We start from the raw sequence: 56447 nt of genomic DNA on the forward strand, positions 1-56447 counted from the left end.
CCCCAGTTCACTGGCGGTACGCGACTTGTTGCCGCCATGACGCTCGAGCGCCCGGGCCAGGCAGCTCGCCTCCAGGCGCTCGACCCGCTCGCGCAGGGTGCCGGCGTCCTCGTCGTCCTCGACCGGATCGGCTGCCGTATTCGCTTTCGGCGGCTCAGGCAGGTCCTGGCGCCGCTCGGCTGGCGCCTGACGCCATTCATCGGTTCGCAGGTGCGGCGCCAGCAGTTCGACGCCAAGCTTCTCGCCGGTCGCCAGCATCACCATGCGGGTGATCTGGTTTTCCAGCTCGCGCACATTGCCAGGCCAGGTGTAGGCGCACAGACACGCCATCGCCTCCTCGGTGAAGCCGCCGACCCGGACCCCATGGCGGGAAGCGATCCGCGCCAGCAGGACTTCGGCCAGGGCCGCGATATCACAGGCGCGCTCGCGCAGCGGCGGCAGCTCCACCGGGGCCACCGTCAGGCGATGGTAGAGGTCCTCCCGGAAGCGCCCCGCCGCCACCTCGGCCATCAGATCCCGGTTGGTCGCGGCGATGACCCGAACATCCAGCTGACGCACCTCGTTGGAACCCACCGGGCGCACCTCACCCTCCTGCAGAAAACGCAACAGGCGCAACTGAAAGGCGCTGGAGGTGTCACCGATCTCGTCCAGCAGCAGGGTGCCCTCATGGGCCCGCTCCAGCAGTCCGACGCGGCTTGAACTCGCTCCGGTGAAGGCCCCCTTGCAGTGGCCGAACAGCTCGCTCTCCAGCAGTTCATCGGTCACCGCGCCGCAGTCCAGGGCGTAGAAAGGCATCTCCGAGCGCAGGCTGCTGGCGTGGATCGCCCGGGCCATCAACTCCTTGCCGGTGCCGCTCTCTCCTGTCACCAGGACCGGCACGTCGAACCCGGCGATGCGCGCCGCCATGTCGCACAGCGGCTCCAGCGGTGACCCCGGCGCCCGGATGATCGTCTCGAAGCCCCCCGCCTCGCGCATCCGCCGGCGGTGGGCCGCCAGCCGCGCCTGAACGGTCGGCTGGTACAGGGCACGCTCCGCGCGCAGCCGCCGACACTCCCGCTCGAGCTGATACTGACGCAGGGCGACGTCGATGGTTCGCGCCACCACCTCGACCGGACTGCGGCGACAAAGCAGGTGAAACGCCTCGGGCCAGTCACCGACCGAGGTGGGCCCATGATCGGCGATCACCAGACACTGCACCTCGGGCCAGCGATGGGCCAGTTCCCTGGCCCAGCCACCGTCAGGGGACAGTCCCGCACCCCTGGCGGCGTCGCCCTCATGTGCAAGCTCGACAATCACCAGCCCGACCCACTCGGACACCAGCAGCGCCCGAGCCTCTTCCCAGTGCGTCGCCCTCAGGCACTCCAGGCGCCCTTGCGTGACGTCCTCAAGCGAGCCGATTCGCTCGCTGGCGGCACCGACCACCAGCACACTGGGCAGCGACTCGGCGGCTACACCCCGTCCATCGAACAGCGGACCCTCGACCAAGGTGGACATGGCGACCCCTAGCGCTGCTCGAGCATGGCAAGGTGCTGGCGCGCCCGGCTCAAGGCACGCTGCCTGAGCGCCTCACGGCGTGCGTCGATCCAGTCGAGCCAGGCGTCCATGCCTTCACCGCTGGTGGCCGACAGCCGCAGGATCTCCAGTTCGGGATTGATCCGACGGGCGTAGGCTTCGCAGGCGTCCATGTCGAAGTCGACATGGGGTGCCAGATCGACCTTGCTCAGCAGCATCAGTGAGGCGGCGGCGAACATGTGTGGATACTTGAGCGGCTTGTCCTCGCCTTCGGTCACCGACAGGATCACCACCTTGGCGTCCTCGCCCAGATCGAAGCCCGCCGGACACACCAGGTTGCCCACATTCTCGATAAACAACAGGCCAAGCCCGGGCGGACTTACCTGGGGCAGCGCCCGTTCGACCATGGAGGCGTCGAGATGGCAGCCCTTGCCGGTATTGACCTGCAGCGCCGGCACCCCGGTCTCGCGAATGCGCCGGGCGTCATTGGCGGTCTGCTGGTCGCCCTCGATCACCGCCACCCCCTCGGCGCCGAGCCGACGGATGGTGTCCACCAGCAGCGTGGTCTTGCCGGAACCCGGGCTCGACACCAGATTCAGCGCCAGCACACCGTCGGCCTCGAGGCGCTGACGATTGCCCTCGGCGATGGCGTCGTTGCGCGCCAGGATGTTGGTCTCGATCTCCACCAGACGGCGCTGCGACATTCCCGCCACCTCAACGCCGGCGGGTCCTGCGCCACAGTCCAGATGCGGCGAGGCATCCGGCTCGGCAGCGCCAGGGTGGTCCCCGTGGTCATGGGAATGAACATGGCCGTGCACATGCTCATGAGAGTGGGCGTGGGCGTGGGCGTGGGCGTGGTCGTGCTCGTGCTCGTGCTCGTGCTCGTGGGAATGAGGATGAGCATGGGAGTGAGTGTGGGGGTGGGCATGGGAATGAGCACGAGCATGCTCGTGGGGATGAGCATGCTCGTGCTCGTGATGATGGGCGTGACTCTGGTCACCGCTTTCGGCGCATCCGCAGACGGTACACATCAGACAACCTCCAGTTCCTTGACGCGAAGTTCCTCTCCGCCGGTCACGTGCAGACGGGCGCTGGAACACAGGGGGCAATCGTCGCCACGCTGGGCAATATCCACCGTACGATTGCAACCGAAACACCAGGCCGTGGCCGGTATGTTGACGATATCCAGCGTCGCCCCTTCGGCGACGGAGCCACGGGTGGACAGATCGAAACCGAACGCCAGGGCCTCGGGCTCGACGCAGGACAAGGCCCCGATCTCGAGACACACCCGGGTCACCTTCTCGAACGCCTGGACGCTGGCCTGCTCCTCGATCAGTTCGACGATGCTCTGACACAGGCTCAATTCGTGCATGATGACCTCCCCTTGGGCGGGCCTGCCTCCCGGCATGGCGCCTGCGAAGGCGCCTAGCACAGCGCTTCACTCGACTCCTGCCACACCACCGGCAGACAGGGATCGGCACAGCTCAGCGCCATCGCCACCCGCTGCCGGGCCCGGTTGTCGCCATCACTTAGGCCCTCACTGTGACCACAGCACTCGCCCTGACCGTGGGCGGATTCCAGCAAGCGGGAAAGGAAGCCCTGTTGCCGCTCGCCATCGGGGCCGACAGCACCGTCGAGCATGGCGTCGGTCGGGGTGATGATGTGGTAGTCGACGACCCGGTCGTCCCGGCACGCCACCCGATGCACCAGGCGTCCCCGGGCGGCCTCGGCCCAGCCACTACCATCGGCGGCACGCCCACAGCGTGGCTTGCCGGCATCGCTGCTATCCCCAGCAGTGCAGTTGCCAGCGTCGGCGCGCAGCGCAACTATCAACTGCGCCACCTCCACCACCCGCGCCAGCATCCGCGCATACAGACTCCAACCGTCCCGCGCGATAACGCCGCCTAGCGACGCATGACCGGCCACGCGACCCATGAAGGTAGGATCGTCCGCCACGGCGATTCGCCCGAACTCCCGCGGCCAGTCGGCGACCTGTCGCAGCACCTCGGCGGGCCGACTCGGCGCTCGCTCAAGCCACGCCTCGATATCCTCCAGTGCGCGCTCGGCCGGCCCGGCGAACACCCGCGCTTCCAGCACATTCAGACTGGACAGCGAAAGCCCCGCCAGCCCCTTCAGGGAGTCGGCGTCCATCGCCATGCCCAGCACCCCCGGCCAGTCCCGCAGCATGACCAGGCCATGCTCGCGCAGGGTCTCGAGCTGGATATGGCGGTGGCAGTCAGGGGCAAGCGGCAGGTCCATGGCCTTGGCTGCCGCGGCGCTCTGGGCGGCGGCGCACAGGTTGTAGAGACACCCCACCATGGTCATCGCCTCGTGACGATTTCGATCGATCAGCCACTGGGTCGGCATCCGTCCTCGCTGACTCACGCGAAACCCCGGCTCGCCCTCAGGGCTGTGGCCGTGGCCGTGGCTGATGATCAGCGTCGGCATCATGACGACTCGTCCTCGTCCCCTGACGCGGAATCCAAGGGCGCTGCACTGCTGGGGGAGGCTTTGGTGCCGGCAGTGGTGCTCGACGTGCGCCCTGTCAGGAAGTCTCGCCGAGACTCGAGCCCGGGTGCCGGGGGAGACCACTGGCTTACGGCGGCTTCGCCATCGCTGCCTAGGGGTTCGGGGTCGACCGAGGGCGCCGCAGTGCTTTCAGCCACAGCGTCAGCGTCAGCATCTGCCCCGGCGATACCCTCCTCCCCGGCCACGCTCAGCGCGGCGATATCGGCGTGGCGATCCGTCTCGGCGCGGTGGGCCGGATCGAACAGCGCCTCCATGGCGGCGCGCGCCACCTCGGCGGCGTAGGCCTGGCTTGCAAACTCGCTCATGTCGGAAAACAGCGAACAGGCCAGGAAGGCCCCCACCGGCACCCGGGTATTGAAGATGAATTCGTAGTCGCCGGAGGCAAAGGAGTAGACCCGCTTGTCACCGGGACGCAGGCGCTGGGCGTCGTCATCGGGACCAGGGATCACCACCAGATTCATCAGCCAGGGCGCGACCAGGATGCCCAGCAGCCCGCCCTCCCAGGGGATAAACCCCACCGCCTCGACGTGCAGCGACAGATTGTTGAAGGGGGAATCCTTCATGCCGGTGGTCTGGATCTCGCGAAAGGTCTCGACCAGTCGCTTGACGGCGCCCGTATCGGCCGTCGCAGCTCCGGCGGGTGTGGCGAGTGCAGCGGGCGCGGCGGCCGCCCCCCCGACGCCCTGCCGACCATCCAGAACCATAAACTGGTTGCGCTCACCGTCGCACTGGGGGCAGCGCCAGTCCTGGGGCAGCGCCGAGAACGGCGTCCCCGGCTCGACCTGACGGACGGCGTCACCGACGGCCGGGTCATAGCAGTACCAGCAGATCTTGCACTCGAGCCGGGCATCGTCGTCCAGACGCGCCAGGTCTCCGAGAAACGAACCTTCGAATCGTGCCGTCACGCCATCGCCTCCACTACCTGCTTGAGTCGAATCACCGAATCGGCGATGTCTTCGGCCGCCGCGCAGGCCACCTCGGGCACATCGGAGACTTCGATGACGTCCAGAATCAGCGAGTCCTGGGAATTGAAGTAGCGCACCCGCCAGACGTGATCGAGGGCGGTGCTGTCGATACGACAATTGCCGTAGCCCCGCGACAGGATGGTGACCTCGCCCCGACCCAGCGCCTCGTCCAGATAGGCCAGATCCTCCGGGGTATGGGGCAACAGCGACAGGTTGATGGCATAAGGCTCGCCACCCGGAACACGCTCCTCGCAGCGCTCGATCAGCTCCGAGACGATAAAGGGTCCGTTGACCACACCCTGGCCGGCCTCCGGCGGGCAGAAGATACGCTGCTGGCGGCATTGTCCCACCGCCAGGGGCACCACGCCGATCTCGATATGTTCCCGCACACTGCCCGAGGCGTGATCCACATCACGGGACGTCACCCGCCACAGACCGGCGAAGACCGACTCCTGAATCTCGACGGCGCCAGCACCGGTACCAGTGCCACCCACCTTGATCGCGACCTCACCCTCGCCGAGCGCATCGGCCAGCGCCTTGCGATTCTCGGCATCTAGCGACGGCAGCTCGACCATCAGGTTGCCGCCCTCCGGCGTCCACTGGGCGGCCCTGTCGGCCAGAGCGCTGAGGGCATCCAGCGCCGGCCGGATGCGCTCGGGGTCCTCCACCTCGGGAAAGCTCGGCTGAAAGGTGCTCATTCCCGATGGCATCGGCAGGTAATCGAGCACGGCCTCCTCGGGCTGGCTACCAGGCCCGATACCCGGCGATGACGGCATGAATCCCTGGGTCATGTTCGAACACTCCCGTCGCGAGCGATGATATTGGCGCTGGCAGACGTCCCTTGCAGAATGGCGTGGATCTCGCCCAGGTAGTCGTCCCAGTCGCGCACCTTCGAGATCACACCGGCCATCCGCCCGTCCTGGAAAAACAACAGTGAAGGCACCGGCCACACCTGAAAGCGTTCGCGGGTGGCGTCTTCTTCCGCGCGATCCACCACCGCGGACTTGAAGCGCCCCGGGAAGGCCTTGACCAGCTCCGGCAGAATGGCGGCCACATCGTTGGTCTCGAGGTTGGTGGCCGGATCGCCACTGAGAAACAGCACCCGGGCGCCTGGCCCCGTCACGAAGGCTGCCAGTTCCTCCCCGGCGAGGCAGGGATAGTCCAGTTCATTGATCAGCCGGTGCAATGGCCCCGTCATTGGCGTGACTCCCTTGTCGCTCACTTGTCGCTCACTCGCTTGTGTTGTCGATCATCCGCTTGCGTTGTCACCCGTGGCGTACTCACCCGGTGGAGGCACCCGCCTTGCGCGCCGCCTCCAGATGCGGCGGCAGGCGGGGTTCGCCCTGCTCCAGGTCTGCAAACAGTCCCGTCTCGACCGTCCCTCCCTCGGCCGCCATGGCCATGGCCCTTAACGCATCGCTGATGCGCAGCGCCTCATCGGCCTCCAGCACCCGGCGCGCCGCTCCCAGAAATACCAGCAGCCAATCGCCGGGGCTCACCGCCTCGACCAGGGAAATATCGACCTCTTGTCGATCCTCTGCCCCGTCGCTGACACAGATGGCGAGCGTCCCGCTGGCCTCAAGCACCCGCATGGGAATGCCAATGCACATATCGCGGCTACTCCTTTACAGGGCTTTCGGTAACACCATCCCGCTCGCTTCCCGCCTCGCGAGACGGGTCGCCGTACGCACCGCCTGGATGGCCAAGGTCCCTCGCCAGAAAGCGCGGATCACCCACACGGCAGGCATCACGTGGTGAAGGACGCAGATTTTCGTAGTGGTGAAGGGCGAGCGCCGAAGGCGCCAGTTCGGCGATGGGGGCCTGGTGATCGGGCCCGTGTTGAGAGCTGTGTCCGGGCCCGTGTTGAGAGCCGTGTCCGGGGCTTTGTTGAGAGCCGTGTTCGGGGCTCTGTTGGGAGCCGTGTCCGGGGCGGTGTTGAGAGCGAAGCTCAGGCCTTGCGCCCCAGGACGCCAGCTCATCGACCACCAGGCGGATCACCTCGTCGATTCGCGCGGCGATCTCCGGTCGCAGCGAGCCGCCATAATCGTCCAGCACCGAGGGCTGAACACCGACCAGCATCACCTTCTGTGGCTGCCAGCCGAGCAGCTGCGCCGCCGCCAGCACCTCCTGAAAGCCGGTCTGGTGCAGCGACATCTTCTTGGCGCCCATGAAGCTCGGCACCGCGTCATCGCGCACCACGTGCACACTGCCCGGGGCCAGGCCGTAGTCGATGGCATCGATGACCAGCAGGCACTCGCAGGACTGCACGTAGGGCAGCAGGTAGAGTCCCTGGGTGCCGCCGTCCATCACGGTCACCGCCTCGGCAAACGTATAGCGCTGGTGAAGCGCCTCCACCGCGCGGACCCCGAAGCCCTCGTCGGCCCACAGCACATTGCCGATACCAAGCACCAGAATCGATGGCGTCGCCTCGTGATCATCCGTCTTCATGCCGGCTCCTTCGCTGCGCCGAATATCTGCCTGCGCTACTTTAGTTGGCTTTATCCTGCGTCTCGTTCTTCGTTCTTTCCTTGTTCTTTCTTCGCCTCTTTCAGCGGCTCGCTGTTCGTCTTATTCCTGGATCCATTCGCCATAAAAACATCAAGATGCAGCATGAAAGCCAAAGGCCAGCCACGAAGCGCCTTGTTCAACAACAAACAAGACACCGAAAAACAAGACGCTGAAAAACAGGCCGCCAAAAAAACTGTCGAAAACGCTTCCACCTTCGCCACCCATGGCATATGCGAAAGCGATTTTTCACACTACAGCAGCTACTTACATGCACATACCCACGTTGACCTGAAGAAAATCTCGACCATTTCCGCAGAATAACGCCGCCACCTTTCAATAAAAAACATGCCCATCGTTTCGGCACAGCCACATGGCAGATACCCCTACAAAAGTCCAATATCTTCGGATTAAAAGAGAATTTTTCTCATAAAGCACCGGGAATTAACATTTCACAAAATGACTCGTGATTACCTGATTAATACTCGACCACGCCACCGCTCCCACCGGCCTATGCACGCGCTTCGCCACTCTCCCTGAACCCAAACAAAAAGCGCCGGAGACCTCACCCGATATTCTCGGTGGAGCCTCCGGCGCCAACGGTCAGCGCTTACGCCCTTCAACGGCAGGGCTAACGATCAACTGCGAGCAACAGCGAGCAATGACAAGTCACGGCGAGCAACGACAACTCACTACAAGGGGTCGTCGTCCTTGAAGGTGCGCTCCCCTGAGATCATGGTCGAGACGATGCTCTGGCGGGACATGATGTCCTCGCGTATCGCCACGTACACATGGATGATGATGAAGGTGATCATCACCCACATGCCGAGACGATGCAGGGTGTGCACGTCCAGGCTCTGGCCCACCAGCGGGATGACCCAGCCGAACAGCGTGTCCTGCCAACTGCCGCGCAGGGCGCCTTCTGCGTAGAGCGCCATTCCAGTCACGATCATGAACAGGGTGCCGAGGGTGATGAAAATGAACATCGCCAACTGTGCCAGCGGGTTGTGGCCCACGTACTTGCGCGGGCGCTTCTCCAGAAACAGATACCAGCGAAGCTCGAACCACACCTCATGCCACCAGTCACGACGGTGCAACGGCAAGCGAAACAACTGCTTTGCGTGGTGATTGCCGACCAGCGACCAGTAGAACCGAAACAGAAAACCGATCGCCAGGATGTAGCCCGCGGTGAAGTGGGCAAAGCGGATATAGCCCATCACGAAGTGATCACTGGCCTCACCTGACACCGTCGGCAGCGGCTTGCCGATAAAGTAGCCTGTGACGATCAGCACCAGGATGGCCGCCGCGTTGGTCCAGTGCCACAGCCGCAGCGGCGCCTCATAGACGTAGACCGAGGTCTGCTTGACCGAGGAAGGCAGCACCCGCTCCTCCCCGGGGCCAAGCTTGCCAGCCTGAGGGTCCTCCGGGCTGGCCGTTGCAGCAGGTGACGCTTTCGAGTCATGGGACATGGGACACCCTCCCCCGGCTATCTGACGGTGACGCGAGACAGCTCTTCACCGTCTTCGCTCATCACGTGGGTGGAACAGGCCAGGCACGGATCGAAGGAGTGCAGCGTGCGCAAGATCTCCACCGGCTCGTCCGGCCGCTCCATGGGCGTATTCAGCAGTGACGCCTCGAAGGCGCCGATGTTGCCCTCCGGATCCCGCGGGCTGCCGTTCCAGGTGGTCGGCACGATGCACTGGTAGTTCTCGATCTTGCCATCCTTGATGCGGATCCAGTGGCCGTTCATGCCCCGGGGAGCGGCGACCATGCCGACACCGCGTGCCTCCTGGGGCCAGGACGCCGGGTCCCACTTCTCGATATTGGCGGTGGCCAGGTCGCCGGCGCGGATGTTGGCGATCAGCTCATGCCAGTCATCGAGCATCATGGACGCGCAGTAGTGGGCTTCCAGGGCGCGGGCCAAGGTACGGCCGATGGTGGTCGGCAGCGCCTGCTTCGGTGTCAGGCGGGTGCCGGCGAGCTGATTGAGGGCGGCCAGCGACGAGTCCACCTGGTCGATCACGAAGTCATTGCCCTGGGCGTAGTTGAGGATGTAGCGCGACAGCGGCCCCACCTCCATGGCGTGGCCACGCCAGCGTGGCGACTTGATCCAGGAGTACTTGGCGGCCTCGTCGATCTCCTCGATCCGGGTGCGGGTGCCGACGGTGCCCTCGCCCAGTTCGTAGTGGTGCTCGGTCTCGCCGTCCCAGGGGTGCAGGCCACGGGACTCGTCGGCGTAGCGGTACCAGGAGTGGGCCACAAACTCCTGGATCTGCTCGGGGTCGGTGGGGTCCACCTCGTGGATCTCGTTCCAGTTGCCGCCGAGGATGGCGCCGCCCTTGAGCTGGTCGGTGGACTTGTCGTAGTTGACCTTGGAGTAGTCGCCGTAGTCCATCACGTTGGTGGCGGACAGGCCCCCGCCGTACAACCAGCCCTTGTAGAAGCTCGCAATGGCGATGACGTCGGGGATGTAGACGTTCCTGGAGAAGGCGAAGGCTTCCTCCATGCGCGCGCGCACGAAGTTGAGCCGCTCCATGTTGAGTGGCGCCCCGGCCGCCAGATCGCCGTCGATATTGATGGCACAGGGCACCCCGCCGACCATGTAGTTGGGGTGGGGGTTCTTGCCGCCGAACACGGTATGGACCTTGACGATCTCCTTCTGCAGGTCCAGCGCCTCGAGATAGTGAGCGGTCGCCATCAGGTCTGCCTCCGGCGAGAGCCGATAGGCGGGATTGTCCCAGTAGCCGTTCTTGAAAAGCCCGAGCTGCCCAGACTCGATAAAGGTCTTCAGGCGATTCTGGACGTCGCGAAAATAGCCCGGCGACGACAGCGGATGGTTGGGGCCGGTCAACTGCTGCAGTTGCGAGGTCGCCCGCGGGTCGGCCCTCAGCGCATTGACCGGGTTGACCCAGTCCAGCGCGTGCAGGTGGTAGAAGTGCACCACGTGGTCATGCCACTGCAGCACCTTGGCCATCATCTCGCGGATCAGGTGGGCGTTGCGCGGGATGCGGATGTCGAGAGCGTCCTCCACCGCGCGCACCGACGCCAGCGCATGACAGCCGGTGCAGACGCCGCAGATGCGCTCGACAAAGGCCCAGGCGTCGCGCGGGTCACGGCCCTTGAGGATGACCTCGAGCCCGCGCCACATGGTGCCGGTGGACACCGCGTTGCGGATGATGTTGTTGTCATCCACGTTGACCTCGCAGCGCATATGGCCCTCTATGCGGGTCACCGGGTCGACGACGATACGCCGTCCGCTTCTGTCCAGGTTGAACCCGTTAGGGGTGTTGATCTGGGTCATCAGGCTTGCTCCCTGTTGGCTGACGACTGGCGCTTGACCTGCGCCCGTTTCAAGGCGCTGACGGCGGCGTGGACCGCCACCGCACCGCCCACCCCGGTGGCCATAACGCCGCCGATCTGGTCAGCGTTGGCCTCGATGCCGAACTGGTGCACGTCCTGCAGCCGGGCGTACCAGGACCCCTTGTCCCAGAAGCCGTCTTCGGAGCAGCCGATACAGCCGTGGCCGGCCTGGATCGGGAAGCTCACGCCCTCGTTCCAGCGGATGGTCGAACAGGCGTTGTAGGTGGTCGGGCCCTTGCAGCCCACCTTGTACAGGCAGTAGCCGCGACGGGCGCCCTCGTCATCGAAGGACTCGACGAACTGGCCGGCGTCGAAGTGCGGCCGGCGGTAGCACTTGTCGTGGATGCGCTGTGAATAGAACATCTTGGGCCGACCGGTGCGGTCGAGCTCCGGCAGCCGGTCGAAGGTCAGCATGTAGGTGATGACCCCGGTCATGACCTCGGCGATCGGCGGGCAGCCCGGCACCTTGATGATCGGCTTGTCGGTGATGACCTTGTGCACCGGAGTCGCCCGGGTGGGGTTGGGGCGCGCCGCCTGGACACAGCCGTGGCTGGCACACGAGCCCCAGGAGATCACTGCCTTGGCGTGCTCTGCGGTCTCGCGCAGCTGGTCGACGAAGGGCCGCCCACCGACGATGCAGAACATGCCGTCCTCATTGAGCGGCGGGTTGCCCTCCACCGCCAGGATGTAGTTGCCCTTGTAGCGCTCGATGGTGTCGGCCAGGGCGGCCTCGGCCTGATGCCCCGCCGCCGCCATCAGGGTGTCGTCGTAGTCCAGCGAGATCATCGACAGCACCACGTCCTTGACCAGCGGATGGGCCGAGCGGATGAACGACTCCGAGCAGCAGGTGCACTCGAGCCCGTGCACCCAGATCACCGGCGTGCGCGGCTTGGTCTCCATGGCGTGGGCGATCTTGGCGGTGTAGGCAGGCCCGAGCCCCAGCGCCGCCGCCGTCAGTGAACAGAACTTCAGAAATGAGCGACGCGTGACCCCCTGTCGCCGCATCACGTCGTAGAAGGTTTCGATGGGCTCCATCGGCAACGACTCCCCTGTCGTGGTCCTGGATCTCGCCACCGGCGTGATCCCCTGATCTGGAGGCGGCCTGCCCTCGTTACAGCCAAGGCCAGAAGCCGACACGAGGCCTGCACGAAAAGCCATCCAGATCGCCTGTTGTTGTTTCCCTAAACTACAGAGCAAGGCCCGTGCCAGATTGCGGGGAGTACGTCTTTTCAAACACTTGGCGCACTTGATGACCACATGGCGGTAGCGCCCTTTCCAGCGGCCTCCGTCACGCCAGCACAGAACTCGCGCTACACGGCACACAGGTGGTAGCCGGCTTTCCAGCGCGCTGCGCTGACGCCGCCCTGGCCGCCCCGGGCCACTATCAGAGCCGTCATCGGGGCCATCACCAAGGCCGGCATCGGGGCCATCACCGTAGCCCAAGTGCTTGACAACAAGCCGGCAATCCGTACAATATGGCGCCATCCAAAGGCTACGTAGCTCAGTTGGTTAGAGCACATCACTCATAATGATGGGGTCCCCTGTTCGAGTCAGGGCGTAGCCACCAGATACCGAAAGGCCCGTCGATCATCGATCGACGGGCCTTTTCGTTGTGCCTTCCAATGCAACGGTTCAACACCGACGCAGAAAAAACAAAGCGCCTGGCGGTTGCCCGCCAGGCGCTCTGTTATCGTCGTTTCAGCCTTTCAGCAAGCGTGCTGCGAGCGCTGTACCTACACCAGTTCGGCGCTGTTGAAGAAGGCCGTCAGTGCGCGGGTCAGGTGTTCCACATCCTGGCTGCCGGCGGTCTCGCGGATAGAGTGCATCGCCCACTGGGGCACCCCCACGTCCAGCGTCGGCACACCAAGCTCCGTTGCGGTGATGGGGCCGATGGTGCTGCCGCAGCCCATGTCCGCCCGGGTAATAAAGGTCTGCACCGGCACCTCTACCTTCTCGCACAGATCACGGAACATCGCCGCCGTGGCGCTGTTGGTGGCGTAGCGCTGGTTGGCGTTGGTCTTGATCACCGGGCCCGCGTTGAGGCTCGGGCCGTGCTGGGCGTCGTGCTTGTCCTTGTAGTTCGGGTGCAGCGCGTGGGCGTTGTCGCAGGAGATCATCCGCGAGGACTGGATCAGGCGGATATAGCCTTCCTCGGTGCCCTCGCCGACCAGGCCATTCACCCGCTTGAGCACGTCGGCGAGGAACGGACCCTGGGCGCCACAGGCGCTGGCGCTACCCACCTCTTCGTGGTCATTGGCGACCAGCACCATGCCCTGTTCGCCGTCGGCGTCGAGCATCGCTTCCAGGCCAATAAAGCAGGACAAAAGGTTGTCCAGGCGGGCGCTGGCGATCAATTCCTTGCCCACGCCCACCAGCGACGGCGGCTGCAGATCATAGAAGCCCAGCTCGAAGTCCAGCACCTTTACCCCGGTCAGGCCGTGCTCCTGCTCCAGCCTGGCCAGCAGCAGGCGATCGAGGTCGTCGTCCTTGCCCCCCTGCAGCACCACCGGCGCCATCTGGGTCTGAGCATTCATCGCCTTGCCGTCGTTGGCTTCGCGATCCAGGTGGATGGCAAGGCTCGGGATAATGGCGATGGCCTCGGCGACGTTGAGCAGCACGCCCTCGACCCGCCCATCGGCGTGACGGACATGCAGACGCCCGGCCAGGCCCAGGTCCCGGTCGAACCAGGGCGCGAGCAGTGCCCCGCCGTAGACCTGCACGCCAAGCTGCAGCCAGCCCGCAGACGTCTGGCCGGCGTGGGTCTTCAGCCTGAGATTGGGGCTGTCGGTATGGGCGCCGACCATGCGCAGACTGGTGACCGGCTGGCCCTTCGGCAGGTTGACGGCGATAATCGAAGAATCGTTGCGGGTCACGTAGAAGCGGTCACCGGGAACCAAATCCCAGCTATCGGTCTCCAACAGGCGACGGTAGCCGGCGTCCTCGAGCCGCTGAGCCATGTTCGCGGTGGCGTGCCAAGGGCTGGGGGAACGGTGAAGAAACTCAAGCAGCCGACTGAGCCTTTTGGCGCATCCGGCATCATCCTTTGGCAAGCACTCCTGTGACATGGGCGTCCTCTGTTGCATGATAGTGTGGTTCAAGGATTGACCCTAAATGTCGCACAACGGCAAGGGTCAAGGATTGACATCAAGCTGCTACAATGCGAATCCGGTCCAAGGGACCCGCCGACCGAGTCGGTGTCAGACCGACGAGTGTACACGAATCCTGGAGTGCTTCATTGATGAGCCTGATTGAGTCTGCGGGTCGCGCCCTGGCGCTGTCCCTGCTGATCGCGGCCCCTACGGCGCTGGCTACTCCCACGCCCGGCGACGACCAGCGTCAGGCGGCCATGGAGGTGGCCGAATCACTACGCTACGGCCACTACGCGGACGTGAGGCTGGACGACCAATGGTCCAACCGCGCCTTCCAGCGTTATCTGGACGTGCTGGACGGCCAGCGTGCCTACTTCGTGCAGGATGACGTGGATGAGTTCGCTGATCTGCGTACCGGCATGGACGAGGCAATGCTCGAAGGCTCCCTGGAGCGGGCCTACGACCTCTACGAGCGCTACCACGATCGTGCCGAGGCGCGTCTTGAGTGGATGCTCGACGAGATCGACCACCTCGACATGAGCTTCAACGGCGAAGGCCGCCTCGAACTCGACCGCGAGGATGCCGCCTGGGCCGCCTCCCAGGCGAGCCTCGACGACTTGTGGCGCAAGCGCCTGGCCAACGCCGCCCTGACGCTGTCGATCAGCGGCCAGGAAGACGACGAGGTCATCGACACCCTGCGCGAGCGCTACGAGACCCAGAAGCATCGCCTCGAGCAGACCAACGCCGAGGACGTGTTCGGGCTGATCATGGCCGCCGCCACCGGCACCGTGGACCCCCACACCGAATACCTGTCGCCGCGCCAGGGTGAGTCCTTCGACATCCAGATGCGCCTCTCGCTCGAAGGCATCGGCGCCCTGCTCCAGGCCGACGGCGAGTACGTCAAGGTCGCGAGCCTGGTGCCCGGTGGTCCGGCCGAGAAGGACGGCGCGCTCAAGCCCGCCGACCGCATCATCGGCGTCGGCCAGGAAGGCGAAGACATCGTCAACGTGGTCGGCATGCGCCTGGACGACGTGGTCGAGCTGATTCGTGGGCCCAAGGGCTCCGAGGTACGCCTCGAGGTGGTGCCCGGTGAAGCCGTGGACATGACCCGCTCCACCGTGGTCGACATTACCCGTGACACCGTCAAGCTCGAGGATCAGGCGGCCAGCAGCGAGGTCATCGAGATCCAGCGCGAAGACGGCGTGCACAAGGTCGGCGTGATCGAGGTGCCCGCCTTCTATGTCGACTTCGACGCCTGGCAGGCCGGCGAGGAAAACTACCGCTCCACCACCCGTGACGTTGCCGCCGAGGTCGAGAAGCTCAAGGCCGAAGGCGTCGAGGGCATCGTGCTGGACCTGCGCAACAACGGCGGCGGCGCGCTGCAGGAAGCCAACTCGATGATCGGCCTGTTCATCGACCGCGGACCCACCGTTCAGGTACGTGACGCCCGTGGCCGCATCAGCCTGTACGGCGACACCGACAGCGGCACCCTGTATGACGGCCCGCTGGTGGTGCTGGTCAACCGCCTGTCCGCCTCGGCCTCGGAGATCTTTGCCGGTGCCATCCAGGACTACGGTCGCGGCCTGATCGTCGGCTCCAACACCTTCGGCAAGGGCACGGTGCAGACCCTCAACGACCTGAGCTACGGCCAGATCAAGCTGACCCGCGCCAAGTTCTACCGCATCTCTGGCGAGAGCACCCAGAACCGCGGCGTGAAGCCGGACATCATGTACCCAAGCCTGCTCGACCCCGAGATCATCGGCGAGAGTGCGCTGGACAACGCCCTGCCGTGGGACACCGTGCGCGACGTCCAGTACCGCAGCTACGGCACCCCGCGCCAGTACCTGAAGGACCTGCGCGCCCGCCACCAGCAGCGTGCCGACGAGCACCCCAACTTCCACTACCTGGAACAACGGGCAGAGCTGGCGAGCCGCCTGCGCGAGCAGCACACCAGTGTCAGCCTGAACCGCGAGCAGCGTCAGCGTGAAGCCGACGCCCAGGACGCCGAAATGCTGGCACTCGAAAACGAGCGCCGCGAAGCCCTCGGCCTCGACATCCTCGAGGAATGGGGCGACGCCCGCGAAAGCGGCGACGACGCAGACCTCGCCGACGAAGAGACCGAAGAGGAACAGCCCGTCGACCGCGCCGAGGTCGAGGAGTCAGCGGAAATCCTGCTCGACTTCACCGAACTCGGCCCGAGCTGGCAGTACGCGGTAAAAGGCTAAGCAACGACAGAAACAAGTAGCCGCAAGCTAAACGAAAAGCCGGGGCATCGAGCCCCGGCTTTTTTATTGACGTAGTCTGAATCCAGTCATCGTCACCCTAACGGCGAACAGCCCTTATCACTCTTCTCTCCCTCCAAAGCCCCATCGCGACCAGGAGTTCGAGCGTGGCGAAGCCCACAAACGCCACCCCGTAGACCCAGCGAACCTGACGCTGCTGCTCTTCGGTCGGAAACAGCTCCAGCGAGCCGTGCAAGAACCCTGCACCGCTCAGCAGCATCAACAAGAGCAACAGCACCGCAACACACCAGAGTAAGATTCTCACGTTCGTCCTGCCTTGTTTGTCAGCAGCTGTCAACATTGTTGCCAATGCGCAGACGGCTACGCATAGTGGAAATAAAATCGAAAATCAGAGTGACGATGATGCAAACACTATACGATCAGAACGCTCCCAAACAAGCCACAAATCTCAGCATAAACAGCGACTTGCTGAAAAGGGCCAGGAGTATGAATGTCAACCTCTCGGTCACGCTAGAGAAAGCACTGGAAGCAAAGCTCGCCGAGATCGAAGCCGAACAATGGCAGAGGGACAACAGCAACGCTATCAAAGCTTACAACGATGCCATTGCTGAACATGGGTGCTTCGCCGAAGAGTACAGGACATTCTAATGCCCCAGTTCGACGTGTACGCTAACCCCAACGCGTCGACGAAAAGGATGTACCCCTACCTTCTGGACATACAGAGCGATACCCTCTCGGCGTTGGCCACCCGTATTGTGGCGCCCCTGGGACGCAAATCTCTTTCTGGACGTAAGAAAGCTGCCCCGCCCTGCGCCAACAGTGACCTTCGACAGCGAATAATTGTTGATTCTTATCCCACAAGTCGCCTCATTGCCTGCCAGCGTTTTCAAAACTCCCATAGGGACTCTAGAGCACATGCGAGATGGAATAGTCGCCGCACTCGACTTCGCAACAGTCGTGTTCTAGTGTTGGATATAGGTATCTAACGCCGTCAACACAGGCGAGTGAAGCGAGTCCAGCACGGCGGCTTTTGCCGTGCGAGTATGATTGGCCTTGTTATAGGACTAATACTTGAGCTGCAAAATATGCCTGTAAGAAAACACCTTGCAGCCACATTAAATTTTAGCCGTCAAACCCACCGTCACTAGACGTAGGCGGTAAAGGTGTTGTGTCAGGGGCAGGACCACCATCACTGGAAGTTGGTCCTGGTAATTCACCTGGCTCTAAAGCGTAGACAGATGAAGATATTATTAAGAGAGCTGCAAATATCATTCTAATCATGTTCATGGTTCCTTAAGTTGTTTAGTGGAGCTTAAACCATAAATACTAACGAGCATCGATGTACTAATAATGCGAAATAGGTATAAATATAGATTTAAGTAGCTGACTACAGTTCTGGCTAGTCCTATAACATCCGCATTTGCGGCTGGTTTGGAGCGCAGCGGAAAACCAGTCCGACAACATGCGTTTGTTAGGGCTAAAATACAAACTTATTGAGGATGACATTTGCATCATAGCTCTGGCTAAAAGGCTTGAGCTCCTCATAAATTGCTTTAGCCAAGTCTGAAATTTCATTTGTAAGAATTTCTAAAGCTTCAGTCTTACTTTCTTCATTAAATATCTTTCGGCTACCATCAGGAACATAGAGAGTATCACGATAAGATTTTGCAGAATTAAGAATGGCTAAATGTGCACGAGCTTTCTCCACAAGCGCCAATCTCATGTAGCTAGGTACATTTAAATCTGTATTCATATGAAATGCGATTGCAGCCAAGTCATAGCTACTCAAATTTTTCACAGTTCTCTTCTTGTAGTCAGGCATATCAGCAATCATATTCTTCAATAATCGGATTACAGATTTCAAATTTCCTGAGCACAATGAATCTCTATTATTTATCATTTTAATATGGGTAAATGGATAATTAAGATGAAATTCATGATCTGCTTTATGATATATTTTAATACCTCGATCACTTTCTTGACCTGAATGCTGGTATTTTATTGTGTCAAACCAAATGGCTGGAACAATATCAACCTTTCGTCTCAAGCTTCCACCTTCCAAAGCAATTGACTTGTTTCCTGAACTATCCACTTCTGCCTTAGGGAAGTTAACGGGCAGAATACGTTCTGATTTTTCCCTCACATCTTTAGCAATATTAATCAAACCTCTTGGATCTGTTGCGAGAGAGTATCCATTTGGATTTACTTCAGGAAGTTCAATATTTACAGGATTAGTAACAATGATAAGCATATCAACATCAGAATGCCCTTTGATGTGAATATCTAAAGCCACTGAGCCTTGAAGCCGTTTGGTGACAGATTCACCGCTGTTTTGCAAACTCTTAATAAGACTATCAGCTACTCGATCACCCTCATCAATAGATACCTTTGTAGATGCTGGTTCAACAGCGGACATTGCGCCTACCACGTATTTGACACCAGCGACTTCATTCAGGTTTTCAAATGATTCTGATTTCCTGACATCAACCCCACGCTGTATTGCATTATTGGCAGAAAAAAACTCCATAGACTCATAAATAGCTCGTTCACGAGTTCCTTGTCTGCGCTCTTTAAGCGATTTCAACCGTTTTTCAAAGTCAATCATTATTGAATCCTTCTCAAACTCATAACACCAAATGTCTTTCTTCCTGCACTATTAAAATAGGAGGCTTTGCCAACAGTAAGCTCTTTATTAAATTCAACTTCGCAGTAACCTTTATGAGAATTCATTTCGTGGCTCTGCTCTATTTCTGGCTCATTTTTGTAACTATATGAAAGAAGCCAGCCACCTGTTGGACCGAATCGCTTAGAAAGCGTCGCCGTATAACTTTCGCTTTGACTGTTTTTTGTTTTTAGGTGTACTTGGATATTTTTCCAAGTTTGCTCAATTCCAATAGAACCTTCCCAATCGAATTTAGTAGCACCATCATCATTTAGCGTTTTCCCCTTAAGTTCCCATTCCCCATTCAAGTTTGGAACTTCAAAAAATGAAATTTTCCATACCCATTTATTGAATATCCAGTGGAGAAAAAAATATACTACGCCCGTGGTAATTGTTGCTTTTGTAAATGCATCAATACCACTTAGATTACTAGCAATAGCCAATAGCTGAGCGATTCCACCTGAGAGGGCAATAGATATAAACCCCAACCACCTTCCAATAGCAGATCTATCATGTCCAAATACAGCATAATCGTGCATAGCTTTCTCCGTGATTTAATCGCAGCCCTAACGCCCAATTAAGGTGTGAAGCACGCTTCCACTACACTTAATTTGACCACCGTAAACGCTGAACCAAACCCAAACTAAAAATGCCAAGCGTGCTGAATCACTCTTCAATTTATTGGTATGTTTTTGATTTTGCTATTTCATCTTGCCTGTCCAAGAACGAGGATAGCTTCTCAGATTTAAATGATAGGTCTTTTGAAATTTTGAACTCTTCAAACTGCTGTGCTGGTGCAATGCAAAATCTAAAGCTATTTTCATAACCTAACCACAACTCAGCAAGGACATCATCACGCATTTTTTTTCGATGTACTTTTACAAAAATAAGGCAACCACCAACCATGAAACGATACAAGCGCACACGATTCTTCCTATCAATAAAAGGGGCACGATACGCAAATACTCCATCATCTTGAGCGTGAGTTCTTAGACGAAATATAGCAACATCAAACCACTCCGGGATATCCATTTCAGAATAAGCAATACGCTTAACATCATCTTGAAACCCGTAAAGATTTATTTTTCCATATTGCTCTTGGGTAATACTGTATTTCCATAGAACACCAGCACAGAAGCGCGCGATTTTTTCTTTATCAACACCTTCAACAATCTTGGTCCCAAAATTTAAGCCTTTACTACACTCACGGATATACTTAAGGATTTTTGATGCATACTCTTCCAGTTGCCCCAATAAACCATCGCAGTCAGCACAAAGTATCCCTTTGTCAAAGGTTCCTGACTGACTGAAATGGAACGAACCATCTTCTTTTACGCCCGTCGCATGCCCTTTGCCAACTTGAACTTCCTTACAAAAAACCTGCGGAATCAAATGAGCTTGAATTGTTTTGCTTTCATTACACCTAATACATGACATCTAAATTACCCGCAATTAATCTGCTGACCTAAAAAGGAAACATAACGCCCGCAGTAAGCGCGCCGCTTTTTGGCGTCGCTTTGCCTGCTATTGTTATGAATCATTGGCTGCCACCGCGCGACCTACTCGAGTGAGCGCCCATATCATTGCGCCAGTTTTGTTTTTATTGCCCGTTCTTACTAGGCCATGCCTTGTTAGCCAAACCAATGCCTTCCATGCTTCTGGCTCAGTAATATTAGACTCTTTTGAAATTCCGGCTAATGACCGCCAAGTATATTTTGGATGATTTAGCGCGGCGATAATCTTTGAATGCTCAACGCCTAGATCTGCGGATTCTTGATCCTTATCCTCAATATCTGGTTCTGTCTCTTTATCTATAATGGCTTGAACTTCTTCTTTCATTTTGGCGGAAAATCCCGCCCCACTGAACTCAGAGATTTTGTCGATATTTGAGAATGCGAGACCTAATGCACCAGCCAAGATAGCGAGTCCCATTTGCGATGGGAGCCCAAGGTAACCAAACCATGTGGATACAATCAGCAGAACAATAGCAGATAGTAATTTCATGAGCTCATTCATTTCTATGGTGCTCACCGTCATGATTCATAACGCTTAGGTAACGGGCCGCTTTGGAGCAGAGCCGAAGGCGGCGCGGAAAAGCGGTCCCGTTGACCGTATTGTTAGTGCGGGGCTTCGGGAAATGCATCAAAGTTCTTTTCGATCCAAGCCAAGATGTATTCGTATCGGAGACCGATTAAAGCCTTCTTGGCTTTTTTGCTACCTAGCAAAATACCTTGGATTCGACCAGAAATATGCACATCATTCCAAAAGAGCTCCGAAATAAGCCCACCACTAACTCCATGCATTTTTCTGGGCTGCGTACTATTTAAGTCCTCATCCAGAAGATTTTTTTCGTCGTACTCTAGAGCAAAATGAAACTCTTTCATATACTCGTCATCAGGAAAGAAGCTTTCAGAGATATCATTTGCGGTATATCGCAACGCACTTTTTCCAACGCGGTGCGTACGAGTTTTCATAGTATTACGATTCGACGGAAAACCAAGCACCTCAGACCGTTGCTCACTTTCCCCGGGCGGATGGTTGTGGACAAATTCAGGTGTCACAAATAAAACAATGCCTTTTATCTTATCTACCGTCGAATTACTTAATTTTATCGCAGCAACATCCATTGCCTCATTTTTAATAATGCCATGACCCGCGAGAGTTATTGGTTCATCGATAGCGACGTATACAGGTTTCTGGTTCATTTCAACCAGCGCATGAGCAGGTGAAACCAAGAAAAACGAGCCACATACATCGGCGAACGTCGCAGTCGCAAAACAAGACCACAACTGGTTTCGCTCCTCATCTATTGACATGAGGGGTAGACAAAAACTTTTATCATTCTCCATTAATACACATCCTTATCTTTCGAACTAACGCCCTATTAAGGTGTGAGCAACGTAATACAAAAGCCGTTGCATGCCACCTTAAACACTAAACGAAACGCATAGTAAAAATGCCACGCGTTGCGTATCACTCCTAAACAGTTTTTATATTTATCATGCCATTGGTTGTAAACAACCCTCAACTAAATACTCCCAAATAACACCAGAGTCGCGAACATTGCGAGTAAACTCTGGACCATCCGGTAACTCGATTTGAATATTACCCTGTCCCGTCCAATAAGCACGCCATATGTCTTCTACATTCGGCATGGATGCCACTCTGTATGCATGACGCCCCAGAGACATATGCTCCATATTAACTTTAGCAACTCGATTTAGAGGGGAATCTAAGAGCTTAAATTTACGTACGGAATTTAAGTCCCATTAATATTTTCGGCTTACTTTTCGGCAAGTTTCAAGATCACCAAAAGCATAAGTAGCTGAAAGACGAGATGGATATAATGGATGATTCTGCTTCCTGTAAATTTCTGCATCATGTTCGATTCTGTAATCATTGATAGCATTCAAACAGTAGGGAGATACAGCCATGGGATCACGTTGACTTAGCTCGAATGGTAAATAGTTTAAGCTGCCATCTAAGTATTTGGCTAATGTTTCTTCTTGACACCATGTACTACAAGCTCCTGAGGTGTAAGCACCTATCTTATAGTTATGAGCTGCTAAGGGGGATGAAAAATTCACAAATACAAAGAATTCTTCTGGGATATTTTCGTTCTTATTGATCAACATAAAAACCACCTAACTAAAAAATAAACATAACATTTCCTATTCAACGGAATGCTAATTTTCTTCCGCACGAACCTGCCTAAATTGCAGCCTATACCTCTGAATTCACGCGTATATTCTTCACTTTATGCCTGATCAATCAGTGACAAAACGCGTATACTCATCTCCAAAGCGCACATGCCCAAAATCGCTCTTCAGCGATTGCAAACCCATTGATTCGCCATAACTTTAAAGCGCCTATGCGAAATAAACATGTCCTCTGATGCATTATTTCGATGCATGCCTTTAAATCCTGTGATTTTTTCGTATACACGTATGAATACCACACGCAGAGAAACATCAACGCCATGTCACCGGGAGAAAGACACACCTCCCCATCACCTACGCACTACCACACAGGCACGCTACCGCCACGACGGCCACACGACATGACCACCCAGGCGGCGAAGGCCGCTGTGCGATCACAAGTAGGGAAGGAATTGAGGACGGGTAACCGAAAACGGCAGTACGCTGCCAAACAGGCGGCAAGGCGCCTGCATTGAACGTCAGATTAGCGTTGGCTGGTCACCCCTTGGCCATAGACGGCTTTCCTATCCCTGCGCATGATCGTTATTTTCGTGCTCTTAGCGGCACTGTTTAGAGTTTGGCATGTGCCAATAGCAGCAGAATAGACAAAAGATGCGAGGAATGGGAACGAATTTACGCGTTTTTTGGCTTAAGTCTTACAAACTGTTGAATTTCGAAAGCTGCTTTTTGAAAGCACGTGCTCGAATAAAATTCGGGGATAGAGATTTGAAGCTGTTACGACTGCCCTGCCCAGCGCGAGCAAGCAATCACTCGCATATGGCGGATGGGTGGTATAGCTTGTTCAGCTCGGCGCCAGGTAACCGCGATGCGTTTCTGATCCACCACCGAACCTTGCCGCAATTGACGGGAACGACTCCACGCGCCTGTGAGGCAACGCTTCGAGGTAACGCTACCAGGAAGCGTATTCACGCCCAGCGCGGCAAGCGGGCCTAGGTCGCCATACTGAGCACCAAAACGAGCCAATATACGTGAACACGTCAGCATCAGCTGCGAGGCTTCAGATGGATACCCGTATACAGTTTCGTATCGATGAAGAGACAAAGCGCCTAGCCCAGCAGATGGCAGATAGCCAGGGGCGTACGCTCAGTGGCGCCTGCAGGGAATTGGCAGAACAACTCGCCGAGCAACAGCGCCAAGCAACGTCACACCATGACGGGTTATCGCTTCAGGTCAAGCGAGCATTTGACAGACTCGAAGCCGGTGCAGCGACCTTTGTCGATCATGAAACCGCAAAATCCCGGATGGCAGAACGAAAGTCACGGATCCGCGCCCGTGACCTTGCCCCGGTAATCGGCGATTCCATGGGAAGAAGAGGGTCTGACAAGGCGTGAAGCCATTTTTGACTTCCTCTACCAGTTCAATCCTGTGGTCGCCGAACGGACTGATGACCTGATCGAGGAAAGGGCAGAACTGCTGATGCTGCAACCGCTACTCGGCGTAGAGCGCCAAGGTATTCCTGGTCGCTTGCTAATCCTTCCGGAAGTATCGCTTCTGATCTCCTATCAGTTGGCAGGCTCAGATATCCGGATCATGCGGGTCCTTCACCAAAAGCAGCAATTCCCGCCCGCCGATTGACGGCTAATCACTCTCTGACCGCAAAGGCTCGAAGCGGACGTAGCTTCTTGGCTCGGCTGATGGACGGAGTCAGCCGGCCCCTCCCCTTCGCTCGATATCCGTTAAGCGTCATTACCTCACCTGCTCTGCATCCTGCCCATCAGTGTCTCGCTATCACGCCCTTGGCTGGCCGGCGTCGCCTGCCGCACCTGGCTCACCTACTAGCCGCTCTCGGTGTCGACATCGGCGAGGGGCTGGTCCTCGGCCGCGGGGTTGGCGTACTTCATCCAGGTCTTGCCGAGGTGATTGCGCAGTTCGTTGCCGACCTGTTTGCCGTCGCGGGCTTCCAGGGCGGCCATGATGGCTTCGTGCTCGTCCATGGCCACGGACCACTTCTCGTTTTTGAGGTTGGAAAGATAGCGCACGCGGTAGAGCTGTCGGCTAAGTGTGGCGTGGATCTCGATCAGGGAGTTGTTGCCGGAGAGCGAGACGATGCGGTTGTGGATCGCCTGGTTCAGGCGAAAGTAGTTCTGGCGGTCGCGGCGCAGGAAGGCGGCCTTCATCTCGAAGTGCAGCGCCTGCAGTTCGGCGATGTCATCGTCGCTGGCATTGGCGCAGCAGAGTTCCGCGGCTGACTGCTCCAGCACGCTCAGCACGTAGGCCTTTTCCTGCACGTCCTGGGGGCTGACATCGGCGACCACCGCACCCCGGCGTGGGGAGATGACCACCAGCCCTTCTGCCGCAAGGATCTTGAACGCCTCGCGCATGGGGGTACGCGAGACGTCCAGTTCTTCGGCCAGCTTGCGCTCGGGCAGCCGCTGTCCGGGCTGGAAGTGATCCATCACGATATGTTCACGCAGGTAGTTGGCGACCTTCTCCACCAGTCCTTCGCGTGCGTCCACTGCCGCTTCGTCCATCGTTATTGCCGTCATGGTCTTCGATGCCTAAAGAATGGCATACCGTTTTTTGACGGGCAAACATTTACGCGGTTTATCTCACTGCATTTATTCGTTGTTATTCAACGATATAACGCACATCTTTTGCCTTATGCGACCAAGGTCTATGCCCCAATCGTTTGACCATCAAAATGGTATACCACTACATTTCTCTGCATCTTGATCCCGCCCGATCCTTCCAGACCGAGGCCTTCAACCCGCTCAGGCAGCCCCCGGCAACGCGCCAGCGGTGGGCCAGGCCAGCACGGAGACGCTCTACGACCATGAACTACCTTCACCACTTTGATACCGCCACCACCGTCGAGGCATGCGTCGCGGGCGCTGGCGATTTCGGTCGCGGCATCCTCCGTCAGGCCCAGCAGATGCCCGGCATGAACGCACGTATCGCGGTGGACATTAGCGCCGAGACGGCAGCCCAGGCGTTCGAGAAGGCCGGCATTCCGGCCTCGCAGATCGCGGTATGCCAAACACAGGACGAGGCAAGCGACGCCTGGCAGGCAGGCAAGTTTGTCGCCTGTGGCGATCTCGAAGTGGTCAAGCACCTGGATTTCGACATCCTGGTGGAAAGTACTGGTATACCAAACGCCGGTGCCACCCACGCGGCCAGTGCACTCAAGGCCGGCAAGCATGTAGGCATCGCCACCAAGGAAACCGAATCGGTGGTCGGTCCCTACCTGACCCGCCTGGGCAACCGCCATGGTCGCCTGTTCACTCCGCTGGACGGTGATCAACCGAGTCTGTTGATCGGCCTGGTGACCTGGGCGCAGACGCTGGGCTTCGAGATCATCGCCGCCGGCAAGAGCAGCGAATACGACTTTGTCTGGGACGAGGCGGATCAGGCGATCTGGTGCAACGGCACCCGCTTCGACGCCCCGGACATGGCCGATCTGTGGACGCTGCCCGAAGGCGACGAGCGTAGCGTGGTGCGCGCCCGTGGCGAACACCTGAGCGCCATTCCGCAGATCTCCGCACCGGACCTGTGCGAGATGACCAATGTGGCCAACGCCACCGGCCTTACCCCCGACCACCCTGCCTTCCACGCCCTGGTGCTGCGTACCCATGAGGTGCCGACCCTGCTGGACCTGGAAGGCAACGGCGGCGTGCTCTCCGGCACGGGGCGTCTGGAGGTGTTCAACTGCCTGCGCCGCCCGGACGAGCTGAGCTTCGCCGGTGGTGTCTTTGTGGTGGTGCGCTGCGAGGACGCCCACGCCTGGGAGGTGCTGGACGGCAAGGGCCATATCCTGAGTCGCAGCAAGAAAAGCGCCATGGTCTACCTGCCGCGCCACCTGCTGGGCCTGGAAGCGCCGATCTCGCTGCTCGACGCCGTGCTCAAGGGCCTGCCCTCCGGCGGCGGCCAGGCCACCCGCCCGGCGGTGGACCTGGTCGCCCGCGCCACGGTGTCACTCAGCAAGGGGCAGGAGCTCGAGATGAAGGGCCACCATCGCCACATCGCCGGCCTCAAGCCAGAGGTGCATCCCGCCGCTGCGTTGCTCGATGCCACCCCGGTGCCCTTCTATCTGCTGCCTGGCGCCGTGCTCAAGCGCGATGTGGCCGCCGGTCAGTTGATCAGCGTGGCCGACGTGCAGCTGCCGGACTCCACCTTGCTCCACCTTCGCCGCGAGCAGGACGCGATGTTCTTCTCCACCGCCGAATCTTCCTCCGAACCGGCCTGACGTCATGTCGGGCCACCTGGCAACCAATGGGCATCTGCCCATGCTCAACCACAACAACCACCCCCAGGAGAACGCCATGATCACCCGAAACGCGATCATCACCGCCAGCGCCCTCGGCCTGTCGCTCGTCGTTGCGAGCCCCGCGGCGCTGTCTGCCGACGAGGCGGCCGACTTCCCCTCCAAGCCGCTGCAGTTTCTGGTCGCCGCCGGCGCCGGTGGCGGCACCGACAACTTCGCGCGCACCATCAAGCCGCTGCTTGAAGAGGCCATGGACACCCGCGTGACGGTGGTCAACCTGCCGTCCGCCTCCGGCGCCCTGGCCCACCAGCGTACCGCCAACGGCGACGCCGACGGCCACACCCTGGACTTCGCCTCCTCGACCCTGGTCACCTCGCTTGCCGCCGGCCAGAACCCCACCGGCCTCGACCAGCTCACCCCGGTGGCGCGCATGCAGTCCGACGTGATGACGCTGATCGTCGATCCGGACAAGTACGCCGACTTCGACGCCTTCATGGAACACGCCAAGGCCAACCCGGGTCAGGTCATCATCGGCGGCACCCACGCGGCCAGCCCCGACCGCATGGCCTTCCTGTCGTTCCGTGACGCCACCGGCCTGGACATCAGCTTCATCCCCTACGACGAGGAAGGCAGCGTCGCCGCCAACGTCATGGGCGGCAACATCGATGGCCTGTTCGGTGAGATCAGCTCGGTGCTGAGCTACATGGAATCCGGCGAGATGATGCCGATCCTGGTGTTCGCCGAAGAGCGTCTGGAGAACTTCCCGGACATCCCCACCACCGTCGAAAACGGCTGGGACCTGACCGACGGCAACGAGCGCGGCATCTTCGTCCACGCCGACACCCCGGACGCCATCGTCGAGAAGCTCGAGTCCACCCTGAAGAGTGTCTACGACTCCGAGACCTACCAGGAGTACGAAGAGCGGGTGAACCTGCACTACCGCGAGGGCTGGCTGGGTAGCGACGACTACCGCGAGAAGCTCGAGCAGAACCTGGAACTCTACACGCGGCTTCTGGAAAACACCTGATCCCGTGGACTGGCGGGTCGGGTTCTACCCGGCCCCTCACCTTGCGCTGACGGGACTGGCTCCCGCTGGCCCGCCGTGAACCGAGCCTCACCATGCATACCAAGTTCACCGTCTTTGCCGTCCTGCTGCTGGTACTGGCCGCCGTCACCCTGGTGCCGACGCTTGATTTCCCGAGCTCCGAGGACGTCTCGACCTTTATCGGCCCACGCCTGTGGCCGCTGTCGCTGTTGATCCTGCTGATCGTGCTGTCGGCGACCCTGCTGATCTCCACCCGCATGAGCCAGGCCAAGGAGCGTGCCAGCGACGCCGAGGCCAAGGCCGCGATGGCGAAAGACCCCGCGACCGATCCCGGCCAACAGGCTGATGCCGGCCAGGACAGCGCCACCGACAACGTCACCGACAGCACCACCGAAGCTGCTGGCGTTGCTCTTGACCCTGGGTTTCTTGCCGCCAACCGCCACTGGTGGCTGATGGGCACCACCCTTGCCTACACCCTGCTGATGCCGGCCATCGGTTTTCTGCTGGCCACCGTGATCTTCACCCTGGCCTGCACCCTGCTGCTTGGCGCGCGCCACTGGGCGGCCCTGCTTGCCACCGTGGTCATCGCCGTTGCGCTGATCCAGGGCGTGTTCTCCACCCTGCTGGGCATCCCCTTGCCATGACACCCAGCCGGTACGATTTTCCACCAGTATTTCGCGGGAGCTGACGATGCTGGAGAGTTTTCTCAGTGGGCTAGGCGTGGTCTTCCAGCCCATGAACCTGTTGATCCTGACCTCGGCCGTGTTCATCGGCTTTATCGGTGGCGCACTGCCGGGCATCAGCGGCGTGATCCTGGTGGTCATCCTGCTGCCGGTCACCTACGGCATGGAGCCCACCCAGGCGTTCATGCTGCTGACCGCCATCTACGGCTCCACCGTCTTCTCGGGGCTGATCACCGCCATCCTCTATCGCGCCCCGGGCACCCCGGAGGCGGTGATGACGGCGTTCGACGGCTACCCCATGACCCAGCAGGGCGAGGCCGGCAAGGCGCTGGGCATCGGCGTGCTGAGCTCGGCGGTGGGCGGACTGGTCGGCACCATCGCGCTGATCATCTTCACCCCGATGCTGGCCTCGGTGGCGCTGAAGTTCTCTTCCCCCGAGTACTTTGCACTCGCCATCCTCGGCCTGACCGTGGTGGCCTCCCTCGGTGGCCGGCTGATCCTCGGCTTGATCGGTGCCACCCTGGGCCTGTTGATCGCTACTATCGGCATCGACCCGCTCACCGGCACCAGCCGCTATACCTTTGACAACCTCAACCTGGCCGAGGGGGTCGGGCTGATTCCGGTCATCGTCGGTCTGTTTGCGGTGTCCGAGGTGATGAAGCGCTCCCTGAGCCGTGACGCCGAACAGCCGCTGACCAAGGTCAAGATCAAGATCTTCGACGCCCCCATCCTGAAGAAGATCGGTGTGACCCTGTCGCGCTCATCGATACTTGGCGTCATCATCGGCATCCTGCCGGGCATCGGCGCCAGCACCGCCGCCATGGTCAGCTACAGCGAGACCGTGCGCTGGTCCAAGCACCCGGAGAAGTTCGGCAAGGGCGCACCGGAGGGCATCGCTGCACCGGAAGCCGCCAACAACGCCGCCGCCATGGGCGCCCTGGTGCCGCTGTTCGCGCTCGGCATTCCGGGAAGCGGTACCACCGCGATCATCCTCGGCGCCTTTATCATGCATGGCCTGCAGCCGGGGCCGATGTTCATGCTGACCTCGAGCGACCTGATCTACGCGGTGTTCGCTGGGCTGTTCGTGGTGAACTTCATGATCCTGGCGTTCTCCAAGCCGTTCATCAAACTGTTCACCCGGCTGCTTAACGTGCCCTACTCGGCGCTGGGCCCGATCATCCTGATGTGCTGCATCGTCGGTACCTACTCGGTGCGCAACTCGATGTTCGACGTCTGGCTGATGCTTGGCTTCGGGGTGCTCGGCTTCCTCTTGGAGAAGATCAAGTTCCCGCTGGTCTCGATCATCCTTGGCCTGGTGCTCGGCCCCATCGCCGAGAGCGAGCTGCGTCGCTCGCTGGCGATGTCCCAGGGTGACCTCGGTATCTTCTTCTCGCGCCCGATCAGCGCAAGCCTGATCGCCATCGCCGTGCTGCTTCTGGGCACCACCATCGTCATTGCCCTGCGCAAGCGGGCGAGGAACCGGGCCGCTGCGATGGGCTGAGGTGATAAAGCCACACATTGGCTAACCACCAGCATCCTCCCACGCAGAAACGACATCGCCCTCGCTGCCGATCAGGCAACGAGGGCGATTTTTTTTGCTGAATCATACGCGGGTGCCAACAACGCTACCTGAGTCGCGCGGCCTGACGGCCAGATGCCCATCTTGTCCTAAGCTTATCCAACAGGAGGTGGCCGATGACTACAGTAACCGTCGAGAATGCTCGCGCTGAGCTCGAAGCCTTGATCGACAAGGCATTGGAAAGCCACGAACCTATTTTCATCACCGGTAGAAGAGGTGACGCCGTCTTGCTGGCGGAAGATGACTGGCGTGCCATCCTGGAAAGCCTCCACCTGGCTTCCCTACCTGCCATGGGCGAATCGATCAGGGAAGGGCTGGAAACCGATCTCGGCCAGTGCGAGCGAGAACTAAAATGGTGACTTGGCAGACAGGCTAGAGAGAACGCTTCGCCCCGAGTGCAAACTTTCTGCGACACCGCTTTTTACGCGCAGGCATCGCTAGCCTCAGCAAGAATGCGGCAGAAAAACGCAAAGCATGAAGCAAATCCTGGGACGGAAATCCCGGACAATTTCAATAAAGAGAAGAGACGGCAGGAAAGGGAAAACACCAAAAATCAGCACTGGCTCCCCGAACAGGACTCGAACCTGTGACCCAATGATTAACAGTCATTTGCTCTACCAACTGAGCTATCGGGGAACAACAATGTGCAGTACTTCAAGCTTGGCGACAATTCATGCAAAACTGCTGCAAGGCAAGATGGCTCCCCGAACAGGACTCGAACCTGTGACCCAATGATTAACAGTCATTTGCTCTACCAACTGAGCTATCGGGGAATTACCTTGAATTGTCGGTGCGTGACGCGGGATCAACCGTTGCGGTTGGCTCCCCGAGCAGGACTCGAACCTGCGACCCAATGATTAACAGTCATTTGCTCTACCAACTGAGCTATCGGGGAATCGCCTCAAGCACGGGGCGTAGTATACGGATCGCTCCGAGATCGTCAAGCCCGGTTGCGCTTTTGTTGACCCAAGGACTGGCTTAACCCGCTGATCCGCCTCGTAACCTGGGTTCGGGCGGCTCTGGCTGCCGTCACGATGCACTGCACGTTCTGAAGCCCTATCCTGAAGCCCTGCCCTGAACGCTGGTCCCTCGCCCACCGGGCAGGTGCGGGCGGGTCACAAACCCTGAAAGGCCGTGCCAGACGATGGCCGACGGGAGGCAAAGTAACCGACGCATACGAAAGCACCCGCTGACCGAGGTCAGCGGGTGCTTTCTAAATCCTGGTGGCTACGCCCTGACTCGAACAGGGGACCCCATCATTATGAGTGATGTGCTCTAACCAACTGAGCTACGTAGCCTTTTGGGTCGTCATGCGGCAAAAGCGCCGTGTCGACGGGGGAGAATTATGCACACCGTTCATGAACTTGGCAAGCCCGCCCGCGAAATTTTCGACGACGGGCCTGCCCTGCTCTCCCCCGGCCTGGAACGCTCTGGGCTTGTTAGACAGTCAGCTCAGGCTTGTTCAGCGCCCCAGCGCTGGCTTATTCGACACCCAGCTCTGGCTTATTCCACACCCAGCTTTGCCTTATTCAACACCCAGCTCCGCCTTGACCACCTCGATGGCAGGCTCGCCATCGGCGGTCTCCACGCCTTCGAGCCAGGCGTCCAGCAGCTCCGGGTTGGCCTTGAGGTAGTCGCGGGCGGCCTCGTCCGGGGCGGTACCGTCATCCATGATGGTGCCCATCAGCTGGTTTTCCATCTCCAGGGTGAAGCTCAGGTTGTTGAGCAGCGCACCGACGTTGGGGCAGGCGTCGGTGTAGCCGGCACGGGTGTTGGTGTAAACGGTGGCGCCGCCCAGGTCGGGGCCGAAGTAGTCGTCGGCGCCTTCCAGGTAAGCCATATCGAAGTTGGTGTTCATGGGATGCGGCTCCCAGCCGAGGAACACCATCCAGGTCTCGTCGGGGACGCGGGCACGCAGCTCCGCCAGCATGCCGGCCTCGCTCGAGTCGATCAGCGACCAGTCGCCGAGCCCAAAGGCGTCATCATCGATCATCTGCTGGATCAGCTCGTTGCCGTCATTTCCGGCCTCGATGCCGTGGAGTTCGCTGTTGAACTTGTCGGCGTGCTCGTCGAGATCCGCCACCGAGGTGACACCGGCGTCGTAGACGTACTGCGGCACCGCCAGGGTGTACTTGGCCCCTTCCAGGTTGGCCCCCAGGCGGTCGACATCGCCCTGCTCGACGTAGGGGTCGCTGATGGACGCCATGGACGGCATCCAGTTGCCGAGAAAGACGTCGAAGTCGTCGTTCTTCATGCCCGAATAGGCGATCGGCACCGAGACGGTGTCGATACGCGTCTCGTAGCCCATGGCCTTCAGCACTTCGGTGGTCAGCGCGGTGGTGGCGGTGATGTCGGTCCAGCCGACTTCGGCGAAACGCACCGGCTGGCAGCTGTCATCGGCGGCCATCGCCTGGGGGGCGGCAAGGCCGGCGATGGCAGCCGCCAGCACGGACAGAGCGGGAATCGTCGGGGTCGTCATGATGCACTCCTTGTTGAGGTTATCGGTTGCAGTATGGTGGCCTGATCACGACTGTGCCGTTGAATCGACCAGATTTTGATTGAACGTCCAATCAATAAAAGGCATACTCTCTACATCCTAACCTCGGGGGTGCCTCGAGGAGCAAGTCATTAGATTCAACTCTTGAACACGATATCGCTCGAGACGCGCATCAACAGATTCACCTCTCGGGCACCTCAATGTTCGAGGGCGAACGGCACGGAGGTCTGTCATGCCCAAGGTAGGAATGGAGCCGATCCGCCGCCAGCAGCTGATCCAGGCGACCATGGCGGCGATCCACGAGGTGGGGCTTGCCGATGCCACCATCATGCGCATCGCCCGCCACGCCGGGGTCTCCGCCGGCATCATCAGCCACTACTTCGGTGGCAAGGATGGCCTCTTGGAGGCGACCATGCGCCAGATCCAGCATGACCTGGGCCAGGCCGTGGCGGCGCGGCGCAAGGCGCTGAGCGACACAAGCCCCCGTGCCCATCTGGAAGCGATCATCGACGGCAACTTCGACGCCTCCCAGACCAACGCCCGCGCTGCCGGCACCTGGCTCGCCTTCTGGGCCAACTCGATGCACAAGGCCGACCTGCAACGGCTGCAGAAGATCAACGACCGGCGGCTGTACGCCAACCTTTGCTACCAGTTTCGCCGGCTGATGCCCCGACACGAGGCCCAGCGCGCCGCCAATGGCCTGGCTGCAATGATCGACGGTCTGTGGCTGCGCGGCACCCTGTCGCCGGAAGGCCTGGACGCGGTCCAGGCCCGCCAGCTGGCGCGGGAGTACCTGAATCGACTGCTCGACAGCCACGCGCCCGCTGCGGCTCACGAACCGGAACCGGCCTGAGTCTCTTCCGACCAAGGCCCCGAGCCTCGAGCCGGATCTCAGGCAGACCGAGTGGGCAGGCTCAACACCTGCGCCACTCACGCGCACATTCTTGCTCTTCACTTATCGCCCCGACATCGCTGTCAGCTTGCTGACACATGCCCTTTCGACAGGAGGATGCCATGGCAACTCTCGAACTCCAGAAGCTCTACATCGACGGCCGTCTGACCGACGCCACCTCCAACGAGACCTTCAGCGTCACCAACCCCTACGATGGCAGCCACCTGGCCGACGTGCAGGTGGCAAGCCAGGCCGACGTGGACGCCGCTGTCGCCGCGGCCCAGCGCGGCCAGAAGGTGTGGGGCGCGATGTCCGGCATGGAGCGCGGACGCATCCTCAACCGCGCCGTGGCGCTGCTGCGCGAGCGTAACGACGAGATCGCCGAGCTCGAGACCCGCAACACCGGCAAGCCGTTCAGCGAGACGTCCACCGTCGATATCGTCACCGGCGCCGACGTGCTCGAATACTACGCCGGCCTCGCCGCCGCCATCGAAGGCAGCCAGATTCCGCTGCGTGAAGACAGCTTCGTCTACACCCGCCGCGAGCCGCTGGGCGTCATCGGTTCCATCGGCGCCTGGAACTACCCGATCCAGATCGCCTGCTGGAAGTCCGCCCCGGCGCTGGCCGCCGGCAACGCCGTGGTGTTCAAGCCCAGCGAGGTCACCCCGCTGACCACCATGATCCTGGCCGAGGTGTTCACCGAAGCCGGCCTGCCCGATGGCGTGTTCAACGTCGTCCACGGCGAGGCCGAGGTGGGCCAAGCGATCACCGGCCACCCGGACATCGCCAAGGTGTCCTTCACCGGCGAGGTGGGCACCGGCAAGAAGGTGATGTCGGCCTCCGCCGCCTCCAGCCTAAAGGACGTCACCATGGAGCTTGGCGGCAAGTCGCCGCTAATCGTCTGCCGTGACGCCGACCTGGTCCGTGCCGCCGACGCGGCGATGATGGCCAACTTCTACTCCAGCGGCCAGATCTGCACCAACGGCACCCGGGTGTTCGTCGACAACGCCGTCAAGGCCGACTTCGAGGCACTGCTCGAGGAGCGGGTGGCGCGCATCAAGGCCGGCGACCCGATGGATCCCTCGGTCAACTTCGGCCCGCTGGTCAGCTTCGAACACCAACAGAAAGTGCTGTCCTACATCGAGCTGGGCAAGCAGCAAGGCGCCCGGGTACTGGCCGGCGGCGACGCCTGGGACCAGGGCGACTGGGCCAAGGGCGCCTGGGCGGCACCCACGGTGTTCACCGACTGCACCGATGACATGCGCATCGTGCGTGAAGAGATCTTCGGCCCGGTGATGTCGGTGCTCGGCTTCGACTCCGACGAGGAGGTGCTCGAGCGCGCCAACGCCACCACCTATGGCCTGGCCGCCGGCGTCTTCACCGAGAGCCTCAACCGTGCGCATCGCCTGATCCATCGCCTGGAAGCCGGCATCTGCTGGATCAACACCTGGGGCGAGTCCCCGGCCGAAATGCCGGTGGGTGGCTACAAGCAGTCCGGCGTCGGCCGCGAGAACGGCATCGAGACCCTGGCCCACTACACCCAGACCAAGTCGGTCCAGGTCGAAATGGGCCCCTTCGAGTCGGTCTTCTAAGGCCGGCCCGTCGCGACAGCACTCGAACACCGCGTCACGCCTGACCCGGTCACCCCATTGCCTTCAGGGAGGCGTCACATGTCACAGCTCCGTGAATTCGACTACGTCATCATCGGCGCCGGCTCCGCCGGCAACGTCCTCGCCACTCGTCTGACCGAGGACCCGGACGTCCAGGTCCTGCTGCTGGAAGCCGGCGGCAAGGACCACCGCTTCGACTTCCGCACCCAGATGCCGGCAGCGCTGGCCTACCCGTTGCAGGGCAAGCGCTACAACTGGGCCTTCGAGACGGACCCCGAGCCGCACATGGACAATCGCCGCATGGAGTGCGGTCGCGGCAAGGGCCTTGGCGGCTCTTCGCTGATCAACGGCATGTGCTACATCCGTGGCAACGCCCTGGACTATGACGGCTGGGCCAAGCGCGACGGGCTCGAGGATTGGCACTACGCCAACTGCCTGCCCTACTTCAGGAAGGCCGAGACCCGCGATATCGGCCCCAATGACTACCATGGCGGCGACGGCCCTGTGTGCGTGGCCACCCCGAAGCCCGGCAACAACCCGCTCTACCACGCCTTTATCGAGGCGGGTCAGCAGGCGGGCTACCCGGCCACCGAGGACGTCAACGGCTACCAGCAGGAAGGCTTCGGCCCCATGGACCGCTTCGTCACGCCCCAGGGACGCCGCGCCTCCACCGCGCGTGGCTATCTGGACGAGGCCAAGAAGCGCCCCAACCTGACCATCGAGACCCGAGCCACCACCGACGTCATCCTGTTCGAGGGCAAGCGTGCGGTGGGCGCGCGCTATCAGCGCAAGGGCCAGGTCCAGGAGGTGCGCACCCGTCGCGAGGTGCTGCTGTGCGCCGGCGCCATCGCCTCGCCACAGATCCTGCAGCGCTCGGGCATCGGCCCGGCGGACCTGCTGGCGGAGCTCGGCATCGAGGCGGTCCACGTCAACGACAACGTCGGTGCCCATCTGCAGGACCACCTGGAGATGTACATCCAGTACGAGTGCAAGAAGCCGATCTCGCTGTACCCGGCGCTGAAGTGGTACAACCAGCCGGCGATCGGCGCCGAGTGGCTGTTCAAGGGCAGCGGCGTGGGCGCCAGCAATCAGTTCGAGGCCGCCGGTTTCATCCGCACCAGCGAAGAGGAAGCCTGGCCGAACCTGCAGTATCACTTCCTGCCGATCGCCATCAGCTACAACGGCAAGAGCGCGGTGCAGGCCCACGGCTTCCAGGCCCACGTCGGCTCGATGCGCTCCCAGAGCGAAGGACGTGTACGGCTGACCTCGGTCGATCCCAAGGCCGCGCCCTCGATCCTGTTCAACTACATGTCCACCGAAAAGGACTGGGAAGAGTTCCGCGACGCCATTCGCCTGACCCGCGAGATCATCGCCCAGCCGGCCATGGACGAGTTCCGCGGCCGCGAGATCTCGCCGGGGCCGGACGTGGAGAGCGACGATGAGCTCGACGCCTTCGTGCGCCGCCACGCCGAGACCGCCTATCATCCCTGTGGCACCTGCCGCATGGGCGACGGTGACGACTGCGTGGTCGACGGCGCCGGACGCGTGCACGGGGTAGAAAGCCTGCGGGTGGTCGACGCCTCGCTGTTCCCGGTGATTCCCACCGGCAACCTCAACGCGCCGACGATCATGCTGGCCGAGCGCATGGCCGACAAGATCCGTGGCCGCGAGCCGCTGCCGCCGAGCCAGGCGCCCTACTACGTGGCCAATGGCACCCCGGCCCAGACGCCGCCGCAGCGCCGGCTCGAGGAGGCCCATCCGACCCAGAGCGAGCGGCGCCTCTCTGCACGTGCTGGTGCTGGTGCTGGTGCAAGTTCTGATAGCACAGCGCAGCCTGGCTGACGCCGGAAAAGCTGCCGCTGGCGGCGACACGATTTAGACGACATCGACCTGGCCCCGTGACTTTCACGGGGCCTTTTTTGTGCAGCTAAGAGACCTCTAGTTCGACCATGGTGCAAGAGGCAAGGTTTTCGATGGCCGGTTGTCAGGCGATGGGCTAATCTGCAAGAATTCAAACAGGCGTTTTATTACAACCACACTTCCTCTCATCGCTCTCCAAGGAGAACCGCCCATGCTCAGCCTGCTCCTGCTCATCTTTGCGGTCGTTGGCCTGATCGCCATCGCCCGCCGCGAGGCCGGGGCCGCGCCTGCCGCCGCCCTGCCGGCCATTCTCGGGGTCGCGGGCCTGGTCCTCGACGCCGAATTCGTCGGCGTACTGCTGCTGATCACCGCCGCCGCCATCGCCGTCTGCGGCCTGCCGGCGCTGCGCCATGGCTGGCTGTCGCCACGTCTGTTCGCCATGTTCAAGAAGGTCGCCCCCCGCGTATCGGATACCGAGCGTACTGCGCTTGAGGCCGGCAGCGTGGCCTGGGACGGTGAGCTGTTCTCCGGCCGTCCTGACTGGCAGCGCCTGCTCGACTTCAAGGATGACGGCCTCAGCGGCGAGGAACGCGCCTTCATCGACCATCAGTGCACCGTGGCCGCCGGCATGTGCAACGCCTGGGACATCGCCCGCGAGCGCGCCGACCTGCCGCCGGAGCTGTGGGACTACCTGAAGAAGGAACGCTTCTTCGGCATGATCATTCCCAAGGAGTACGGTGGTCTCGGCTTCTCAGCCAAGGCCCAGTCGGCGGTGCTGCAGAAGCTCGCGGTCAACGAGACCCTGATGTCCACCGTGGGTGTCCCCAACTCGCTGGGTCCGGGTGAGCTGCTGCTCAAGTACGGCACCCAGGAGCAGAAGGACCACTATCTGCCCCGCCTGGCCGACGGCCGCGAGATCCCCTGCTTCGGCCTGACCGGCCCCCGCGCCGGCTCCGACGCTACTTCGCTGCCGGACGTCGGCATCGTGTGCAAGCAGGAAATCGACGGCAAGGAAGTGCTGGGCCTGCGCCTGACCTTCAACAAGCGCTGGATCACCCTGGCGCCCATCGCCACCGTGGTTGGCCTGGCCTTCCGCATGTTCGACCCGGACCACCTGCTGGGCGACACCGAGGACCTCGGCATCACCTGCGCGCTGGTACCGCGTGACACCGACGGCATGGAGATCGGCCGCCGCCACCACCCCATCGGCAGCCCCTTCATGAACGGTCCGATTCGTGGCAAGGACGTGTTCGTGCCGCTGGACACCATCATCGGTGGCCCCGAGATGGCCGGCGAAGGCTGGCGCATGCTGATCGAGTGTCTGTCGGTCGGCCGCTGCATCACCCTGCCCTCCGGCGCTACCGGTACTGGCCGCTACGCCATCGGCTGGGCCGGCGGCTTCGCCCGCATCCGTCGCCAGTTCAATGTGCCGGTGGCCGAGATGGAGGGCATTCAGGAGCCGCTGGCACGTCTTACCGCCAAGGCCTACATCGCTCAGGCGGCGGTCTATCAGACCGCCAACACCATCGACCACGGCCAGGCGCCGGCGGTGCCATCGACCATCCTCAAGAGCCAGCTGACCGAGTTCCAGCGTGACATCCTGGCCGACGCCATGGACATCCACGGCGGCAAGGCGGTGACTCTGGGCCCGCGCAACTACCTGGGCATCGGCTACAGCGCCAACCCGGTGGCGATCACCGTGGAAGGCGCCAATATCATGACCCGCAACCTGATGGTGTTCGGTCAGGGCGCGATCCGCTGCCATCCCTACGTGCTGGAGGAACTGGCGGCCAAGGATGCCGATGACGCCAAGGCCTTCGACCGGGCGTTCTTCCGCCATGCCGGGCTGATCTTCGGCAACGCCGCCCGCGCCCTCACCATGGGCCTGGGCATCGGCAAGCCGTCGTGCCCCTTCGACGAGGTCGCCCGCCCCTACGCCCAGGACGTGGCCCGTCTGTCTGCCGGCTTCAGCCTGTGCGCCGACGCCGCCATGGCGAGCCTGGGCGCCGAGCTCAAGCAGCGCGAGATGCTCTCGGCGCGCCTGGGTGACGTGCTCTCCAACCTCTATCTGGTGAGCATGGTGATCAAGCAGTGGCACGAGGGTGACAAGGTCGAGGGCGAGGCGGAACTGATGCACTACGCCTGCCGCTTCCTGCTCAACCGCGCCGAGACCGCCTTCGTCGAGGTCTTCGACAACCTGCCCAACCGGGCGCTGGGCAAGACCCTGAAGGTGCTGGTGATGCCGCTGGGCCGCCGCTGGGCACGCCCCCACGACGACCTGGCCCGGTCCATCGCCCGTGCGGTGTCCACCGACAGCGCCCTGCGCAAGAAGCTCTTGGTCGGCGCCTGGGACAGCAACGACCAGGTCCAGGACAACCCGGTGGCGCGCTACAACGCCCTGCTGGAAACCCAGGACCGCGCCGAGGTGCTCTATCGCCAGATCAACAAGGCGTACTCCAAGGGCAAGCTGCCGGTGCAGGCGCTGCACCCGGAAGAACGCCTGGAAGCCGCGCTCGAGGAGGGTCTGATCAGCGAGGAGGATGCCGACTTCATGCGCAAGCGCGAGGCCGAGGTGCTCGACATGCTGAGCGTGGACGACTTCGCCTTTGACGCCTTCGTCACCGACAAGGAAAAGATGAACCACCACAACGTCACCGCGTAGCGCCGACGTTTCGCGCACCACCACGACGCCCGGGCCCAGCCCGGGCGTTTTCATTGGCCGTTATTGCAGCGGCCAGACCAGCATGATCAGCGGGATGGCGACCACCATCACCACCAGGGTCAGCGGCAGGCCAAGGCGCCAGTAGTCGCTGAAGTGATAGCCCGCGGGGCCCATCACCAGGGTGTTGGACTGGTGGCCGATGGGCGTCAGAAAGGCGCAGGAAGCGCTGATCGCCACCACCATCAGGAAGGGGTCAAGCGACAGCTCGAAACCGCTGGCGAGACTCGCCGCGATGGGCGCCATCAACAGCGCCGCCGCCGCATTGTTGATGACGTTGGACAGCAAGGTGCTGACCATGAAGAGCCCCGCCAGCACCAGGATGGGCGGCCACTGGCTGCCAAGCCCGAGCATGGCATCGGCGATCAGACCTGCCCCGCCGCTGGACTCCAGCGACTGCCCCACCGGAATCATCGCCCCCAGCAACACCACCACTGGGCCGTCGATGGCGCGGTAGCCTTCACGCAGCGGCAGCACCCCCACCAGCAGGGTGACCAGCGCGGCCAGCGACAAGGCCACCGCCGCCGGCAGCAGATCGAACAGCATGGCCGTGATGGCGACGGCAAATATGCCCACCGACAGCGCAAGCTGGCGCGGCTGACCGAGGGTCAGGCGCCGGTCTGCCAGCGGCAGGCAGCCAAGCACCGTCAGGCTCTCCCCCAGCCCTTCGGGATCGCCCTGCAGCAGCAGCACGTCGCCGGGCCGAAAACGAATATCGCGCAGACGCTGCTTGAGGCGCCCACCGTCACGGGCCACCGCCACCAGGTGCAGGCCGTACTGATGGTGCAGGCGCAGCTCGGCGGCGGTGCGGCCACTGATGGCGGCGTCGTTGCGCACCACCGCCTCGATCAGGTGCAGGTCTTCGGGGGCCTTGTCGTCCTGGCGCTCGTCGCCGTCCTCGGTGCCCCGCGCCGCCTCACGGGTCTCGTCCAGGGTGATGCGGCGCTCTCGCGCCTGCTCGTCCTCGTCGACCAGTTGGCGGGTACGCTGGGCCAGCGAAGCGGACCCGGCGTTGCCGTCTGCGTTCAACGGCTGGGCCGATGTCGATGCGGCTGCTGCGTTGCCCGAGGACCGCACCTGGTCATCGCTGTCGGCCTTCTCGGTGTTGGTTGGCTCGGTGTCGGTCGGCTCGGCCTCGCTCTGCTCGGCATCAGGATCCTGCGCCTCCTCGGGTGCCAGACCGACCCGCAGTCCGGCACGATCCTCCAGCGCCTTCAGCTCCTCGGGGCCGGCCTCCAGCAGCAGGATGTCGCCCTCCTTGAGCACCCCATAGAAAGAGTGGCCGGCGTAGCGATGACCGCCCCGCACCAGCGCCAGCACGGGCACGTTGTCGTCGAGCTTGCGCCTGAGCTTGTGCAGCGACCAGCCCAGGGCCTGGGCATCGGCGTCGACCCGTACCTCCACCAGATAGTGGGCGGTATCGAACATGGCGTCGCGGCTGGCCTGGCCGGTGCGCCTTGGCACCAGGCGCCAGCCCAGCAGCACGATAAAGGCAACCCCGGCGACTGCCACGGCGCCGCCTACCGGGAAGAAGTCGAACATGCTGAAGCGCTCGCCGGCGACGCTGGCGCGGTAGCTCGAGATGATGATGTTGGGCGGGGTGCCGATCAGGGTGGTGAGGCCACCCAGCAGCGAGCCGAAGGCCAGCGGCATCAGCAGGATCGACGGCGAGGTATCGTGTTCGCGCGACATCCGCAGGGCCACCGGCAGCAGCAACGCCAGCGCCCCCACGTTGTTCATGAAGCCCGACAGCACGGTGACAAGGCCGGTCAGCGCCAATAGCTGGTACAGGAGCCTGTCGCCGACCTTGAGCACCTGGGCGGCGATCACGTCCACCACCCCGGCCCGCTCGAAGCCACGGGACAGCACCAGCACCGCCACCACGGTGATCACCGCCGGATGGCCAAAACCGGAAAAGGCCTGGTCGGCGGGCACCAGCCCCAGCACCACCGAGGCCAGCAAGGAGGCCAGCGCCACCAGATCGAAACGAAACCGCCCCCAGACGAACGCCGCCAGCGTCAGCCCGAGCACGATAAATACCAGAAGACTGTCGTCCATGCCGGCCCCTCCCTGGGCGGCGCCCTGACGGGCGATTGCAGAGTGCTGGAGGTCGCGAAAGCGTCACCGAGAAAGCGCCAGGGTACCGCTGATTCAGCGTAGCCTAAAACACCTCGTCAGCGCGCCTCGGAGGGTTCGACGAAGGGCAGGCTTCGTCAAAGGGCAGGGGTTCGGCAAAGGGTTAGGGTTCGTCAAAGGGCAGCGGTTCATCGCCTCGGCGAACCTCGAACACGTTCAGCGTCATCGCCACAAGGGCGTAGTAGCCAAGCACCCCGACCAGTTCCACCACGGCCTCCTCGCCGAAGGCCTCCACTGCCCTGTCGTAGGTGGCCTGATCGACGCGCCGATGCTGATACAGCACGCTGGCCAGGCGATGGACGATGACTTCGTCGCTGCGCTCGAAGGTCGGTTGACGGCCTTCTCGCAAGGCCTCGACCACCGACTCGGACAGGCCGGCCTTGAGGGCGATGGGGGCGTGGATCTGCCACTCCGCCTGGGACTTCCACCAGGCCGCGGTGGTCAGGATGGCAAGCTCGGTGAGGCGCAGCGGAAGCGAGGTATGGTAGCGACAGAAGGCGCCCAGGCGCTGGGCATGGTCGGCAAGCTGTGGGCTGTGCACCCAGGCCAGGAAGGGACCATCGAGGTTGCCGCGGGGGCCGCTGAGGATATCGTCGAGCACCCGGCGCTGCTCCGCGCTCATGGTGGCGTCGTCAAGCTCGGGCAAGCGGGAACGAAGGGTCATGCTGTCATCCTGTACGTGGGAAAAAAGGTAGCAAGCCCGCCCCTTGGCGGGCCTGGTGTGTCAGTGGTGTTGCGCGGGCCGAAGCGCCAGGCACGGACTCAATGGCCCACCTGGCCAAGCGCTTGCTGCAAGGCGGCGTCGAGCTTGTCGACGATCTCATCGAGATGATCTTCCTCGACGATATAGGGCGGCGCCAGCAGCACATGGTCTCCACGGCGTCCGTCCAGGGTACCGCCGGCGGGATAACACATCAGCCCCAGGTCCATGGCGGCGGCCTTGACCGCGGCGTTGAGGCGTCGGTCGGGGTCGAAGGGCTCCTTGCTGGCCCGGTCCGCCACCAGCTCGAGTCCCAGAAACAGCCCGCGTCCACGAATATCGCCGACGTGCGGGTGGTCGCCGAAGCGCTGATCGAGGCGAGCACGCAGCGCCTCGCCCCTGGCCCGCACCTGCTCAAGCAGGCCGCGTTGCTCTACCGCGCGCTGCACCGCCAGCGCCGCGGCGCAGGCGGTGGCGTGGCCGATATAGGTGTGGCCATGCTGGAAGAAGCCGGTGCCCTCGGCGATGGTGTCGCGGATACGCGCACTGGCCAGGGTGGCGCCGATGGGCTGGTAGCCACCGCCCAGGCCCTTGGCCACGGTCAGAAGGTCGGGGCTGACGCCTTCCTGCTCGCAGGCAAACAGGCTACCGGTGCGCCCCATGCCGCACATCACTTCATCGAGAATCAGCAGGATGCCGTGACGATCACAGATCTCGCGCACCCGCCGAAAGTATCCGGGCACCGCCGGCACCGCGCCAAGGGTCGCCCCCACCACCGGCTCGGCGACGAAGGCCATGACCCGGCGTGGCCCCAGCCGCTCGATGGTGTCCTCGAGTTCCACCGCGAGTCGCTCGCCGTAGGCTTCGGCGCTTTCGTCCGCGCGCTGGCCGCGGTAGGCGTAACAGGGGCTGACGTGGGTGGTGTCGGCCAACAGCGGTTCGAAGGGACGCCGACGCCAGGCGTTTCCGCCGGTGGCCAGCGCCCCCAGGGTATTGCCGTGGTAGCTCTGGCGCCGGGCGATGACCTGGGTGCGCTCTGGCTGGCCGATCTCGAGAAAGTACTGGCGCGCCATCTTCAGTGCCGCTTCCACCGCTTCGGAACCACCGGAGACGAAGTAGACGCTGCCGATGCCCTGGGGCGCGCGATCGACCAGGAAGTCGGCCAGCGCCTCCATCGGCTCCGAGGTAAAGAAGCTTGAATGGGCGTAGGCCATACGCTTGACCTGTTCGCTGATCGCGGCCTGCACCTCGGGATCGCTATGCCCCAGGCAGGACACCGCCGCGCCGCCACAGGCATCGAGGTAGCGCTTGCCTGCGGCATCGATCAGATAGGGCCCATCGCCTGCCACCGCGGTGGGATAGGACGCCTTGAGGTGGCGGTGAAAGACGCGGCTCATGGAACCTCCAGCAGGTAGATACGACATCGCATAAATGCAAATATTAAATGCATTCTATTTTTACACAATGCATATTTGCAAATTGTGTCTACGCCTCACCGGACAGACGCCCGCCAAGCTGGCACACTGGCCCGCTCGTCATTCAAGGAGACGCCATGCCCTCTCGCGACTCGAAGCCCGCCACCACGCCATCGACCGAGCGGAGCGCTCAGGAACGCCCTGTTCGCCTCGGCGAATCGAGCACCCTCGGCGACCTGAAGGAACTGGCGGCGCAGATCCAGGCCGGTGACGGCGAGGTTCGTTTGGGCAAACGATCGTTGCGGGTGCTGATGGCGCTGCTGGAGTCGCCGCAGGCGAGTGCGGTGGCCTCGATCAGCGAGCTGGCCGGGCGGCTCGAGGTGAATCCCTCGACCTTGACCCGGCTGGCCCAGCGCCTGGGTTTCGACGGCTTCGGCGAATTGCAGGCGGTGTTTCGGCGGGACCTGGCCGATGGCGGCGAGCACTTCTACAGCGACCTGGCCTCGAGGCTGTCGACCGATCGCGACCAGGGTCAGGGTGTCGCCCGGTTGGCCCGGCTCGGACGCCAGGAGAGCGCCAACTTCGCCGGCCTGCTCGAGCGACTCGACGCCGATGACTACGACCGGGTGGTCGAGCTGCTGGCCCTCGCCCGTCGGGTCAGGGTCCACGGGCAACGCCAGTTTGCGTCGCTGGCGCAGTTCATGGCCTATGGGCTTGGCATGCTGCGTGCCGATACCGGGGAGCTGGATGCGGGACGCCAGGGGGTGGCCGACGCCCTGGCGCAACTGGATGAAGGGGACCTGCTGGTGGTGATCAGCTGCTTTCCCTACACCACCAGCGTGCTGGAAACCGCACGGGTGGCGGCGCGGGCGGGGATTCGGGTGGTCGCCCTGACCGACAGCGAGTCGTCTCCGCTTGCCCGGGTCGCCGAATACCGTTTCCTGGTGCCTACCGACAGCCTGTTCTTCTCCAACGCCATGGGCGCCTTCTTCCTGCTGGCCCAGGGGCTTCTGACCGAGGTGGCCGATCGCCTGGGCGACGAGGGACTGGCCGCCCTCAAGCGGCGCGAGAAGATGATTCGCGAGCTGGGGGCGTCGCTGTAGCGCCAAGCAGAACCGACGGCGAGCAGGGCAGCCGGTACGCAAGCCACTCCGCCGTCAGGCCGACGCCTCCCTGAAATGCAAGCGGGCCCGCCAACTTGGCGGGCCCGCTCTGTCCGGAGGACAGGTTCGATCAGGAAGACAGGGATCGGCGATCGATCGCTCAGGGCAGCAGCACGGTAGACCCGGTGGTCTTGCGTGAGGCCAGGGCGTCCTGCGCCTTGCCGGCCTCTGCCAGGGCGAAGCGCTGGGCCACGTCGATCTTCACCTTGCCGCTCTCGATCATGTCGAACAGCTCGTCGGCCATGTCCTGCAGCCGCTCCGGGCTGTCGGCGTAGCCGTTGAGGCTCGGCCGAGTGACGTAGAGCGCGCCCTTCTGGTTGAGGATGCCGATGTTGACCCCCTCGACCGGTCCGGAGGCGTTGCCGAAGCTGACCATCAGGCCGCGCGGCTTCAGGCAGTCCAGCGAGGTCTCCCAGGTGTCCTTGCCCACGCTGTCGTAGACAACGTCGACCATCTCGCCACCGGTCAGCTCGCGCACCCTTTCGACCACGTCTTCCTTGGTGTAGTCGATGGTCGCCCAGGCGCCATTGCGCTTGGCAAGCTCTGCCTTCTCGACGGAGCTGACCGTGCCGATCAGCTTGACGCCCAGGGCCTTGGCCCACTGACAGGCAATCGATCCCACCCCACCGGCGGCGGCGTGGAACAGGATGGTCTCGCCACCCTGCAGCGGGTAGGTCTGACGCAGCAGGTACTGCACCGTCAGACCCTTGAGCATGGCCCCCGCTGCGGTCTCGCAACTGATCCCCTCGGGCAGCGCCACCACCTTGTCCGCCGGCAGGGTGTGCAGTTCGGCGTAGGCACCCAGGGGCCCCTGGGCGTAGGCCACGCGGTCGCCTACCTGCAGATGATCGACCCCCTCGCCCACGGCGTCGACCACGCCAGCGCCTTCGGTTCCCAGGCCCGACGGCAGGGACGGCGCCGGATACAGACCGGTACGGAAGTAGATATCGATGAAGTTGAGGCCCACCGCCTCATTGGCGACGCGTACCTCGCCGGGGCCCGGCTCGGCCGCCGGTGTATCGACGAGTTCCAGCACCTCGGAATCGCCGGTGCGTGCGAATTGAATCCGCTTGGCCATGAAAGGCTTCCTTACGCTGCTAACGGGTATGTACGCCCAGTCAAGCGCTCTGCTCGACCTCGGTCAAGTCCAAACTGGATTTGCCGCCGGCACAGCCGTGGCCACGGGATCACTGTCGGCGCTTGACAGCTCCATTGATGTCTACGAGACTCATCAACTGTATACAGTTCACATATAAACATGTATACATCTTGTGTGGTGCACCGCGCTTCCCTTTGCTGAACGCCGTGAACGGTCGTGGCAAACCCTGCACCCACCCTATCCAGCAACGAAAAGGACGCTGTCATGAAACATGCCCTGCTTTCCTCCGCCTCCATCCTCGCGATCACCGCCGTGCCGCTGTTCTCTGCCGTGGCGGTGGCGGATGACGGCGCCGCGGACAACGTCGCCGAAGAGTGCCGGCTGACCATCGATTCCAATGACCAGATGCAGTACGACAAGAGCGAGCTGAGCGTACCCGCCAGCTGCGAGACCGTCAGTCTGACGTTGACCCACTCGGGCTCCATGGCGAAAGACGTGATGGGACACAACTGGGTGCTGGCCCCTACCGACGCCTATCAGGAGATCGCCTCCGCCGGCATGCAGGCGGGACTCGGCAACAACTACCTGCCCGAGGATGACCGTACCCTGGCCGCCACCGACATCATCGGCGGCGGCGAATCCACCAGCATCACCTTCGACACCGAAGGACTCGCCGACCAGGATCTGACCTTCTTCTGCTCCTTCCCCGGCCACTCCTCGATGATGAAGGGATCGTTCAGCCTCACCAGCGAAGGCTAGACAACTGCACGGATCGACGGGCATCGATCCCTGACGGCGTGACCCGGGCCACCTCCGTTCTTGCTGCCCGCGAGCGGATCAACAACCACCTCGGCCCGGCAAGCGCCGCCCCTTTGCCCAACGACGAAGCCCCGGCCCTCGCCTCCAAAAAGAGGCAGGGGTCGGGGCTTCGTTGTTGCTACCACTTCTACTAGTTCATAGCGTCCGCGGGAAGGACTCCAGGCCTCTGACGAAGCGGTTCTTGCCAGATCAATCGTTCGAACAGTGCCGTTCCCTTGAGAGCTTTATGCCGTCGTTGCTCATAGCGTACGCGGGAAGGACTCCAGGCCTCTGACGAAGCGGTTCTTGTAATCTTCGAACAACGCCTTGTCCTGCTTGAAGTTGGCCACCACCGAGGCTTCGTCCACGGTCAGGGTTCGCGGCAGATTGTCGAGGCTGGTGGCCGTATGCTTGGGTCCCAGACCGATCTGCAGCTCGCCCGGGCCCTTGATCCAGCGCTGGATTCCGGCAGCGCTAAACTCGGCCTTCTGGGCATCACTGACCACGTCCACCCGCAGCGGCGCCCGCAGCGCCAGTTCCGCCACCAGACGAAGGGCGGGATTCAGTTTACCCTTGCCGGCCGGCTTTTGCGCCTCGCCCTGGCTATCGCTTTCCGCGCTTGTCTTGTTGCCGCCGTCGACCGCGCTTTCGGCGTCAGGATCCAGCGACGTCAACTGGGCCACATTCATGCTGGTACCAGCTTCGTCGCTGACCAGCAGGGCCAGCGCGATGGGACGGGACTGATCGTCCACCAGCGCGAGAAGCCGGGCGGCTTCCTGCTTGAACAGCACCCCGATGACGCCGGCGAAGGTGACCAGGGGGGCGATACCCGCCTGATGACCGTAGGCTTCTGCACACAGGCGTGCCAGGCAGGCTTCCCGCTGCTGGGGCTCGTTGATTTTGACGACCTTCATCACTGACCTCTAATTGCTGGCGCCGACCGGCGCTGACCCACTTGTCGAAACCGGCGAGACTAGCATATTCCAGGCAGCGACACCGCCCTCGGCGTACCGCTGCGACAGACGGGGTGTTCATGTCGTCGCCGTTCGGTCATCTTTGTGGCCCAACATGGAGGCGTGCAGCCTCTGGCTAGCAGGACGGTCATGTCCGATGATGACGAAAGCCGGTGCCATGTTGTGACGCCAAGCCAAGGAGAGCCCATGACGACATCTCGCACGCCCCTTATCGACCTGCCCCGCCTGATGGCGCATCGCGGCCTGTCGGCCCATGCACCGGAAAATACCCTGAGCGCCGTCCAGCTAGCCTGGGAAGCCGGTATCACCTGGGTCGAGCTCGATGTGCAATTGCTGGGTGATGGTACCCCGGTGATCTGGCACGACCCCGGCATGCGGCGCTGCTCCAACGGGCGCGGCAAGTTGAGCAAGCTGCGTCTGGAACAGGCCAGGGAATACGACGTCGGCGCCTGGTACGCCGAGCGCTTTCGCGGTGAGCGCATGGCGACACTCGACGACATGCTCAATCTGATCGATCGACGCGGTATGGCGGTCAACCTGGAACTCAAGGTGACCCGGGGGCGCGATCCAGAAGCGTTGGCCGAATCGGTGATCCCGCGTCTGCTGGAAGCGCTGCCGTTCGAACGTCGACTGGTGTCTTCCTTCAGCCCGGCGGCCCTCGATCACGCGCGCAGCATCGCCACGCCCGACCAGCTCGCCCTTGGGGTGCTGGTCGACAAGATCGGCAAGAACTGGCGGCACGACATGGAAGCGGTACAGGCCTACAGCCTGCACTGCGACTGGAAGAAGCTGAAGGAAGAGCGGGCTCGGGAGGTCACCCAGAGCGGCACACCGCTGCTGTGCTATACCGCCAATGATCCGGTGGCCTTCGCCAAGTACTGGAAATGGGGCGTGACCACCGTCATTTCCGATGACCCCGAACGCTTTGCCGACAAGACGTAACTTGCCAAGGCGTATCCTTGAAGCGGCTCTGGCACTGGCATGGCCCTGTACTAAAAAGCGACCTGTCCTAAAAGCGACCTGTCCAAACCTAGCGCTTGCTTGGCAGGCCAGCGGCCACTCGCTAGAGTGGGCTTGATACGTTGCTGCCAGCGAGCCACTTCATGCCCCAGGTATCTGACCTTCAGGTGTCACTTCACGACACAGACCGGCAATCGCTGTTTGTTCGTCGATGGCGTCCCGAGCCTAATACCCAGGGCGCGCCCATCGTGTTGCTGCATGACTCGCTGGGCTGCGTTGAGCTGTGGCGCAACTTCCCCGAAGCCCTGTGCCAGACCACCGGCCGCGAAGTGATCGCCTACGATCGACTGGGCTTCGGCCAATCCACGGGCCACCCAGACCGACTGACCCACACCTTTATCGCCGAAGAAGCGCACCAGGGCTTTGCCGCGCTTCATCGCGCATTAAAGCTCGAGGGTTTCGTTGTTCTGGGCCATAGCGTGGGCGGCTGCATGGCCGCCGGTATCGCTGCCCACTACGACGATTGCCAGGCGCTGATTACCCTGGCGGCCCAGGCCTTTGTGGAAGAACGCACGCTTTCGGGCATCCGACAGGCCCGCGATACGTTCGCCCTGCCCGGCCAGATCGAGCGCCTGAAGAAGTACCATGGCGACAAGGCCCGCTGGGTGCTCGACGCCTGGGTAGAGACCTGGTTGGACCCCGAGTTTCGGGGCTGGGCCCTGGATGACACCCTTAGATGGGTCGGGTGTCCTGCACTGGCACTTCACGGCGACCAGGACGAATACGGCTCGCCACAGCAGCCAGAACGCTACGCGCAACTACCTCAAGGGCCGTCACGAATGGTATTGCTGGAGGGGTGTGGCCATGTGCCCCATCGCGAGCAGCCTGACAGAGTCCTTGACTACATCACGAGCCTGCTGGGTGAGCAAATCAACGTAGATGATGGTGAAGAGCAAGGGACGCAATAGCGGATAGTACGCCTCATCGAACGGGCAATTGACAAAGACATTGCGCTCAAATGGCGTACGCCGTCACTTCTTCGAGCGCAGAGACTTGGTTGCCTCAGATTCGCGCCGATAACTCTTGCGCTCCTGGATAGTGCCATCGAGCCCATGCACGTATAGCTCACCGTGCTCCTTCCTGGCCACGCGGCGCGCGTATTCCACGGCTTCAGCCTTGCTCTCGAAAACCTTGCCGGCACGAGACGTGCCGCTGGTCTTTACTGCCCATCCCTTGTCTCTACTGACCACATGTTTGGATGTCACCTTCATGACCAAGCCCTCGACGCAGTTGCCATGGTGCCATCTGTACAGGGAAAGCTGTGGCACCCCCACAGTTTACGCCGGGCGCCGATATCGGACCATCTTCCTCAACCGATCAGGCGCAGAACCATCTCCATATCCAGATGTTGCTCGATGGCGTCGGCAAGCCGGTCGAGTTGACGTTCGCGGTGGGCGTCGAGGTCCACCCGGCGGGTGTCCTCGGGCGGGAGCCCGAGGCGGGCGAGCAAGGCTTCGCAGGCGTCGGGGCCGTCGAACAGCCCGTGCAGGTAGGTACCCATGATCTGGCCATCCTGGCTGACGGCACCTTCGTCTCGTCCTTCCAGACGCATTAATGGCCGTGAAAGCGCCTCTCCCCGGCTGACGCCTTGATGAATCTCGTAGCCGTGGATGCTGCAACAGCCGTCGGCGGTGTCGATGCGCCCGCTGACGCGTTTAAGGCGCTTGTCGGGGCGCATGGTAGTAGACATGGCAAGCCAACCGAGCCCTTCGACGCCGCCGGGCTCGCCCTCGATGCCGTCAGGATCGTCGATCCATTCCCCCAGCATCTGAAAACCGCCGCAGACACCCAGCACCCGCCCGCCGTAACGCAGATGGCGCCGGATACGCTCATCCCATCCTTGGCTGCGCAGCCAGGCCAGGTCCGCCCGGGTGTTCTTGCTGCCCGGCAACAGGATGACGTCGGCATCGGGCATCGGCTGGTCGGGGCCGACCAGGCTCAGGCTGACGCGAGGATGCAGGCGTAGCGGATCGAGGTCGGTGTGGTTGCTGATGCGCGGCAGGGCCGGCACCACCACCTTGAGCATGTCACCCTCCGCGTGATCAAGCCGCTGCTCCAGCGACAGGCTGTCCTCGGCGTCGAGCCACAGCCCCTGCAGGTAGGGAAGCACGCCGAGCACCGGCCTCGCCTCGCGCTCGGCCAGCCACTCAAGCCCCGGCTCCAGCAGCCCGATATCGCCGCGAAAGCGGTTGATCACGAAGCCCTTGATCCGCGCGTTTTCGGACGCGCTGACCAGCGCCAGGGTACCGCATAGCTGGGCAAAGACGCCGCCTCTGTCGATATCTCCGACCAGCAGTACCGGGCAGTCCACCGCCTCGGCGAAGCCCATGTTGGCGATGTCACCTTCGCGCAGGTTGACCTCCGCAGGGCTGCCCGCCCCTTCGGCGATGATCACGTCGAAGCTCTCGGACAGCCGGCGATGGCAGTCCATCACCGTCTGTCGGGCGGTGGTCTTGTAAGCGTGGTAGTCCAACGCGGCCATGCTGCCGTGGACGCGACCGGCCAGGATGACCTGGGCGCCCTTGTCGCTTTCGGGCTTCAACAGCACAGGGTTCATGTCGCTGTGCGGCGCTACGCGGGCAGCCTGGGCCTGCAGCGCGGTGGAGCGACCGATCTCGCCGCCATCCACGGTGACGGCACTGTTCAGCGCCATGTTCTGGGGCTTGAATGGGGCTACGCTGAACCCGCGCCGTGCCAGCACCCGGCACAGACCGGCGACCACCGTGGACTTGCCGGCATCCGAGGTGGTGCCCTGGATCATCAGCGTTGCCATGCTAGCGCTCCCTTACAGCTCGATACCCTTCTGGGCCTTGATGCCTTGATCCTTGAAGGCGTGCTTGACCACCTTCATCTCGGTGACTGTATCGGCCAGTTCGATCAGCGCCTGGGGCGCGTGGCGCCCGGTCACCACCACGTGCTGCATCGCCGGTCTGGCCTGCAGGTCGTCCAGTACCCGGTCGAGATCCAGGTAACCGTAGCGCAGGGCGATGTTCAGCTCATCGAGCAGTACCAGCGCGATATCGGGATCCTGAAGCAACTTGCGGGCCTTGTCCCAGGCGGCTTCGGCGGCGGCGACATCGCGCTCCCTGTCCTGGGTGTCCCAGGTGTAGCCCTCGCCCATGACGTGGAAGGCCACTCCGGGCTGGCGGCGATAGAAGGCCTCCTCCCCGGTGGAGAAGGCGCCCTTGATGAACTGCACCACGCCCACCTTCATGTCGTGGCCCAGCGCCCGAGCCAGCATGCCGAAGCCGGATGAACTCTTGCCCTTGCCGGGGCCTGTCAGCACCAGCAGCACGCCCTGTTCCTTGTCGGCACTGGCGATGCGCTCGGCCATGATCCGCTGCTTGGCGGCCATGCGCCGGGCGTGGCGCTCGGGATCAACGTTCTTCGGAGTCTGTGTCGTGGAGGACGTGTGGGTCATGGGAAACTTCCTTGGTGGGGCGCGGCGGATTAAGCGACGAGGCCACCCGCGGCATGAAGACGGCGGCGCCATCGACCTCGGCGACGCTCAACGGCTGGTCGTAGAGCCGCTCGAGGGCCGACGTCACCAGCATATCGTCGCGTGGTCCCCAGCAGGCCGCGCCATCGGGATACAAAAGCAGCAGGTGGTCGCACCAGCGCGCCGCCAGATTGAGATCGTGCAGGCACATCACCACGGCGGCCCCTTGGCTTGCCTGTTCGTCGAGCAGCGCCATGGCCGCCACCTGATGATGCAGGTCGAGGTGGTTGGTCGGTTCATCCACCAGCCAGATCTGCGGCGCCTGGGTCAGCACCGTGGCCAGGCTGACCCGCTGACGTTCGCCGCCGGACAGGGTCGCCAGCGGCCTGTGGGCCAGGTGAGCGATATCGAGGCGTTCAAGCGCCCCCAGGGCGCGCTGGACGTCGTCCTCGCTTTCGTTCTGCCAGGCCCGGAGGAAGGGATGGCGGCCGATCAGCGCGGTTTCCAGCACGCTGGCCGGAAACTCGTCATGGCGCTCCTGGAACACCACGCCCAGACGCTGGGCAACGGCACGCCGGCGCCAGTCGGTCAGCGGCCGGCCGTCCAGCCTCAAGCGCCCATGGCGCGGCGCCCTTAACCCGGCCAGGGTATGCAGGAGCGTGCTCTTGCCGGCGCCGTTGGGCCCGAGGATACCCCAGCGACTGCCGGGCTCGATGGAAAAGGACAGCGGCTGACCGTCCGCCCTGCCCGGCACGTCGATCACCAGAGCTTCGCAGGACAACGAACAAACTGGCAGCGCCTGGTCGGTGGATGCGGGTGTGACAGCCATGAACGCCCCTATCCCTTGCCGTGGCTGCGATGCAGCAGGTAGAGAAAACTCGGCACCCCGATCAGCGCGGTGATCACCCCTACCGGCAACTGCTGGGGGGCGATCAGGGTCCGCGCCAGGGTATCGGCCAGGGTCAGCAGGCAGCCACCGGCCAGCAGCGAGGCCGGCAGGATCAGACGCTGGTCGGCACCTAGGCGAAGGCGCAGCATATGCGGCACCATCAGGCCGACGAACCCCACCGATCCGGCGGTGGTCACCGCGGTGGCGGTGGCCAGGCTCGCCGCCAGATACAGCCCCCATTCCAGCGGGCGCACCGCCACGCCCAGCGCCAGCGCCTGCTGGCCACCCCGGGCAAGCACATTGAGGGTCCGCCCCAGTGGCACCAGTACCAGCGCCGACAGCGCGGCGATGACCAGTACCGGCCAGGGACTGCGGGCGTAGGCCATGTCGCCCATCAGCCAGTAGAGCATGCCCGGCAGCTCTTCTACCGGGCTGACCGCCAGCAGGAAGGTGATGATCGCGCCCCAGCCGGAGGCCATGACGACCCCGGTCAGCAGCAGGCGGGCCGGCGACCAGCTGCCACTGCCATGGGCCAGGCCGAATACCACCAGGATCGACACCAGCGCACCGGCAAAGGCCGAGGCCGAGACCAGTGCGGCGCCAAGGCCAGCCAGCATGGCACACAGCGCCGCCACCGAAGCCCCGCCGGAGAGCCCGAGCACATAGGGGTCGGCCAATGGATTGCGCAGCAGTACCTGCATCAAGGCGCCGGCCAGGGCCAGCAAGGCACCGGTACCGAAGGCGGCCAGCGCACGGGGCAGGCGCAGCTCCCACACCAGGGTCTGGTGGAGGGGGCTGCCCTGCCCGGTCAGCGTCAGCCACAGCTCCATCGGTGACAGCGCGACGCTGCCCACCGACACGGCCAGCACCACCGACACCACACCGAGCAGAGCCAGCAGGCCCAGCGGACGACGTCGCCGGGTGGGCCGATAGGTAGCGCTGGAGTCAGCGGCGCTCACGGGCAGAGTCCAGATGTTGGCACAGGGTTCGGGTGCCCTCGACCAGGCGCGGCGTCGCCCGCTGCACCAAGTCGGGGTTGATGAAGTAGAGGTTGTCGCGGGCCACGGCGGTCATCTGCGGCCACTGGCGCCAGGCATCGAGCCAGGTGGAGTCCGCCTTGCCCATGCCACCGGTGATGATGACTTCCGGGTCCGCGGCCAGCACCGCCTCCCGCGACAGTCGAGGCACCAGCGGCGCCTCGTCGGCGAATAGATTGACGCCGCCACAAAGTGACAGCGCCCGACTGATCCAGTGCTCACCGTTGACGGTCATCAGCGGCTGCTCCCATACCTGATAGAAGACCTCGACCGGTGCTGCGTCAACGTAGCGTTCGCCGAGGGCCGCTACCGATTCTCGCAGCTCCCGGGCCGCGGTGTCGCCGGTATCCGCCGAACCGGCCAGGCGGCCGAACCGCTCAAGCGTCGTGGCGATCTGCTCGAAGTTGGCGGCGTCCGAGCGGAACACCGGCAGGCCGAGTTCATCCAGGCGTTCGACCTGCTGTCCAGGATTACCGCCGGCCCAGGCCACCACCAGGTCGGGGTCAAGCGCCAACAGCGACTCGAGGTCGAGTCGATCGTAGCTGCCCACCTGGGGCAGCGAGCGCGCGGCCTCGGGATAGTCGCTGAAGCTGACTACCCCCACCACCCGCTCGCCGGCCCCCGCCGCGAACAGCATCTCGGTGACACTGGGCGACAGCGCCACGATGCGCTCTGCCGGCGCCGCCAGGCATAGCTCCCGCTCGGTGTCATCGACCACGCAGATGTCCCCGTCCCCGTCGGGCGAAGAGGACGCCATGGCGGCACTGGCCAGCGCCGACAGCACCAGGCCGGCGCTGGCCGAGACAAGCGAGCGGCGGATGATCACAGGTTGAAGCCGACGCTCAGGTAGGCGGCACGTCCGGGGTTTTCGTAGTCCCAGCCACCTTGAAAGGCAGACGCACGCGAGGTGGCGTACTCGCGATCGAAGACGTTCTCGAGCGTAAGGTTGGCCTTCCAGTCCGGCGCAAAGGCCCAGCCGGCGCGCAGGTCCAGGGTGCCGTAGCCGGCCAGACGTTCGTCGTTGTCGACGTCATTGTAGCGGTGGTCCTGGGCGATGAAGGAGGCCCCCAGATTCCAGTCACCCAGCTGGCGATCGGCGTCCAGGCGCAGGGTCTGGCTGGCGCGGCGAATCAGCTGCTTGCCGGTGTCACGGTCTTCCGGGTCGGTATAGGCGACGCTGGCCGCCAGGGTCCACTGGTCGAGCTCGAGCCCGGTGGCAAGTTCGACCCCACGAATACGCGCCTCGTCGACATTGAAGGGGGCAAAGCGGCCATCCCTCGACTCATTGGCGATCAGGGCGTCGACGTTGGTCTGGTAGAGCGCCAGATCCCAGTAAAGCCGCTGGTACTGACCACGCAGACCAAGCTCCCAGGTCTCGGACTCCTCGGGCTCAAGATCGCTGTTGCCAAAGCCGGGGAAGTACAGCTCATTGAAGGTCGGGGCGCGGAAGGCGGTACCGTAGCTGGCACGCAGGGTGTGCTGATCGTCGAGGGCGTAGCCCAGCGCCAGGTGGCCGGTGACCTCTTCATCGTAGGCCTCGTTGTCGTCGTGGCGCAGACCCGCCTGCAACGAGAACGGATGGAAGTCCATCAGTGCCTGGGCAAACACCGCCACGTTGTCGCGGCTGGTCTCTTCGTAGTCGGTGGTGCTGTCGACCTTGTCTTCCAGATACTCGGCACCGGCGATCAGCTCGTGGGCACCGAGTTGCAGGGTATTGTCCCAGCGAACGGTATGGGTCTCGGTGTCGAACTCGGTGGTGCTTCCAGGCCCAAAGTCGTTGGGCTCGGAGTGGTCCTCCAGCTCATCGCGGGCCTCGCTCAGGGTAAGACGCGACGACCAGATATCGGACACCGGCACCTCAGCGTAGACACCCGCCACCTGCTGCACATAGTCGGAGTCACCACCTTCGTATTCGTTGTTGCCACGGGCACGCAGTCCCAGCAGCCCGAGGTTGGCGCCGTTGTCGAAGGTGTGGGACAGACTCACCAGACCCGAGGTGTTGTCGTAGGCCTTGTCCTCGCCACCGTCGCGAATCTCGGTGCCGTCGCTGTCCAGGCGGGTGGCGCTGAACTGGTAGGAGGTACCGCCCTCGCGGCCCGACAGACTG

The 56447-nt window shown here is 62.3% G+C and carries 53 protein-coding genes and 5 tRNA genes (2 of these 58 cut by a window edge); 20 read left to right on the forward strand and 38 right to left on the reverse strand.

Translation table 11 applies throughout. The annotated features are described in order from the left end of the window. The 9 genes from KUV74_RS14195 to hybD form a co-directional block, all read right to left on the reverse strand. Nucleotides 1-1494 carry the 5' portion of a sigma-54 interaction domain-containing protein gene (locus KUV74_RS14195; RefSeq protein ID WP_222516648.1) on the reverse strand. It extends 72 nt beyond the left edge of the window, so the window shows 1494 of its 1566 coding nt (coding positions 1-1494); the start codon lies at nt 1492-1494; its stop codon lies off the left edge, out of view. A gap of 8 nt (nt 1495-1502) precedes the next feature. Further along, complete coding sequence (hypB, locus tag KUV74_RS14200; RefSeq protein WP_222516649.1) at nt 1503-2543, reverse strand: hydrogenase nickel incorporation protein HypB; 1041 nt, start codon at nt 2541-2543, stop codon at nt 1503-1505. Continuing rightward, entirely contained in the window at nt 2543-2884 is a 342-nt protein-coding gene (gene hypA, locus KUV74_RS14205) for a hydrogenase maturation nickel metallochaperone HypA (RefSeq protein WP_108132930.1), read from the reverse strand. The genes hypB and hypA overlap by 1 nt, the downstream gene beginning before the upstream one ends. A gap of 53 nt (nt 2885-2937) precedes the next feature. Beyond that, complete coding sequence (locus tag KUV74_RS14210; RefSeq protein WP_222516650.1) at nt 2938-3963, reverse strand: hypothetical protein; 1026 nt, start codon at nt 3961-3963, stop codon at nt 2938-2940. Then, on the reverse strand, nt 3960-4946 hold the full coding sequence (locus KUV74_RS14215; protein WP_222516651.1) for a [NiFe]-hydrogenase assembly chaperone HybE: 987 nt from the start codon (nt 4944-4946) through the stop codon (nt 3960-3962). Before KUV74_RS14215 ends, KUV74_RS14210 begins: the two co-directional genes overlap by 4 nt. Continuing rightward, entirely contained in the window at nt 4943-5797 is an 855-nt protein-coding gene (locus KUV74_RS14220; protein ID WP_222516652.1) for a hydrogenase expression/formation protein, read from the reverse strand. Before KUV74_RS14220 ends, KUV74_RS14215 begins: the two co-directional genes overlap by 4 nt. After that, a complete protein-coding gene (locus KUV74_RS14225; protein WP_222516653.1) occupies nt 5794-6204 on the reverse strand; it encodes a hypothetical protein in 411 nt (136 codons plus the stop codon). The genes KUV74_RS14220 and KUV74_RS14225 overlap by 4 nt, the downstream gene beginning before the upstream one ends. A gap of 82 nt (nt 6205-6286) precedes the next feature. Next, complete coding sequence (locus KUV74_RS14230) at nt 6287-6616, reverse strand: HypC/HybG/HupF family hydrogenase formation chaperone (RefSeq protein WP_213229664.1); 330 nt, start codon at nt 6614-6616, stop codon at nt 6287-6289. Between the two features lie 7 nt (nt 6617-6623). Further along, on the reverse strand, nt 6624-7454 hold the full coding sequence (hybD, locus tag KUV74_RS14235) for a HyaD/HybD family hydrogenase maturation endopeptidase (protein ID WP_222516654.1): 831 nt from the start codon (nt 7452-7454) through the stop codon (nt 6624-6626). Between hybD and KUV74_RS14240 the strand changes: the two genes are divergently transcribed. After that, the gene (locus KUV74_RS14240; protein ID WP_222516655.1) at nt 7437-7835 is read left to right on the forward strand and encodes a hypothetical protein; all 399 of its coding nucleotides are present in this window, start codon (nt 7437-7439) and stop codon (nt 7833-7835) included. The genes hybD and KUV74_RS14240 overlap by 18 nt on opposite strands. 368 nt (nt 7836-8203) lie before the next feature. Here KUV74_RS14240 and cybH read toward each other — a convergent pair whose 3' ends face one another. Genes cybH through KUV74_RS14255 form a run of 3 tightly spaced genes read right to left on the reverse strand, consistent with a single transcriptional unit; the run spans nt 8204 to nt 11906 of the window. Beyond that, nucleotides 8204-8980, reverse strand: a complete 777-nt coding sequence (gene cybH / locus KUV74_RS14245; protein ID WP_222516656.1) for a Ni/Fe-hydrogenase, b-type cytochrome subunit — start codon at nt 8978-8980, stop codon at nt 8204-8206. 17 nt (nt 8981-8997) lie between these two features. Further along, complete coding sequence (locus KUV74_RS14250) at nt 8998-10812, reverse strand: nickel-dependent hydrogenase large subunit (RefSeq protein ID WP_108448923.1); 1815 nt, start codon at nt 10810-10812, stop codon at nt 8998-9000. Further along, the gene (locus tag KUV74_RS14255; RefSeq protein ID WP_222516657.1) at nt 10812-11906 is read right to left on the reverse strand and encodes a hydrogenase small subunit; all 1095 of its coding nucleotides are present in this window, start codon (nt 11904-11906) and stop codon (nt 10812-10814) included. The genes KUV74_RS14250 and KUV74_RS14255 overlap by 1 nt, the downstream gene beginning before the upstream one ends. A gap of 455 nt (nt 11907-12361) precedes the next feature. Here KUV74_RS14255 and KUV74_RS14260 point away from each other — a divergent pair. Beyond that, nucleotides 12362-12438: transfer RNA gene (locus KUV74_RS14260), tRNA-Met, on the forward strand. Between the two features lie 166 nt (nt 12439-12604). Here KUV74_RS14260 and KUV74_RS14265 read toward each other — a convergent pair. After that, nucleotides 12605-13936 (reverse strand): M18 family aminopeptidase, encoded by a 1332-nt coding sequence (locus KUV74_RS14265; RefSeq protein WP_222516658.1) that lies wholly within the window; start codon nt 13934-13936, stop codon nt 12605-12607. A 173-nt stretch (nt 13937-14109) separates the two neighbouring features. Between KUV74_RS14265 and KUV74_RS14270 the strand changes: the two genes are divergently transcribed. Next, nucleotides 14110-16185 (forward strand): carboxy terminal-processing peptidase, encoded by a 2076-nt coding sequence (locus tag KUV74_RS14270; RefSeq protein ID WP_222516659.1) that lies wholly within the window; start codon nt 14110-14112, stop codon nt 16183-16185. A gap of 97 nt (nt 16186-16282) precedes the next feature. On the opposite strand, the gene KUV74_RS14275 is transcribed toward KUV74_RS14270, so the two are convergent. Beyond that, on the reverse strand, nt 16283-16507 hold the full coding sequence (locus KUV74_RS14275) for a hypothetical protein (protein WP_222516660.1): 225 nt from the start codon (nt 16505-16507) through the stop codon (nt 16283-16285). Between the two features lie 98 nt (nt 16508-16605). Here KUV74_RS14275 and KUV74_RS14280 point away from each other — a divergent pair, with 98 nt between their 5' ends. Next, nucleotides 16606-16851, forward strand: coding sequence for a type II toxin-antitoxin system CcdA family antitoxin (locus KUV74_RS14280; RefSeq protein WP_222516661.1), 246 nt, complete (start codon nt 16606-16608; stop codon nt 16849-16851). A gap of 47 nt (nt 16852-16898) precedes the next feature. Further along, entirely contained in the window at nt 16899-17189 is a 291-nt protein-coding gene (locus tag KUV74_RS14285; protein ID WP_261395474.1) for a CcdB family protein, read from the forward strand. Between the two features lie 491 nt (nt 17190-17680). Here the strand turns inward: KUV74_RS14285 and KUV74_RS14290 are convergent, their stop codons facing one another. From KUV74_RS14290 to KUV74_RS14315, 6 genes are all read right to left on the reverse strand, one after another. Beyond that, nucleotides 17681-18808 carry a hypothetical protein gene (locus KUV74_RS14290; protein WP_222516663.1) on the reverse strand — a complete coding sequence of 376 codons (1128 nt, stop codon included), beginning with the start codon at nt 18806-18808 and terminating at the stop codon, nt 17681-17683. Continuing rightward, complete coding sequence (locus KUV74_RS14295; protein WP_222516664.1) at nt 18808-19404, reverse strand: hypothetical protein; 597 nt, start codon at nt 19402-19404, stop codon at nt 18808-18810. The genes KUV74_RS14290 and KUV74_RS14295 overlap by 1 nt, the downstream gene beginning before the upstream one ends. 139 nt (nt 19405-19543) lie before the next feature. Then, entirely contained in the window at nt 19544-20302 is a 759-nt protein-coding gene (locus KUV74_RS14300; RefSeq protein ID WP_222516665.1) for a hypothetical protein, read from the reverse strand. A 93-nt stretch (nt 20303-20395) separates the two neighbouring features. Continuing rightward, nucleotides 20396-20869, reverse strand: a complete 474-nt coding sequence (locus KUV74_RS14305) for a hypothetical protein (protein WP_222516666.1) — start codon at nt 20867-20869, stop codon at nt 20396-20398. A 113-nt stretch (nt 20870-20982) separates the two neighbouring features. After that, nucleotides 20983-21714, reverse strand: coding sequence for a hypothetical protein (locus tag KUV74_RS14310; RefSeq protein WP_222516667.1), 732 nt, complete (start codon nt 21712-21714; stop codon nt 20983-20985). Between the two features lie 420 nt (nt 21715-22134). Then, on the reverse strand, nt 22135-22500 hold the full coding sequence (locus KUV74_RS14315) for a hypothetical protein (RefSeq protein ID WP_222516668.1): 366 nt from the start codon (nt 22498-22500) through the stop codon (nt 22135-22137). Between the two features lie 1085 nt (nt 22501-23585). On the opposite strand from KUV74_RS14315, the gene KUV74_RS14320 reads away from it, so the two are divergent. Both KUV74_RS14320 and KUV74_RS14325 read left to right on the forward strand, forming a co-directional pair. Continuing rightward, nucleotides 23586-23915 carry a damage-inducible protein J gene (locus tag KUV74_RS14320; protein WP_222516669.1) on the forward strand — a complete coding sequence of 110 codons (330 nt, stop codon included), beginning with the start codon at nt 23586-23588 and terminating at the stop codon, nt 23913-23915. A gap of 34 nt (nt 23916-23949) precedes the next feature. Beyond that, entirely contained in the window at nt 23950-24159 is a 210-nt protein-coding gene (locus KUV74_RS14325; RefSeq protein WP_315900816.1) for a type II toxin-antitoxin system RelE/ParE family toxin, read from the forward strand. 200 nt (nt 24160-24359) lie between these two features. On the opposite strand, the gene KUV74_RS14330 is transcribed toward KUV74_RS14325, so the two are convergent. Continuing rightward, complete coding sequence (locus KUV74_RS14330; protein WP_261395451.1) at nt 24360-25070, reverse strand: GntR family transcriptional regulator; 711 nt, start codon at nt 25068-25070, stop codon at nt 24360-24362. 287 nt (nt 25071-25357) lie between these two features. On the opposite strand from KUV74_RS14330, the gene KUV74_RS14335 reads away from it, so the two are divergent. The 5 genes from KUV74_RS14335 (at nt 25358) to KUV74_RS14355 (ending at nt 30451) form a co-directional block, all read left to right on the forward strand. Continuing rightward, a complete protein-coding gene (locus tag KUV74_RS14335; RefSeq protein WP_222516670.1) occupies nt 25358-26767 on the forward strand; it encodes an NAD(P)H-dependent oxidoreductase in 1410 nt (469 codons plus the stop codon). A 76-nt stretch (nt 26768-26843) separates the two neighbouring features. Then, nucleotides 26844-27812, forward strand: coding sequence for a Bug family tripartite tricarboxylate transporter substrate binding protein (locus tag KUV74_RS14340; protein WP_045994607.1), 969 nt, complete (start codon nt 26844-26846; stop codon nt 27810-27812). 92 nt (nt 27813-27904) lie between these two features. Continuing rightward, complete coding sequence (locus tag KUV74_RS14345) at nt 27905-28474, forward strand: tripartite tricarboxylate transporter TctB family protein (protein WP_222516671.1); 570 nt, start codon at nt 27905-27907, stop codon at nt 28472-28474. A 46-nt stretch (nt 28475-28520) separates the two neighbouring features. After that, nucleotides 28521-30014 (forward strand): tripartite tricarboxylate transporter permease, encoded by a 1494-nt coding sequence (locus KUV74_RS14350; protein WP_045994605.1) that lies wholly within the window; start codon nt 28521-28523, stop codon nt 30012-30014. Between the two features lie 194 nt (nt 30015-30208). After that, the gene (locus KUV74_RS14355) at nt 30209-30451 is read left to right on the forward strand and encodes a type II toxin-antitoxin system Phd/YefM family antitoxin (RefSeq protein WP_045994604.1); all 243 of its coding nucleotides are present in this window, start codon (nt 30209-30211) and stop codon (nt 30449-30451) included. A gap of 201 nt (nt 30452-30652) precedes the next feature. On the opposite strand, the gene KUV74_RS14360 is transcribed toward KUV74_RS14355, so the two are convergent. From KUV74_RS14360 to KUV74_RS14380, 5 genes are all read right to left on the reverse strand, one after another. Further along, nucleotides 30653-30728, reverse strand: a tRNA-Asn gene (locus KUV74_RS14360). Between the two features lie 61 nt (nt 30729-30789). Further along, nucleotides 30790-30865 (reverse strand) — tRNA-Asn (locus tag KUV74_RS14365). 46 nt (nt 30866-30911) lie between these two features. Continuing rightward, nucleotides 30912-30987, reverse strand: a tRNA-Asn gene (locus KUV74_RS14370). Nucleotides 30988-31313: 326 nt separating this feature from the next. Beyond that, nucleotides 31314-31390, reverse strand: a tRNA-Met gene (locus KUV74_RS14375). 227 nt (nt 31391-31617) lie between these two features. After that, entirely contained in the window at nt 31618-32499 is an 882-nt protein-coding gene (locus KUV74_RS14380; protein ID WP_261395476.1) for a choline ABC transporter substrate-binding protein, read from the reverse strand. 322 nt (nt 32500-32821) lie between these two features. Between KUV74_RS14380 and betI the strand changes: the two genes are divergently transcribed. From betI to KUV74_RS14400, 4 genes are all read left to right on the forward strand, one after another. After that, nucleotides 32822-33442: a transcriptional regulator BetI gene (gene betI, locus KUV74_RS14385; protein ID WP_213229620.1), complete on the forward strand. Its 621-nt coding sequence runs from the start codon at nt 32822-32824 to the stop codon at nt 33440-33442. Nucleotides 33443-33603: 161 nt separating this feature from the next. Next, nucleotides 33604-35073 (forward strand): betaine-aldehyde dehydrogenase, encoded by a 1470-nt coding sequence (gene betB, locus KUV74_RS14390; protein WP_213229618.1) that lies wholly within the window; start codon nt 33604-33606, stop codon nt 35071-35073. Between the two features lie 78 nt (nt 35074-35151). Then, on the forward strand, nt 35152-36933 hold the full coding sequence (gene betA, locus KUV74_RS14395) for a choline dehydrogenase (protein WP_222516673.1): 1782 nt from the start codon (nt 35152-35154) through the stop codon (nt 36931-36933). Nucleotides 36934-37162: 229 nt separating this feature from the next. Then, a complete protein-coding gene (locus tag KUV74_RS14400) occupies nt 37163-39613 on the forward strand; it encodes an acyl-CoA dehydrogenase (protein ID WP_222516674.1) in 2451 nt (816 codons plus the stop codon). A gap of 60 nt (nt 39614-39673) precedes the next feature. On the opposite strand, the gene KUV74_RS14405 is transcribed toward KUV74_RS14400, so the two are convergent. The 3 genes from KUV74_RS14405 to KUV74_RS14415 all read right to left on the reverse strand — a co-directional run bounded on the left by KUV74_RS14405 (nt 39674) and on the right by KUV74_RS14415 (nt 43903). Further along, nucleotides 39674-41728 carry an SLC13 family permease gene (locus tag KUV74_RS14405; RefSeq protein ID WP_222516675.1) on the reverse strand — a complete coding sequence of 685 codons (2055 nt, stop codon included), beginning with the start codon at nt 41726-41728 and terminating at the stop codon, nt 39674-39676. A gap of 181 nt (nt 41729-41909) precedes the next feature. Further along, entirely contained in the window at nt 41910-42470 is a 561-nt protein-coding gene (locus KUV74_RS14410; RefSeq protein ID WP_045994599.1) for a carboxymuconolactone decarboxylase family protein, read from the reverse strand. Between the two features lie 98 nt (nt 42471-42568). Beyond that, nucleotides 42569-43903, reverse strand: a complete 1335-nt coding sequence (locus KUV74_RS14415) for an aspartate aminotransferase family protein (RefSeq protein ID WP_222516676.1) — start codon at nt 43901-43903, stop codon at nt 42569-42571. Between the two features lie 155 nt (nt 43904-44058). On the opposite strand from KUV74_RS14415, the gene KUV74_RS14420 reads away from it, so the two are divergent. Continuing rightward, nucleotides 44059-45024: a MurR/RpiR family transcriptional regulator gene (locus KUV74_RS14420; RefSeq protein WP_222516677.1), complete on the forward strand. Its 966-nt coding sequence runs from the start codon at nt 44059-44061 to the stop codon at nt 45022-45024. A gap of 160 nt (nt 45025-45184) precedes the next feature. Here KUV74_RS14420 and KUV74_RS14425 read toward each other — a convergent pair whose 3' ends face one another. Then, nucleotides 45185-46162 (reverse strand): NADPH:quinone reductase, encoded by a 978-nt coding sequence (locus KUV74_RS14425; RefSeq protein WP_045994597.1) that lies wholly within the window; start codon nt 46160-46162, stop codon nt 45185-45187. A 285-nt stretch (nt 46163-46447) separates the two neighbouring features. Between KUV74_RS14425 and azu the strand changes: the two genes are divergently transcribed. Further along, nucleotides 46448-46942 (forward strand): azurin, encoded by a 495-nt coding sequence (gene azu, locus KUV74_RS14430; RefSeq protein WP_222516678.1) that lies wholly within the window; start codon nt 46448-46450, stop codon nt 46940-46942. 299 nt (nt 46943-47241) lie between these two features. Here the strand turns inward: azu and KUV74_RS14435 are convergent, their stop codons facing one another. Continuing rightward, on the reverse strand, nt 47242-47895 hold the full coding sequence (locus KUV74_RS14435) for a hypothetical protein (RefSeq protein WP_124803899.1): 654 nt from the start codon (nt 47893-47895) through the stop codon (nt 47242-47244). A 246-nt stretch (nt 47896-48141) separates the two neighbouring features. Here KUV74_RS14435 and KUV74_RS14440 point away from each other — a divergent pair, with 246 nt between their 5' ends. Further along, the gene (locus tag KUV74_RS14440; protein ID WP_108132973.1) at nt 48142-48897 is read left to right on the forward strand and encodes a glycerophosphodiester phosphodiesterase family protein; all 756 of its coding nucleotides are present in this window, start codon (nt 48142-48144) and stop codon (nt 48895-48897) included. Between the two features lie 161 nt (nt 48898-49058). Beyond that, a complete protein-coding gene (locus tag KUV74_RS14445; protein WP_222516679.1) occupies nt 49059-49883 on the forward strand; it encodes an alpha/beta fold hydrolase in 825 nt (274 codons plus the stop codon). Nucleotides 49884-49946: 63 nt separating this feature from the next. Here KUV74_RS14445 and KUV74_RS14450 read toward each other — a convergent pair whose 3' ends face one another. The 7 genes from KUV74_RS14450 to KUV74_RS14480 all read right to left on the reverse strand — a co-directional run. Continuing rightward, a complete protein-coding gene (locus KUV74_RS14450; RefSeq protein ID WP_213229598.1) occupies nt 49947-50186 on the reverse strand; it encodes a DUF2188 domain-containing protein in 240 nt (79 codons plus the stop codon). A gap of 98 nt (nt 50187-50284) precedes the next feature. Next, nucleotides 50285-51748, reverse strand: a complete 1464-nt coding sequence (locus tag KUV74_RS14455) for a cobyric acid synthase (RefSeq protein ID WP_222516680.1) — start codon at nt 51746-51748, stop codon at nt 50285-50287. A 12-nt stretch (nt 51749-51760) separates the two neighbouring features. After that, nucleotides 51761-52396 carry a cob(I)yrinic acid a,c-diamide adenosyltransferase gene (gene cobO, locus KUV74_RS14460; protein ID WP_222516681.1) on the reverse strand — a complete coding sequence of 212 codons (636 nt, stop codon included), beginning with the start codon at nt 52394-52396 and terminating at the stop codon, nt 51761-51763. Continuing rightward, entirely contained in the window at nt 52353-53243 is an 891-nt protein-coding gene (locus tag KUV74_RS14465) for an ABC transporter ATP-binding protein (protein WP_222516682.1), read from the reverse strand. The genes cobO and KUV74_RS14465 overlap by 44 nt, the downstream gene beginning before the upstream one ends. Nucleotides 53244-53251: 8 nt before the next feature. Beyond that, nucleotides 53252-54268 carry an iron ABC transporter permease gene (locus KUV74_RS14470; RefSeq protein WP_261395477.1) on the reverse strand — a complete coding sequence of 339 codons (1017 nt, stop codon included), beginning with the start codon at nt 54266-54268 and terminating at the stop codon, nt 53252-53254. Next, entirely contained in the window at nt 54249-55166 is a 918-nt protein-coding gene (locus KUV74_RS14475) for a cobalamin-binding protein (protein ID WP_315900817.1), read from the reverse strand. The genes KUV74_RS14470 and KUV74_RS14475 overlap by 20 nt, the downstream gene beginning before the upstream one ends. Next, on the reverse strand, nt 55163-56447 hold the 3' portion of the coding sequence (locus KUV74_RS14480; RefSeq protein WP_222516724.1) for a TonB-dependent receptor domain-containing protein. The gene runs 521 nt beyond the window's last position; only the last 1285 of its 1806 coding nucleotides appear in the window; the start codon falls outside the window, past its right edge; the stop codon is at nt 55163-55165. Before KUV74_RS14480 ends, KUV74_RS14475 begins: the two co-directional genes overlap by 4 nt.

The organism is Halomonas sp. DP1Y21-3, from assembly GCF_019801245.1.
GTDB lineage: Bacteria > Pseudomonadota > Gammaproteobacteria > Pseudomonadales > Halomonadaceae > Halomonas > Halomonas litopenaei.

Bases quoted from the DNA above. Each gene is read 5' to 3' on its own strand.
- hypB (WP_222516649.1), bottom strand. From the start codon at position 2,543: ATGTGTACCGTCTGCGGATGCGCCGAAAGCGGTGACCAGAGTCACGCC.
- hypA (WP_108132930.1), bottom strand. From the start codon at position 2,884: ATGCACGAATTGAGCCTGTGTCAGAGCATCGTCGAACTGATCGAGGAG.
- KUV74_RS14210 (WP_222516650.1), bottom strand. From the start codon at position 3,963: ATGATGCCGACGCTGATCATCAGCCACGGCCACGGCCACAGCCCTGAG.
- KUV74_RS14220 (WP_222516652.1), bottom strand. From the start codon at position 5,797: ATGACCCAGGGATTCATGCCGTCATCGCCGGGTATCGGGCCTGGTAGC.
- KUV74_RS14225 (WP_222516653.1), bottom strand. From the start codon at position 6,204: ATGACGGGGCCATTGCACCGGCTGATCAATGAACTGGACTATCCCTGC.
- KUV74_RS14230 (WP_213229664.1), bottom strand. From the start codon at position 6,616: ATGTGCATTGGCATTCCCATGCGGGTGCTTGAGGCCAGCGGGACGCTC.
- hybD (WP_222516654.1), bottom strand. From the start codon at position 7,454: ATGAAGACGGATGATCACGAGGCGACGCCATCGATTCTGGTGCTTGGT.
- cybH (WP_222516656.1), bottom strand. From the start codon at position 8,980: ATGTCCCATGACTCGAAAGCGTCACCTGCTGCAACGGCCAGCCCGGAG.
- KUV74_RS14250 (WP_108448923.1), bottom strand. From the start codon at position 10,812: ATGACCCAGATCAACACCCCTAACGGGTTCAACCTGGACAGAAGCGGA.
- KUV74_RS14255 (WP_222516657.1), bottom strand. From the start codon at position 11,906: ATGGAGCCCATCGAAACCTTCTACGACGTGATGCGGCGACAGGGGGTC.
- KUV74_RS14265 (WP_222516658.1), bottom strand. From the start codon at position 13,936: ATGTCACAGGAGTGCTTGCCAAAGGATGATGCCGGATGCGCCAAAAGG.
- KUV74_RS14270 (WP_222516659.1), top strand. From the start codon at position 14,110: ATGAGCCTGATTGAGTCTGCGGGTCGCGCCCTGGCGCTGTCCCTGCTG.
- KUV74_RS14280 (WP_222516661.1), top strand. From the start codon at position 16,606: ATGCAAACACTATACGATCAGAACGCTCCCAAACAAGCCACAAATCTC.
- KUV74_RS14285 (WP_261395474.1), top strand. From the start codon at position 16,899: ATGTACCCCTACCTTCTGGACATACAGAGCGATACCCTCTCGGCGTTG.
- KUV74_RS14290 (WP_222516663.1), bottom strand. From the start codon at position 18,808: ATGATTGACTTTGAAAAACGGTTGAAATCGCTTAAAGAGCGCAGACAA.
- KUV74_RS14295 (WP_222516664.1), bottom strand. From the start codon at position 19,404: ATGCACGATTATGCTGTATTTGGACATGATAGATCTGCTATTGGAAGG.
- KUV74_RS14300 (WP_222516665.1), bottom strand. From the start codon at position 20,302: ATGTCATGTATTAGGTGTAATGAAAGCAAAACAATTCAAGCTCATTTG.
- KUV74_RS14305 (WP_222516666.1), bottom strand. From the start codon at position 20,869: ATGAAATTACTATCTGCTATTGTTCTGCTGATTGTATCCACATGGTTT.
- KUV74_RS14310 (WP_222516667.1), bottom strand. From the start codon at position 21,714: ATGGAGAATGATAAAAGTTTTTGTCTACCCCTCATGTCAATAGATGAG.
- KUV74_RS14315 (WP_222516668.1), bottom strand. From the start codon at position 22,500: ATGTTGATCAATAAGAACGAAAATATCCCAGAAGAATTCTTTGTATTT.
- KUV74_RS14320 (WP_222516669.1), top strand. From the start codon at position 23,586: ATGGATACCCGTATACAGTTTCGTATCGATGAAGAGACAAAGCGCCTA.
- KUV74_RS14330 (WP_261395451.1), bottom strand. From the start codon at position 25,070: ATGACGGCAATAACGATGGACGAAGCGGCAGTGGACGCACGCGAAGGA.
- KUV74_RS14335 (WP_222516670.1), top strand. From the start codon at position 25,358: ATGAACTACCTTCACCACTTTGATACCGCCACCACCGTCGAGGCATGC.
- KUV74_RS14340 (WP_045994607.1), top strand. From the start codon at position 26,844: ATGATCACCCGAAACGCGATCATCACCGCCAGCGCCCTCGGCCTGTCG.
- KUV74_RS14345 (WP_222516671.1), top strand. From the start codon at position 27,905: ATGCATACCAAGTTCACCGTCTTTGCCGTCCTGCTGCTGGTACTGGCC.
- KUV74_RS14350 (WP_045994605.1), top strand. From the start codon at position 28,521: ATGCTGGAGAGTTTTCTCAGTGGGCTAGGCGTGGTCTTCCAGCCCATG.
- KUV74_RS14355 (WP_045994604.1), top strand. From the start codon at position 30,209: ATGACTACAGTAACCGTCGAGAATGCTCGCGCTGAGCTCGAAGCCTTG.
- KUV74_RS14380 (WP_261395476.1), bottom strand. From the start codon at position 32,499: ATGGCCGCCGATGACAGCTGCCAGCCGGTGCGTTTCGCCGAAGTCGGC.
- betI (WP_213229620.1), top strand. From the start codon at position 32,822: ATGCCCAAGGTAGGAATGGAGCCGATCCGCCGCCAGCAGCTGATCCAG.
- betB (WP_213229618.1), top strand. From the start codon at position 33,604: ATGGCAACTCTCGAACTCCAGAAGCTCTACATCGACGGCCGTCTGACC.
- betA (WP_222516673.1), top strand. From the start codon at position 35,152: ATGTCACAGCTCCGTGAATTCGACTACGTCATCATCGGCGCCGGCTCC.
- KUV74_RS14400 (WP_222516674.1), top strand. From the start codon at position 37,163: ATGCTCAGCCTGCTCCTGCTCATCTTTGCGGTCGTTGGCCTGATCGCC.
- KUV74_RS14405 (WP_222516675.1), bottom strand. From the start codon at position 41,728: ATGGACGACAGTCTTCTGGTATTTATCGTGCTCGGGCTGACGCTGGCG.
- KUV74_RS14410 (WP_045994599.1), bottom strand. From the start codon at position 42,470: ATGACCCTTCGTTCCCGCTTGCCCGAGCTTGACGACGCCACCATGAGC.
- KUV74_RS14415 (WP_222516676.1), bottom strand. From the start codon at position 43,903: ATGAGCCGCGTCTTTCACCGCCACCTCAAGGCGTCCTATCCCACCGCG.
- KUV74_RS14420 (WP_222516677.1), top strand. From the start codon at position 44,059: ATGCCCTCTCGCGACTCGAAGCCCGCCACCACGCCATCGACCGAGCGG.
- KUV74_RS14425 (WP_045994597.1), bottom strand. From the start codon at position 46,162: ATGGCCAAGCGGATTCAATTCGCACGCACCGGCGATTCCGAGGTGCTG.
- azu (WP_222516678.1), top strand. From the start codon at position 46,448: ATGAAACATGCCCTGCTTTCCTCCGCCTCCATCCTCGCGATCACCGCC.
- KUV74_RS14435 (WP_124803899.1), bottom strand. From the start codon at position 47,895: ATGAAGGTCGTCAAAATCAACGAGCCCCAGCAGCGGGAAGCCTGCCTG.
- KUV74_RS14440 (WP_108132973.1), top strand. From the start codon at position 48,142: ATGACGACATCTCGCACGCCCCTTATCGACCTGCCCCGCCTGATGGCG.
- KUV74_RS14445 (WP_222516679.1), top strand. From the start codon at position 49,059: ATGCCCCAGGTATCTGACCTTCAGGTGTCACTTCACGACACAGACCGG.
- KUV74_RS14450 (WP_213229598.1), bottom strand. From the start codon at position 50,186: ATGAAGGTGACATCCAAACATGTGGTCAGTAGAGACAAGGGATGGGCA.
- KUV74_RS14455 (WP_222516680.1), bottom strand. From the start codon at position 51,748: ATGGCAACGCTGATGATCCAGGGCACCACCTCGGATGCCGGCAAGTCC.
- cobO (WP_222516681.1), bottom strand. From the start codon at position 52,396: ATGACCCACACGTCCTCCACGACACAGACTCCGAAGAACGTTGATCCC.
- KUV74_RS14465 (WP_222516682.1), bottom strand. From the start codon at position 53,243: ATGGCTGTCACACCCGCATCCACCGACCAGGCGCTGCCAGTTTGTTCG.